The sequence below is a fragment of the Bradyrhizobium sp. HKCCYLRH2047 genome, from assembly GCF_051168175.1.
Lineage (GTDB): Bacteria > Pseudomonadota > Alphaproteobacteria > Rhizobiales > Xanthobacteraceae > Bradyrhizobium.
In genome coordinates this window covers 1-55,299 of sequence record NZ_JBNPUM010000004.1, presented here as the reverse complement: position 1 = coordinate 55,299, position 55,299 = coordinate 1, and the positions used below count along the sequence as shown (strand labels likewise).

Here is a 55,299-nt window from a genome sequence, read left to right as displayed (position 1 = left end):
CCCTGCGGGCTGCCCCGGAATGACGATGCGGAGAGAGCAGACGAAAATCCGGTGCCGAAATGACGAAGAGGACCGAGTCGGCGCTATGACAACGGCAGAACGTGGCCGGCGCCGCTCACTCGATGCGGGCGAGGACGGCGAGCTTGCGGATGCCCTTGTTCTTGTAGGCATCGAGGAACGCGTAGTAGTCGCGGAACGACACGCAGCCGTTGGAGTCGCCGTTCGGGCCGAGCATGAACGTGTGCGCCAGCAGGCCGTTGCGGCCGTGGATGGCGTCCTCGCCGCCGATCGGGTTGAGCCGCAGCGCCGGCACGCCATGGAACAGCGCCTCGCGCGGCTTCAGCTCGTAGATGTGCGGCGGCGTGACGCCGCGCATCTTGATCTTCTCCGAGCTCGGCTTGTCGAGGTTCTCGCCGAGGCCGGAATGCGCCTCGAGCTTGGTGCCGTCGGGCAGATACACCGCCTTGGCCGAGATGTCGTAGACCGCGGTGCTCAAATCATACGGCGGCCGGCCGCCGCGGGTCGGATCCTTGGCGATGCTGGCGGTGATGTTGGAATCAGCCGAGGCGTAGGCCAGGAGCCCGCCATCCTGGTTCTCCGGCTTGCCCCAGAGCTTTTCCTGGATCGAGTGGCGATCACCCGCGATCGACAGCACCGCCGCCTTGGCGCGCTCGGTCATCGCGCGCAGCGAGAAGCCGCTGCTCTTCGGCGCATTGGCCTCGGCAGCCTGCGCCGGCGTCACGGGCTGCTGCGGCTGCGCGGCCGGCTTGGTATTGGCGAGCGCCAGCTGCATCGGCGGCCGGGCATCCTTCTTCGGCGCCTCGGCAACCTTCGCAGGCTCAGCCGACTTGGCTTCGGACGGCTTCGTCTCGATCTGCCTGGCCTCGACGGGCCTGGGCGGCGCGGCTTCGGCGAGCTTGGACAGCGGCGGCGCGCCGTTCGCGGCGTTGGAGGCCACGCCCTGCGGCACGGCCGCGCCGAAGCGGTCGTTGAACATCTGCGGCGTGATGGCGGCGACCGTGGTGACGGGGGGAGATTCCGGGAAGGCCGAGAAGGCGTCGCCTACCGCTTCGGCGGCGCTGCGTGTCGCCAGCCGCGGCGCAGGGCGCACGACGGGCTCGTCCTGCTCGATGCTGCCCAGGGTCGGATAGGCGTCGGCCGCGATGATCTTGGTATAGACCGTCACGGCGCAGCCCCCGATCAGGCATGCGATTGCCGCGCCACCGATCAATTTGTGAGAGAACGCGATCAGGGAGGACTTCCTGCGATTTCGTGCGGCCAACGCAGCTCGACTGTTACTCATTCACTCACGCCCGAACGAATACTCGACAACTCTCGCTCGATGCGCCACGGACACCCGCTTTGCATCTCGCAGAAGCACAGAGCTTCATTAAGGCGACTTTTAGTTAAATGCTGATTAAGTTTTGGCGGATTAGGGGCGGGTTAACCTTCAGGGCCTGTTTTGCCGTCAAAGAGGGCGGAAACAGGGCAAAACTGCAGCCACATGCAATATTACCGTACCGGGAAAATCCGGAGAGGCAGCATCCGTCGGCTGCGCCGATCCGTAAAACAGCGCACGCCGCGTTAACGATTGGGCCGGGGCGGCGGCGCGCGATCGATGATCTCTCGTTTGCGCGCGCTGACGAGGTAAAGGCCGCAGATCTCGCCGGTCGAAAGCCCCCGCTCCGGCAGGCCGGGCGCGACAAGCGCATCCGTAGCAACCCGGAGCTACAGGCGCTGTGGCCGCTGGCGGCAGTATGGTACGGGACGATTCTCTGCGACACTCCGTCGGCGAATCGTACCGCGTCCGCTCCCTGCCGAGACGACACGAGAGGACCTCTCCATGCAGATCCCCGACCGGAAGCTGGCCTTCGTGCTGGCCTCGACCAATCAAGGTACGATGATCGTCAACCGGCTCGACTATCGCATGATCGACGCCAACCGCGGCTACGGTGTCGGCTTCCAGATCCTCAACACCGGCGCGTTCGATCCGGCAGAGGTGCAGCTCGCCGTCCGCCTGCTCGGCGTGCGCCGCAGGCACTATGGCGACGGCGCGGTCGCAATCGACTGTGGTGCCAATATCGGCGTCCACACCGTCGAATGGGCGAAGGCGATGACCGGCTGGGGATCCGTGCTCTCGATCGAGGCGCAGGAGCGGATCTACTACGCGCTCGCCGGCAATATCGCGATCAACAACTGCTTCAACGCGATCGCGATCCATGCCGCGGTCTCCTCGGAGCGCGGCGTGCTCAACATCCCAAGCCCGAACTATCTGACCCCGTCGAGCTTCGGCAGCCTCGAGCTGCGCCAGCGTCCCAACACCGAGTTCATCGGCCAGGCCATCGACTACGCGAACGATACCGTCGAGGTGCGCAAGCTTCCGCTGGACGATTTCAACCTGCCGCGCTGCGACCTGATCAAGCTCGATGTCGAGGGCATGGAGCTCGAGGCGCTCGAAGGGGCGGCGGCGACGATCGAGCGCTGCACGCCGATCATGCTGGTCGAGAAGATCAAGACCGATGCCGACCAGTTGCGGCAATGGTTCGATCGCCGCGGCTACAAGACCGTCGACGCCGACATCAACATGGTCGCGATCCACGGCCGGGACAAGGCGCTGGCCGATATCATCCCGCAGGCCTGAGGCGCGCGTCAGCGCTGCAGCTCCGGCGGCGGCGTGCGGTCGAGGAGCTCGGCCTTCGGCTCGCCGAGCGAGTAGAACGCGTAGGTCTCGATGGTCAAGGGCCCGCGCTTGCGCGCGGCCTCGCCGACCTTCTCGATGCGGCCGAACGTTTTGCTCACGTAGACCCGCGTCGCGATCTGTGCCTCGTCGACGAACAGTTGCGTCCCCGCGAGCTTGGCCGGATCAGGCTCGGGAAAATTGACCCAGCGGATGCGCTGGATCGGCTGCAGCACGCAGGTCCCCGGCGGGAGATAGAACGACAGCCAGGCGGTGGTGCCATAATCCATCGTCAGCACGCAGGAGGCGCCGACGCGCACGCGTGCCGCCTCGATCTCGTCGGCCAGTGGGCGCCAGCCGACGCCGACACTGCGCACCGTGGCGTCGCGCCGGTAGCCGGACAGCAGGCCCGTGTTCGCCTGCACGATCAGCGCAACGAACATCACGACGCCGGCGGGCAGCGCCCAGCGCAGGCAGAATGCCGCGGTGCGCTGCTCGCGCGCCGACCAGGCGACGAGATGGGCCGCCGCCGCAGCAGCCACTACGAAGGCCGGATAGATTGGCGCGAACCAGTTGGCCTCGACGCGGGCGTGCAGCGAATGCCAGACGAAATAGGCGACGATGACCCAGACCATCGCCTCGATCAGGACGCGTGCCGCCGCGTCCCCTGCCCGGCGGCGGGCCAGGCCATAGAGGCCCATCACGCCGAGGATGAAGACCAGCGGGGTGGCGAAGGCGAACTGCGTCGGGATGATCTCGGCGATGTAGACGGGCCTGACCGCCTCGACCCTGGCGCGGCCGAGCTGCTTGATGAACGACACCCATTGGTGATCGGCATTCCACAGGATCACCGGCGAAAACAGCGCCAATGCGACGAGGCCGCCGAGATAGGGCCAGGGCGAGGCCAGCCAATGGCGCAGCCTCGGCACGGCAACGAGCCAGATCAGGATCGCCGCGCCGAAGAACAGCGATGTGTATTTCGACAGCAGCGCCGCGCCGACCGCAGCACCGACGGCGAGCCACCAGACGCCCCTGCCGGTCTCCAGCAGCTTGGCGCAGAAGAACAGCACGAAGCTGGAGGCGACCAGCAGCGGCGCGTCGGGGGTCACGATCAAGGTGCCGACTGCCGCCATCAGGGTGACGTTGAGCAGCAGCGCCGCGGTCGCCGCCACGCGCACGCCGCCGAACAGGATCTCGGCCGTGCGATAGACCGCATAGCTCATGGGCAGGCCGAGCAGGATCGAGACCAGCCGCACGCCGAGCTCGCTGTCGCCGGCGATCAAGGTGCCCAGCCGGATCACGACCGCCACCATCGGCGGATGGTCGTAATAGCCGCCGGCGAGATGCTTCGACCACATCCAGTAATAGGCTTCGTCGAAAGTGATCGGCGTGACCGCGGCCGCGATCAGCCTGACAATGACGAGGCCTGCGATGGTCAGCCAGACATTGCGGACCAGCCGGGCGTCGTCGGCGCCTGCCGCAGAGGTCATCGCTTGCGCCAGACGAACAATCCGGAGATCGCGTAATTCCACACCACGCCCATCAGCGCGCCGGCCGCGCCCGCCAGCCACCAGATCGGCTCCTGGTCGTAGACCGAGAAGGCGACGCCGACATTGGCCAGCAGCCCGACCGAGCAGACCAGATAGAACACGAGCAGGCCGCGCAGGATGGCAAAGCCCTTCAGCCGCTGGTCGCGATAGGTGAGGAAGTTGTTGAGGATGAAGTTCGAGGTCATCGCCACGAAGGCGCCGAGCGCCTGTGCCTCGGCGAACGGCATGTCGAACAAATTGAGACCGAGAAACAGCGTGGCGAGATGGACCACCAGGCCGGTGCCGCCGACCATGGCGAACAGCAGGAAGCGCAGCGACACCACGTCGTTGGTCATCTTGGCCAGCACGAGGCCGAGGAAGTCGAGCGCGACCATCGAGTCGAGCTTGCTCTCGCCATGCAGGCGCGAGCCGAACGTATAGGGCACCTCGACCGTCTTCAGACCGCCCTCGGCGCTGGCGATGATGTCGAGCAGGATCTTGAAGCCCTGCGTCGACAGTTTTGGCGCGATCTCCTCGAACCGATCGCGGCGGATCATGAAGAAGCCGCTCATGGGGTCGTTGACCTCGACCTTGAGCGCGCGGCGCGCGATCTCGGTGGCGAAGGCGCTGGCCCCGGCCCGCTTGCTGTCGAAGCTCGCCGCGCTGCCGCCCTCGATGTAGCGGCTGCCGACCACGAGCTCGGCCGCGCCGCTCTGCAGCAGCGACAGCATCTTCGGCAACTGGGTCTCGTCGTGCTGCAGATCGGCGTCGATCACAGCCGCATAGGGCGCGCTGGCAGCCAGGATACCCTCGATACAGGCACCGGACAGGCCGCGCCGGCCGATGCGGCGGATGCAGCGGACGCGCTGGTCGTTGCGCGACAGTTCGCGCACCACCTGCCAGGTGCCGTCCGGCGAGTTGTCGTCAACGAACACGACCTCCCAGGGCACGTCCTTGAACGCCGCCTCCAGCCGCCGATACAGCGTGGTGACATTGTCGCGCTCGTTGAAGGTCGGAACGACCACCGAAACGATCGGAATTTCAACGGTTTGCTGGGCCACTTGCGGGGCCGGTCGGAGGGCGTCGGTCATGGTGCGGATGCGTATATCCGCCGCGTTCCGCACTGCCAAGCGCGACGGCCGCCGGAAACTGCAAAAAGGGCGAACTGTGGTGCCGCCGTGCACCGCCGCGAATCCGGCCCAAAAACGCCAACGACCACAAACAAAGGGCGCGCGTACATCCGGCGCAGCCGCTCTGCCGTGGTCGTCTCGGTGCCGGAGCCGTTGAGCTCGACGTCACCGTCCTTCCCCAAAATGGGGTGCGCCGGCCGAAATGCAAGGGCGTATGCCGTAGCCCGGCTGAGCGCAGCGACATCCGGGTTCACGCGGACTCTTCGGGAGACCCCGGATATCGCTGCGCTCAGCCGGGCTACGAAAGCCAGCCTAGTTCGGAACCTCGCGGACGACCGGTCCCCGCACCGCCGGGGCCACTGGGACGGTCTGCACCGGCGTGGGCGGCAGCTCGACCTTGGCCGGCTGCATCTGACGGGCCATCGGCCCGACGGGAACATAATAGAAGGCTGCCGCCAGCACGGCGGCCCCGACGATCGCGCCCAGCAGGCCACCGACCGATTCCGCTCTCATTGCCATATCTCCCCTTCCCGGCCCGTGCCCTGGATACACGAGCCTCCGGAGCACGGGAAGAGCGACGCCCCAACAGCGCCGAACTGGCCAGAACCGGTCCGGTTGACTATCGTCTCCGTACCGCAACACCCTCGGCAATCAGCATCGGAATCGGTCCGTGAGCAAAGCCCCCGCACGCGCCTCGCAATCCAAGAGCCACATCTACATCGGCATTGGCGGCTGGACCTTCGCGCCGTGGCGCGGCGTGTTCTATCCGGACAAGCTGCCGCAATCGAAAGAGCTCGAATACGCCGCCTCGAAGCTGACCTCGATCGAGATCAACGGTACCTATTATGGCTCGCAGAAGCCGGAGAGCTTCCGCAAATGGGCGCGCGAGGTGCCGGACGGCTTCATCTTCTCGCTGAAGGGACCGCGCTTCGCGACCAATCGCCGCGTGCTTGCCGAAGCCGGCGATTCCGTGAAGCGCTTCTACGACACCGGCGTGCTCGAGCTCGGCGATCGGCTCGGACCGGTGCTGTGGCAGTTCGCGCCGACCAAGAAGTTCGACGAGGCTGATTTCGGCAAGTTCCTCGAGCTGTTGCCGCGTGAGCTCGACGGCCGCAAGCTGCGTCACGTCGTCGAGGTCCGCCATGACAGTTTCTGCGTCCCCGGCTTCGTCGCGCTGCTGCGCGAGTTCGCGACGCCGGTGGTCTTCGCCGAGCACGGCAAATATCCGGCGATCGCCGATGTCGTGGGTGATTTCGTCTATGCCCGGCTGCAGAAGGGCAATGACGAGCTTACGACCTGCTATCCGCCGAAGCAGCTCGATGCCTGGGCGAAGCGATTGCAGCTCTGGGCCAACGGCGGCGAACCGGACGACCTGCCCCGGGTTGACGACAAGCCGGCGAAGAAGATGCCGCGCGACGTGTTTGCCTATGTCATTCACGAGGGCAAGGTGCGCGCGCCGGCCGGCGCAATGGAGCTCATCGAGCGCGTGAGCTGACGCGAGGGGACGCACGATGGCCAAGAGCAAGACCCTGTTCACCATCGGCTACGAGCACACGCCGGCCAAAGCCGTTCTCGACGAGCTGCAATCGGCCGGCGTCAAGCTGCTGGTTGACGTGCGCGCGGTGGCGGCCTCGCGCCGGCCGGGCTTCTCCAAGAGCCAGCTCGCCGCCGGGCTCGACGAGCGCGGCATCGGCTACGTCCATCTGCGCGGGCTCGGCACGCCGAAGGAGGGCCGCGAAGCCGCGCGCAGCGGCCATTACGACACGCTGCACAAGATCTACAGCGCGCACCTGAAGACGCCGCAGGCGAAGGAGCAGATGGACGAGCTGGCCGCGCTGGTGAAGAGCGCCGGTCCCGTCTGCCTGCTCTGCTACGAGCGCGACCACGCTCATTGCCACCGGCAATGGATCGCCGAGATCATCGAGGACCGCGACCAGGTCAAGGTGAAGAACCTGGTCGCGCCGCAGGTCTGACGCCTCACTCCGCCGCACAGGTGAAGGATGACGCCTGCTCGACGTCGCCGCTGACATATTTGGCGAATGTCGGCCACGGGCACAGCGGCCGCGTTCGCTGCGGGCTCCATGTCGATGGCAGCTCCTTGTTGGCCGCATTGACCGAGGCCGTGATCGCCTCCGGCGCCTTGCCCTTCTCGACCCAGTCCATCAGCGCGCCCAGCGCATCGAATTTCTCCAGCGTGACGCCGCCGCCGCAATGGGTCTCGCCGGGCAATGCAAACAGGCGCGCAAACGTTTCGGCCTTGCCCTGCACGTTGGCATCGAGCTTCTCGTACCAGCGGATCGTGTCGTTGATCGAGAACACCGGATCGGCCTGACCGTGGTAGATCAGCATCTTGCGGGCCCCATTTTGGAACGCCGGCAAGGTCGGGTTATCGACCGCGGGCGGCGCCATGAAGTCCATCGCCGACTCCGTGAACGGGCCTTCCTTGGCGTAGATCTTCGGCGCGTCCTTGTCGAAGTCGAAGGTCTGCAGCTTCTCGACGAGCTTGTCGGGCGAGCCCTCGATCTCGACCGGCGGCGTGGAGAAGATGTAGTTGAGCGAGGCGCCGCCCATGGTGGCGATGATCGGAAGGTTGTTCCAGGGCGCCACCGGGCTCTCGACCTTCCAGGCGCGCCAATTGCCGGTGCCGACGCCACCATCCACCGGCCAGTCGGAATACAGCGGCTCGCCCTTGGAATTGTGTGGGCCAGCGAACACTTTCTTCAAAGCATCGACCTTGGCGGCCGGCAGGCAGGCGTCGGTCGCGCCGGCGGCGCAGCGGAGGCTGTCGAAATTGAACACCTTCTGGCAGGCTTTCAGGTTGGCCGTGAGGCCGTCCTTGGCGCCGTCGAGCCCGTCGCAGACCTCCGTGATCCTGGAGGCAATCAGCTTGGCATCGTCCCGCGTGATCGACTTGCGAATATCGGCATCGGCCTTGGTCAGCGCCTGCACGTCCCAGGCGTGCTGCACGGCCGCGCGCGGCAGGTTGAAGCCGGGGTTGCCGACCAGGAAGCCGTCATACTGCTCGGGCATGCGCTCGGCAGCGACCATGGTGTGGCGACCGCCATTGGAGCAGCCGGCGATGTAGGAATAATCCGGCTTCCTGCCGTAATGCGCCGAGATGATCGCCTTCGCGATCGGCGCCAGCGTGATGTCGGCCGAATAGCCGTAGTCGCGGCGTGCTTGCGGATCGAGGCCGAAGGCGGAGCCGGACGCAAGCCCGCGCGGCTTGTTGGCGGGATCGTTGCCGGAGTGGCCGCTGTCGGACGACAGCACCGCGAAGCCGCGGGCCAGCGGCGTGATGCCACCGCTGACGAGACCATCGGCCTTGTCGCCGAGCGCCGGCACCACGACGCCGTCATTGCCGCCATTGACCTGATGCAGGAAGCGGCCGTTCCAATTCTCCGGCAGCCGGATCTCGAACTGGATCGCATAGGCATGGCCGTCGACGCCGGTGCGCTCATTGACCTTGCCGGAGAGGATGCAATGCCGCGGCAACCCGTCGGCGGCCTCCTGCAGCTTCGATCCCGTCAGGGTCAGCCCTGGGACCTTCAGCGCCTCCGCCGTCACCTTGCTGCAGGCAACATCCTCGGCTCCCGCTGGCCCCCCGCCGGCTGCGCACGCGAGGCTTACCCCAGCCAAAAACAGCGCCCCGGTTCGGATCATGCATTCCCCCCTGATGATGCTTCTCATTGGGGTCAGTTAAACGCGGAGACCGTGCAATGTAAATCTCCGACAGCGAGCGACGGGTTGCCAGTCAGTGCAATTGCCAGACCTCGAACGGCCGATCGTAGCCGCGCACCGACACCGCGCCGTGGAAGACGGCGTCGCGCGCCCCGTCGCCGGCGGCCTGCCGCACCGCGCTCGAGATCAGGAGGCGCGAATCGAGCTCCTTGTTCAGCGCCTCGAGGCGGGAGGCGAAGTTCACGGTATCGCCGATGACGGTGTATTCCTTCCGCCGCGGCGACCCGATGCTGCCGGCAACGACCTCGCCGAGATGAACACCGATCCCGATCCGCAGCGGCCAGGACGACATCGCATTGACGCGGTCCATGGCGGCGACCATCTCGCGGGCCGCCGCGACTGCCTGCGGGGCCGCATCGCGCGACTCGAACGGCGCGCCGAACAGCGCCAGGAAGCCATCGCCGAGGAACTTGTTCACGATGCCGCCATGGCGCTCGAGAATCTCGACGAGAACAGCAAATGCGCCGTCGAGCCGGTCAACGACCTCCTGCGGCGTCTTCGACCGCGCCGCCGCGGTGAAGCCGCGGAAGTCGACGAACATCACCGCGACCTCGCGGATGTCGCGCGCCTCCGCCGTCCCCTCCTTCATCAGGCGCTCGACGACCTGGGGCGATACGTGCTGGCCGAACAGGTCGGTGACGCGGTCGCGTGCCGAGGCGGCCTCGATGCTCGCCGCGAACTGGCGCCGCAGTTGCACGCTGACGGCGCCGGCGAGCAGGCCGCACAGCAGGATGATGAAGCTACGCTCACCGTGATAGTAGATCTCCGGATTCTGGCTGAGATCGATCGAAGGCCGGTCGAACAGCGCCACCATCAACAGCTCCACCGCTGCAACCAGACCGGTGAAGCTCGACAGCCAGAAATCGAGACGAAGCGTCGAGAGAACGATGAAGACGAAGTAGACCAGCGGCGCACCGAAGCCCAGCGCCTTGTCGTGGCCGATGCCCTCGATCTGCAGAATGAGAACGAACGTTGGCAGCGAGGTCTCGACCAGCGCGCTGACATAGCGCCAGATCACCGGCACGTCCCGCCCGTGGCGGATGTCCGACTTGATCCTGAACAGGATGAGCGTTTCGAAGCCGATGAAGACCACGATGATCGCGTAGACGTAGAGAACCCCGATCCGGCTCGGCCAGATCCACTCCGAGATCTTGGGCTCGAAGATTTCGACCAGCGCCGATATCACGAGAAACAGCGCCGCTATGCTGATCAGCGCCTTCACGCGCAGCAGCTCGGTGTTCAACGTCTGGCGCATGAGCGCCTGGTTGAACGTAGCCGACGCCGCCGGCTCCTTGCCGGCCTGCCCTTCCCACGAGATCGTCATCCTGCCCCAGCCGTCTTCTGAGCCCGGCCGCCATTGTGCCTCAATCGAGGGTGCGGCGGAAGCGCAAGACGGCGACCGTCATGGCGAACAGCATGAGGCCGAACAGGGCGATCGTGTCATGCTGCAGGTTCTGGAGCGTCGAGCCCTTGAGCATGATGGCGCGCACGATGCGCAGATAGTGCGTCAGCGGCAGGCATTCACCGAGCACCTGCGCCCATTGCGGCATGCCGAGAAACGGGAACATGAATCCCGACAACAGGATGCTAGGCAGGAAGAACATCATCGACAGCTGCATCGCCTGCAATTGGTTCTGCGCCAGCGTCGAGAAGGTGTAGCCGATCGAGAGGTTGGTCGCGATGAACAGCGTCGACAGCAGCGCCAGCAGCAATAAGCTGCCCATGATGGGAACGCCGAACAGCAGCACGCCGATGCCGATGATGATCGTCGCCTGCAGGAAGCCGACCATCACATAGGGGATGATCTTGCCGAGCATGACCTCGACCGGCTTGATCGGCATCGACAGCAGGCTTTCCATCGTGCCACGCTCGATCTCGCGCGTCACCGAGAGCGCGGTGAAGATCAGCATGGTCATGGTCAGGATGGTGCCGACCAGGCCCGGCACGATGTTGAGCCGCGACGAGGCCGCCGGATTGTAACGGGCATGGGCCCTGATTTCGAACGGCGTGGTGACGGGATTGCCGGTGTAGAGATCATGCGCCAGCGCGGTCTGCACGATCATGCCGAGCGAGGACAGTGCCGAGGACGCCGCGACCGGATCGGTCGCGTCGGCCGCGACGAGCAAGGCCGGCCGGTCGCCGCGGCGGACCGCGCGCTCGAAGCCGCGGGGGATCTCGACGCCGAACAGGACCTTGCCGGACAGCAGGAGATCGTCGAACTCAGCGACGCTGCTGACTTCCCGGGTGAAGCGGAAATAGGCGGTGTTCTCCATCGCCTTCAGGATCGAGCGGCCGAGGTCGCTGTCCTCCTGCAGCAGCACCGCCGCCGGCAGATGATGCGGCGTGGTGTTGATGGCGTAGCCGAACAGCATCAACTGCATCACCGGGATCATCACGATCATCGCAAACGAGACCCGATCGCGCTTGAGCTGGATGAACTCCTTGACGAGCATCGCATAGGTGCGCCGCCAGAAGCCGAAGCGCGGCTCGGAAGACGTGGGATGGACGGCCGCATCGCTCATTGGAAGTTGTCCCGCGAACGGTTCATCAGGTCGATGAAGACGTCCTCGAGCGAGGGCGCGGCGGGCTGCCAGTGCAGGTCAGCCTTGTCGCGCCAGGACGCGATCGCCGCGTCCAGCGCGTTGCGGTCGCGGCCGGACACGTGCAGGCTGGTGCCGAACGGCGCCACCATGTCGACACCCGGCTTGCCGGTGAGGTCAGCCGTGAGCTCGCGCAGATCGTCGCCGCTTACCGTGTAGGTCGTGAGCGCCGATTGCGCGATCACCTCGGCGACGGTGCCGTGCGCCAGCAGATGACCATAGGCGATGTAGGCAATCTCGTGACAGCGCTCGGCCTCATCCATGTAGTGGGTCGAGACGAGCACGGTCAGCCCTTCGCTGGCGAGCGCATGAATCTCGTTCCAGAAATCGCGCCGCGCCTTGGGATCGACGCCGGCAGTGGGCTCGTCGAGCAGCAGCAGTTGCGGGCTCGGCAGGGTGCAAGCCCCGAGCGCCAGCCGCTGCTTCCAGCCGCCCGACAACTCGCCGGCGAGCTGCCGCTCGCGGCCGGCAAGCCCGAGCCGCTGCACCATGTCGCGCGCGGCCCGGCGCGGATCGGACATGCCATAGAGGCGCGCCACGAATTCGAGGTTCTCCCGCACCGAGAGGTCCTGATAGAGGCTGAAGCGCTGCGTCATGTAGCCGACCCGGCGCTTGATCTTGTCGGCGTCGCGACGGATGTCGAAGCCGAGGCAGGTGCCCTCGCCGCCGTCGGGTGTCAGCAGGCCGCACAGCATCCGGATGGTCGTGGTCTTGCCCGAGCCGTTCGGGCCGAGAAAGCCGTAGATCGAGCCGCGCTTCACCTGCATCGACAGATCATGCACGACCTCGCGGCCGTCGAAGGACTTGGTCAGTCCCTGGACGTCGATCGCGATCTCGGCCGGTCCCGCCCCGTTCATTGCTTGTCCGCCACCGGAGTCTTCCGATCGGGAGTCTTGAGGTTTGGATAGATGCTGACCGGCTGGCCGACGCGCAGCGCGTCCGGCCGCGAGGGCCGCGCCTGGATCAGATAGACGAGCTTGTTGCGCTCATCGAGGCTGTAGATCACCGGCGGCGTGTATTCCGCCGAGGTCGCGAGGAAATAGATTCTGGCGGTCAGATCATCAGCGCAATTGTCACAGGTGACGCGGACCTCGTCGCCGATGGCGAGTTTCGGCAGATCAGGCTCGGGCACGTAGAAACGCAGCTTCATGTTGCCCGGCGGCATGATCGACAGCACCGGCCGCTGCGCCGCGACCATCTCGCCCTCGCGGAAGTAGATCTGCTGGACGGTCCCCGCGACGGGCGCCACACCTTTGCGCCTTGCCAGCCGCGTCTGTGAGGTCACGAGATGGGCCTCGGCGACGCGCAGCGCCGAAACGGCGGAGTCGAGCGTCGCCTGCGTCCCCGCGCCCGTCTTGCTCAAGGCGGCGGCGCGGTCATAGGTCTGCTGCGCATTGGCCAGCGTCGCCTTGGTCTGGTTGAGATCGGCCTGCTGCAGATCGTCGTCGACCGAATAGAGCGGATCGCCGATCTTGACCACGTCCCCCTCATGCACGTTGAGCTTCGTGATCCGGCCCGCTTCGTCCGGACTGACGAAGATCATGTCGGCCTCGACCCAGCCCTGATAGCCGGGATCGCGCGTCTCCTTGCAACCGTTGAACGTGAAGGCCGTGACCAGCACGGCGAGGCAGTGCAGCAGACTCATGTCGGCCTCCTCGCGCCAAAGATCAGATCGAGATGCGTCTGCAGCATCGCTTCCGCATCGAGCGGCGCATGACGCTCGAACAGGCTCTTCCAGATCACCGCGACCATCATTGGCGCGATCATCAGTTGCGGATGTTGCGCCAGCTTGGGCTCGCGGATCTCGCCGCGAGTGATCGCCAACTGGATCAGCGCACGCATGGCCGCGAGACCGCGGGAGACGACCTCGCGATAGTAGAAATCGGCAATGGACGGAAAGCGCGGCCCTTCCGCGATGATGAGCCGGACGAGATCGGCCCGCCGGGTGCCGGCGATTTCCTGCAGGAACATGCGCGCCAACGCCTCGACCATGTCGCGCACCGAGCCGCCGGCCGGCGGCGGCGCCGCAAGACGGCCGACGAAGGGCACGATCGCGGTCCGGATCAATTCCTCGAACATCGATTCCTTGTCCTTGAAGTGCAGATAGATCGTCCCCTTGGCGACCCCTGCCCGCTTGGCGACGTCGTCCAGCCGGGTCGCCGCGAAGCCTCGGGCGATGAACTCGTCCATCGCCGCCTGCACGATCGCCGCGCGGCGCTCGGCGGAGCGATCCGCCCGGCGCGAGGCGCCGGCTGCCGCCGGCTTGACGGGCTCAACTCTGCGCTCGGACAATTTCGACGGCTTCGACATTGAACAATTATGACTGACTAGTCAGTCATTGTAAAGAGGCCCCGAGAAGGCTGAGCCGTCGGCGCGGGTCAGGAGCCCGACCCGACCGCGCGCGGCCCCTCATCAGACGAAGTCAGCGCGATCACGCGCAGGACCTGATGTAAGGCCGATTGATCTCCCAAAGCTCGTCCACGATCTGGCGCGCGGCGGCGGCCGAGTTGACGACGGGATCGATGAGGAGCGCCTGCAAGGCGAGATCCTTGGACGCCGTCATGGCCGCCTGCACCGCCAGTTGCTGAACCTGAACCTGGACCGACATCAGCTTGGCGACGGCATCTGGAAGCGGGCCCAGCGAAACCGGATGGATGCCGACGCGATCCGCGACAACGGGCACTTCGACAGCGGCCTCGGCAGCCAGGTTGGGAATGACGTGACGGTTCAGAACGACGCCGGACTCGATGACCTGCTTGCGATCGTGCAGCACCGAACCGATCACGGTGACCGCGCGCTCTCCGGATGGCATTCGCCACCAGTCCGGCATGCCGGCTTTGCCCGCCAGGACCTCGTCGATCTGCCGAATCAGCTTGGCCCGCTCCGCCTCGTCCCACGCAAAGTCGTACCCGCTCTCGCCCGCTTCCCAGCCATACGCGAGATACTCGCCGACATGGCTGTCGCCGCAGCCCAGCCAGAAGCCGAAGTCGCGCAACAGCGCCCGCGTCAGCGGCGCGACCTTGGGGTCGTGGCTCCCGACCTTTTCGCGAAGCAGTGGATAGAGATCGGCCCCGGTGTCGCGATCCCGGATCTGCACGAGGCATTGGAAATGATTGAGCCCGGCGCCCCACACGTCCACGCGCTCCTCGGCGAGTCCCAGAATGGAGGCCACCTGGCTGCGCGCGATGAAGATGCCATGGCACAGGCCGATATGCGCGACGCGGCTGTGAAGCCCGAGCGCGAGGATGATGCGGCTCTCGGGATTGGAGAAGTTGATGAACAGCGCGTCCGGACAGCGCCGCTCCATCTCGCGCACGAAGTCGAAGACGACCGGCAGGGTACGGAGCGTGAAGAACAATCCACCAGGCCCGCCATTCTCACCCAGCGTGTGTCGGATGCCGTATTTGCGCGGCACCTCGAAATCGAGCTTCCACAGGCGGTTGCGGTCGATCGCGGTGGCATGGATCACGAAGCCGGCGCCGTCGAGCGCCGCGCGCCAATCCGTGGTCGCCTCGATCTTGAGGCCGGCGCCGGAGAGGTCGTTGAGCAGCCGGGCGAGTGCTTCCGACCGGGCAAGCCGGACCGGATCGCGGCCGATCAGCACGAGCGTCGAACCGGCGAGATCATGCGTCGAGAACAGGTCTCGGAAAACGCTGAGTCCGAAGGACGCGCTGCTCGCGCCGAGGAAGACGATCTTGGTGACGGCTGCCATGAACAATTTGTGCCAGCGCCGCGCGTCCCCCTTCCTGATCCAGATCAAACCGCCGCGAAGTGTTCGGCGCGGCGGCGCACCAATCGGTCATGCTGATCAGCCGAAGTCGAGCACCACGCGACCGTCGATCTTGCCGGCCTTCATGCGGTCGAAGACGGTGTTGATCTCCGACAACGGCGCCGTGGTCACCTCGGCCGTCACCTTGCCGTCCGCGGCAAACGCAATGGCTTCGTCGAGGTCACGCCTGGTGCCGACGATCGAGCCGCGCACGGTGATGCGCTTCAGCACGACATCGAAGATCGGCGTCGGGAATTCGCCCGGCGGCAAGCCGACAAGGCTGACCGTCCCCTTGCGGCGGACCATGTGCAGCGCCTGGGCAAAAGCCGGCGTCGACACCGCGGTGACCAGCACGCCATGAGCGCCGCCGCCGGTGATCCGGATCACCTGCTCCACGGCATCCTTGTCGAGCGCGTTGACGGCATGTTCGGCGCCCGCCTCCAGCGCGAGTTTCAGCTTGTCATCGGCGATATCGAGACCGATCGCCTTCAGCCCCATCGCCTTCGCGTACTGGATGGCGACATGACCGAGGCCACCGACGCCGGAGACCACCACCCACTCGCCGGGCCGCGTGTCGGTCTCCTTCAAGCCCTTGTAGGTGGTGACGCCGGCGCAGAGGATCGGGGCGATCCTGGCGAAGTCCACATTGGCCGGCAGACGCGCGGCGAACGCCGCGGACGCGATCACGTATTCGGCAAAGCCGCCATTCACGCTGTAGCCGGTGTTGTGCTGGTGCTCGCACAGTGTCTCCCAGCCGGTCTCGCAATACTCGCAGCGCAGGCAGGCATCGTGCAGCCAAGCCACGCCCACGGCGTCGCCGACCTTGAAGTCGGTGACCCCTGGCCCGAGCGCCGCGACGATGCCGGCCGCCTCGTGACCCGGGATGAACGGCGGCACCGGCTTCACCGGCCAATCGCCGGAGGCGGCGTGAAGATCGGTGTGGCAGACGCCGCAGGCCTTCACCCTGACCAGAATCTCGCCGGGTCCCGGCGCAGGAATTGGAACGTCCTCGATGACCAGCGGCTTGCCAAAGGCTTTGACGACGGCGGCTTTCATGGTCTGCATCTGTCTGCTCCTCATGTCGCGGCGCAAACTAACGACGTCGGAGTCGTCCGGTCTTGATCGGCGTCAAGCCGCGCCGCCGCATGAAGTAACAGTTTGATGACAGCGCAATGCGCCCGTTTCTGTCAGGCGTGAAATTTGAGTCCGTCGACGACCTTGTCGACCACCTTGCGCTCGGCACGAAACGCCAGTCCCACCAGATTGAGATCGGTGCGCGCCACCGCCTTCACGGCATCGCGGTTGGCCTCGTCATGCGTGGTCTTGAACATGTCCTCGGTGTAGAGCGCAGGCTTCACGCTGCGCGACAGCGCCCGATCCAGAGCACGCGCCAGCGCGGCACGATCCGGCGCGCCGTAGATCAGGATCGGCTGCCCGATCAACGCGTGATACAGGGTTGCCGAGCCGTCCTCATAAGGTGCGCCAATGCATTCGGGAAATGCGGCGGCGATGCCGCTGGAAAGAAACGCCGCGACGTTGAGCTTCTGCCAGGCTTCGAGATCGTTGCGGATGATCAGCGCGATCTTGGTGTCGAATTGCATGTCACTTCCGGGGTTCGATGTCATCGAACGCCGAGAATAGCCGAGCCGTTCTCGGGGTGAAGCATCGAAATGAAAGCGGACGTGGAACCCCGGCAGCCGAGCCGTTGAGATCATCAGACTTGAATCAACCCTTGGCGTCGCAGACCCAGGCGCGGATGACGCATTCCTTGCCGCCATATTTGTAGCATTCCCGGGTCGCCTCGTTGAGCGAGGTCGAGATCGTCGGCCGAACAGCATAGCCGTGGGCGCCGCAGGGATTGGTGAGATCGACCGCGAACGCGGCGCAGGCCTTCTTCATCGTCACCGCGGTGCAGTCGCCCTTGCACTGCTTGAGCGCGGCGGCCTTGGCGAGATGCTCCGCCGGATAGTCGAACGCCTGGCCGTAGGCGGCGCACTGGCCCATGGCGAAGGCGCCGGCGGCGTGGGCCGGGCTGATGGCGCTGGTGCTCGCGATGCGCGCGGCAGCAACGATCACGGTCAGTCCAAATGCAAACAGCGCGAAACGTCGCGCAGCGGTCGAAATGATCACTCTCTCCTCCCCCGAGGCCCAATGTCGGCAAATCTAGCCGGGGGTCGTTGAGACTTGGTGAATGGGAGGTTGAGGGCGGGCTACGTGGGCTCAGCCACGCCGCGCGGCTTCCAGCGCCTGCGGCGTGTCGATGTCGAGAAACGCACTGTCACCATCGACCGGCACCTCGGCGACGGCCTCGGTGTGCTTGGCGATCAGGTGCCGCGCGCCGACGTCGCCGTCCAGCGTCATCAGCTCGGCGAAGAAGCGGCGCGACCACAGCACGGGGTTGCCGCGGCGTCCTTCGGACACGGGCACCACGATCAAATTGCCGCGATCGGGCGCGAACGCGGCGATCAGACGGTCGAGCAGATCCGAGGAAACCATCGGCATGTCGCCGAGGCACACGACCGCGCCATCGACGCCCTCAGGCACCGCGGCAATGCCTGATTTCACCGAGCTGGCGAGGCCGCCGGCGAAATCGGGATTGCGGACGAAGCGGACCTTCAGGTCGGACAGCGCCTGTTCGACCAGCTCGGCCTGATGACCGGTGACGACGATGACCTCGCAGGCCCTGGAGGCCAGCGCCTGCTCGGTGACCGTCCGCACCAGCTTCTTGCCGTCGAGCTCGGCCAGCAGCTTGTTCGGTCCGCCCATCCGGGTCGAGCGTCCGGCGGCAAGAACGACCGCGGCGACCTTGCGCTCACCCTCGGCTTCCGGCTTGGCACGCGGCTGCGGCCGCGTCACGATTTCCATCAGCAGGCCGCCGACGCCCATCGCGGTCAGCTCGGCGCGGGTGACCTTGATGCCGGCGAGCAGCCGCATCAGCACCCAGTCGAAACCGTTCTCGGCCGGCGAGCGGGCGCAACCGGGCGCGCCGAGCACCGGCACACCGCCGGCATTGCCGATCAAGAGCAGATTGCCGGGATCGACCGGCATGCCGAAATGCTCGATGGCCCCGCCGATGCCGGTGATCGCGGCGGGAATGACGTCGCGGCGGTCGGCGATCGCGGACGCGCCGAACACGATGACGAGCTCGGCGCCCAGCGCCAGCAGCTCCCTGATCGCAGCCGCCAGCGCGGCCTGCTCATGCGGCACGCGGCGCTCGGCGATGATGGTGGCGCCGGCCGGTGCGAGCCGCTCTGCGGTGACGCGCAGCGTCTTGTCGATGACCTTGGGCGCGAGCCCAGGAAGAAGCGTCGAGACCACGCCGACGCGCTTGATCACATAGGAGGCGATGCTGAGCGCGCCCCTGCCCGCCGCAGCGACGGCGGCATCTCGCAGGCGGCCTTCGACGCCGAACGGGATCAGCTTGACGGTGCCGACCATCTCGCCTTCGACCACCGGCTTGAACGCCGGCAGGGTCGCAAAGGTGATGGCCTCGTCGACGCCGTTGATGCGCTCGACCGCGGCGCGGTCGATCATCAGCACGCCGGGCTGCGCCGCGAACAGATTGGCGCGCCCGGTGAAGGCGCGATCGACGTGAATGCCCGCGCCGGCGACGACCTTGGCGACATCGGCGGCCGCCTCGTCCTCAGAGACGTCGCCGGCCTCGAGCCGGACGACGACGATCTCCTTGACCTCTTCCCGGGCCAGCGCCTCGACCTCCGCGGGACCGATCAGCGTGCCCTTCTTCAGCACCAATGATCCCTTGCGCAGGGTGTGCACCGTCACCCCGCCGATCGCATCGGCCGGACTGGCAGGACCGAACTTCATGCCGCCTGCTCTTTCTCCTTGGCCGGCAACCGCAACGTGGCGGTGATCTGGGCCATGATCGAGACCGCGATCTCCGACGGCGACACCGCGCCGATGGCGAGCCCGATCGGCGCATGGATGCGGGCGATGTCGGCGTCGCTGGCGCCCTGCGCCCGTAGCCGATCATGACGCTTGGCATGCGTCTTCCGCGAGCCGAGCGCGCCGATGTAGAAGCAGTCGCGCGAGAACGCGTGCAGCAGCGCCGGATCGTCGATCTTGGGATCATGCGTCAGCGCGACGAAGGCCGTGTAGTGATCGACGTTGAGCGGCGGCAGCGCCACGTCGGGCCATTCCGCGATCAGCGGCACGTCGGGGAAGCGTTCGGGGCTGGCGAAGGCCGTGCGCGGATCGACGACGGTGACGTCATAGCCCAGCGACTTGGCGATCGGCGCCAACGCCTGGCTGATATGGACGGCGCCGATGATCACGAGCCTGGCCGTCGGGGCGTAGACGTTGAGGAACAGCCGCTTCCCGTCCACCTCGACCATGCCGCTCTTGCCCATGCGCAGATGCGTCGACAGCTCGTTGCGCAGCGGGTCAGTCGCGATGGCGGCGGCCTTGACCAGGCGCTGCGCGCCGGACGCGACGTCGGTGACGAGAATGGCCGGGCGACGCGCGGCACGCTCGGCGTTCAGTTCTGCCAGCGTTGCAAGTTGCATCGGTCAGCCCACTTTCTCGACGAACACGCGGATGGTGCCGCCGCAGGACAGCCCGACGTTCCAGGCGGTCTCGTCGGCGACGCCGAACTCAAGCATCTTCGGCTGGCCGCTGGAGATCACGTCCAGCGCCTCGGTGACGACCGCGCCCTCGACGCAGCCGCCGGACACCGAGCCCAGGAAGGTGCCCTCGTCGTTGATCACGAGGTTGGAGCCGACCGGGCGCGGGGCCGAGCCCCAGGTTTCGACCACGGTGGCGAGCGCCACGCCGTGACCGGATTTGTGCCAGTCCTCGGCGGCCCTGAGGATGTCTTCGTCGCGATTGAGCATGGTCATCTCCCTCTCAGGCGGCGGGCCGGATCGCGCTGCGCTGATGCGGCGGCAGCGGCGACGACAGCGCCGAGATCAGCGTCTCGATCGAGGTCAAGTTATGCACCGGGCGGAATTCGTCAACGTGGGGCAGCATGGTTTTGATGCCCTGCGCCTTCGCCTCGAAGCCGGAATAGCGCAGCAGCGGGTTGAGCCAGATCAGCCGCCGGCAGGAGCGGTGCAGCCGGTCCATCTCGAAGGCGAGCTTGCTGTCGGCCTCGCGCTCCAGCCCGTCGGAGATCAAGAGCACGATGGCGCCCTGCCCGAGCACGCGCCGCGCCCACTGCTTGTTGAAGGTCTGCAGCGAGGTGGCGATCCTGGTGCCGCCGGCCCAGTCCTCGACATTCGCCGAGCAGCTCGCCAGCGCCTCGTCGGGATCGCGCTGGCGCAGCGCCCGCGTCACGTTGGTCAGCCTCGTGCCGAACAGGAACACCGAGACCCGCTTGCGCGCATCGGTGATGGCGTGGAGGAAATGCAGGAACAGGCGGGTGTACTCGCTCATCGACCCGGAGATGTCGAGCAGCGCCACGATCGGCGCCGGCTTCTCGATCCGCCCCAGGCGATGGAAATTGATGATCTCGCCCTCGGTGCGCAGCGCCTGGCGCAGGGTCTTGCGCATGTCGATGCGGTGGCCGCGCGGATCGGTGGTGTGGCGGCGCGTCTTCAGCTCGGCCTGCGGCAGCCGCATCTTGGCGATCGCCCTGGTGACGTCGGCGATCTCCGCCGCGCTCATCTGCGCAAAGTCCTTCTTCTGCAGCACCTCGCGGTCGGACACCGAGAGCCGCAGGTCCTGCTCCTGCGCCTGCGGCTCCTCATGCATCTGCGGCTGCGACATCGCCTCCTGGACGCGGCGCGAGGCCGGCGGCGGCTTCTTCTTGGCGTGGTCCGGCAGCGGCACCGAATCGAGCATCGACTTCCATTCCTCGGCGGGACGGAAGAACAGGTCGAAGGCCTGGGCGAAGATCAGCGCATGCTCGTGGCGCTTGACGAAGATCGATTCGAGCGTAGTGAAAACATCCGGCCGCTTGCCGATGTCGATGACCTCGAGCGCGGTCATGGCATCGATGACGGCGCCGGGCCCGACGGGCAGGCCCGCGGCGCGCAGCGCCCGCGCAAAGCCGGCGATGTTGTCGGCGATGCCGCCGGTCGGCGGCGCGAGGTGATTGATGCTGGTGGGCATGGCTCTATCCCCTCGTCATTCCGGGACATGCGAAGCACGGGCCCGGAATCCATAACCACGATCGTGAGTATGGATTCCGGGCTCGCCCTCCGGGCGCCCCGGGATGACGACCGTTGTTGTTGCGCGACCCCGCCTCAAGTCTCGCTGGTCGCGTCCTTGATCACCTTCTGCAACGCATCGCCCTGCATGCGGGCGATGTCGTCCTGATACTTCAACAGCGCGCCCAGCGTGTCGCCGACGACCTCGGCGTTCAGCGAGCGCGCATCGAGCTCGGTCAATGCGGTCGCCCAGTCGAGCGTCTCGGCGACCCCCGGCGACTTGTAGAAGTCCTGGTCGCGCAGCGCCTGGACGAAGCGCACGATCTGCTGCGACAGCCGCTGCGAGATGCCGGGCAGCCGGGTCTTGACGATGGCGAGCTCGCGCTCGGCGGAGGGATAATCGACCCAGTGATACAGGCAGCGCCGCTTCAGCGCGTCATGGATCTCGCGGGTCCGGTTCGAGGTGATGATGACGATCGGCGGATGCGGCGCCTTGACGGTGCCGAACTCCGGGATCGTGACCTGGAAGTCGGAGAGGATCTCGAGCAGATAGGCCTCGAACGCCTCGTCGGCGCGGTCGAGCTCGTCAATGAGCAGAACCGGCGCGCCGGCGACATCCGGCTCCAGCGCCTGCAGCAGCGGGCGCTTGATCAGGTAGCGGTCGGCGAAGATGTCCGACGTCAATTGATCGCGGTCGACCTCGCCGCCCGCTTCCGCCAGCCGGATCGCGATCATCTGCGCCGCTGAATTCCATTCGTAGACGGCGGAGGCGACGTCGAGACCCTCGTAGCACTGCAGTCGGATCAGCTTGCGACCGAGCGCCGCCGAAAGGACCTTGGCGATCTCGGTCTTGCCGACGCCGGCCTCGCCTTCAAGGAACAGCGGCCGGCCCATGCGCAGCGACAGATAGGTCACCGTCGCCAGCGATCGCTCGGCCAGATAGCCGCGCGAGGACAACAATTCGAGCATCGCGTCGACCGATGCTGGCAGGGCCGGAGCACTCATGGGCGAGACCGCTTCCTTCTTCACGCGTCCGTCACGAAGCCGGAGCCTCGGGTTCGGCGGCTCCCTCCGACGCGGTTGAGGCCTTGGCGCCGGTATTGGCCGCATCGACCGCACGGCGCGCCAGCACGCCGATCAGATGAGCACGATATTCGGCGCTGCCGTGAATGTCGCTGTTGAGGCCTTCGGCCGAGACCGGAATGCCTTCCAGCACTTTCGGCGAGAACCGCTTCTGCAGCGCCTCCTCGAAGGCGGGAACGCGGAACACGCCGTTGCCGCCGGCCCCGGTCACGGCGACCCGCACGTCCGACGGACGGCGGGCGACGAACACGCCGACCAGCGCGTAGCGCGAGGCCTGGTTGCGGAACTTGACGTAGGCCGCCTTCTTCGCCAGCGTAAAGCTCACCTTGGTGATGATCTCGTCCGGCTCCAGCGCGGTGGTGAACAGCCCGAGGAAGAACTCCTCGGCCTTCAGCTTGCGCTTGTTGGTGACGATGGTTGCGCCGAGCGCGAGGCATGCCGCCGGATAGTCCGCGGTCGGATCGTTGTTGGCGATCGAGCCACCGATGGTGCCGCGATGGCGGACTGCGGGATCGCCGATCAGGCTCGCCAGATGTGCGAGCGCCGGAATCGCCTCGCCGACCGTTGCCGAGTTGGCGACGTCGGCATGACGCGCCATCGCGCCGATCACCAGGTTGCGGCCCTTGACCTCGATCGTATCCAGTCCCTCGACATGGGAGAGATCGACCAGATGCGGCGGGCTCGCGAGCCGCTGCTTCATGACCGGCACCAGCGTGTGGCCGCCGGCGACCAGCTTGGCGTCTTCGTTCTTGGTGAGGAGATTGGCGGCCTGGCGCACGGTCGCCGGCCGATGATATTTGAATTCGTACATTGGGGAATGTCCTGTGCGCAGCGTGCGGACTAAGGCGAGGTCAGACGTTTAGGCGAGGTCCGATTTGGCCATCGCCTTGGCGCCGGCGGCGATCGATTGCACGATGTTCTGATAGCCGGTGCAGCGGCAGAGATTGCCCTCGAGCTCCTCGCGGATGGTCTCTTCGCTGAGCTCATGTCCCTTGCGGTGGACGAGGTCGACCGCGGTCATGATCATGCCCGGCGTGCAGAAGCCGCACTGCAGACCATGATGCTCGCGAAACGCCTCCTGCATCGGATGCAGCGGCGCGCCGTCGGCAGCGAGCCCCTCGATCGTCCTGACCTCATGACCATCGGCCATGACGGCCAAGGTCGTGCAGGACTTGACCGCCTTGCCATCCAGATGGACGACGCAGGCGCCGCATTGCGACGTGTCGCAGCCGACATGGGTGCCGGTGAGGCGCAGATTCTCGCGCAGGAACTGCACCAGCAGCGTCCGCGGATCGACGTTCGCCGTGACGGGATTACCGTTCACAATCATGGAAATCTTGGCCATTCAGGACTCTCTATTATCCGCGCCACAGCGTTGCACTGCAGCGCAGCCCAGCAAAATCAGTCGAAAACCATCATATGGGCGCTCCCGGCGGCGGGCAACCTCGCCCCCGGCCGCGCATGGGTCGGTTGCGATCAGCCTTGAACGGCCTTGGCGAAGTTGGCGAAGAACTCGTCAGCGAGTTTCTTGGCGGTGCCGTTGATCAGCCGCTGGCCGAGCTGCGCCAGCTTGCCGCCGATCTGCGCTTCGACATTGTAGGTCAGCAGCGTGCCGCCGTCCTTGTCCGCCAGCGCGACGACCGCGCCGCCCTTGGCGAATCCGGCGACACCGCCCTCGCCTTCGCCGGAGATCTTGTAGCCGTTCGGCGGATCGAGATCGCTCAAGGTCACCTTGCCCTTGAAGCGTGCGGAGACCGGTCCGACCTTCATCTTGGCGACGGCGCGGAGGCCGCCATCCTCGGTCCTCTCCAGCTCCTCGCAGCCGGGAATGCAGGTCTTGAGCACCTCCGGATCATTCAGCTTGTCCCAGACCTGCTCTCGCGAAGCGGCCAGCTGGACCTCGCCCGTCATCGTCATTGCCATGTGCATCTCCCCCCGATTGGCGCGGTTAGAGGCATTCAAGTAAAGCACCGAACGCCCAAAAGGAAGGGTGGGCAGCGCCCGGAAGCGTTGCAGAAAAGCCGGAGCACCGCAGCATTCCGGACGTCGTCACCGTCGGGTTTTGATTGGCAGACGGCGGCGGCGGTGCTTAGTTCGCCATCAAATCTGCACGATTCCTCCGGCGGCGCGACCGCCTGCGACAAGGATTCCGCCCATGCCGATGATCGATGCCGACGGCTGTCTGTTGAATGTCACCGTCGAGGGCCGCGACGGCGGGCCGACCCTGATGCTGTCGAACTCGCTCGGCTCGACCCTGCAGATGTGGGAGCCGCAGATGCGCGCCTTCACGCAGGTGTTCCGCGTGATCCGCTATGACCGGCGCGGTCATGGCAAATCGCAAGTGCCGCCCGGGCCCTACTCGATCGAGCGATTCGGCCGCGATGCGCTGGCGATTCTCGATGACCTCAACATCGAGAAGGTGCACTGGTGCGGCGTGTCGATGGGCGGCATGGTCGGGCAGTGGCTCGCCGCCCATGCCCCTGAACGCGTCGGCAAGCTCGTGCTCGCCAACACCACCTGCTACTACCCCGATCCGGCAATCTGGGACGCCCGCATCAAGGCGGTCGAGGACAGCGGACTCGCTGGAATCGCCGACACCGTCATCGCCGGCTGGCTGACACAGGAGTTTCGCGATCACAATCCTGATGTCGCCGATCGGATGAAGGCGATGCTCGTGGCCACGCCCGTCGAGGGCTATCTTGCCTGCTGCGCGGCACTGCGCGCCTTGGATCTGCGCGAGGATCTGCCGGCCATCAAGAGCCCTACCCTCGTCGTGGCCGGCCGCTACGACAAGTCGACGCCGATCGCGATGGCGGAAGCGATCCGCAGCCGGATCGCCGGCGCCAGCATGACCATCGTCGATGCCGCGCACATCTCGAATGTCGAAGCGGCAGGCCAGTTCAACGATGCCGTGCTGGGCTTTCTGACCCAGCGCTGATGCACCGCGACGGATCGGGGCGTCATGCCTGCTGCGGCGACGGCGTCGCCGTGGACTCCATCATCTTCGGCGGAGCGGATGCGGAGGACGGCGAGGCCTGCGTCGACGGCTTCTCCACGAGCATGACGATGGCCGTGCCGAGCAGCATCAGGAGTTCCGTGGCATGCAGACGCAACGCCTGGGGCTCCCCGACTTTGGCGGCCATGATCATGCTGAAGAAGGCGAGCATGCTGCCGAAGCCGAGCCCGATCGACAGCGCCTCGACATAGCCGGCCACCTTTCGCACCCGCGGAACCAGGATCAGCACCAGGAACATCGCGAAGAAGCCTGCGACCGTCAGTCGCGCCAGCGCAAGCAGCCAGGCGGCACGGACCGTCTCGATGCCCGACAGCTGCAGATGGTCGCTGATGAACAGCGCCACCGCGATATTCGGCCGCGCGAACAACCCCTGGATCGGCGAAACCATGATCTGAAACGCGATGATGGTCCAGGCGGGCACGAAATAGAGCGCCAGCAGCACACCGTTGACGCAGCTGAGCCGCCAATTCCTGATCACGCAATCCTTGATCATGTCACGCCCACCTTTGCATCCCACAAACCGCCCGTCCGGCCGATTTCCAGACGAGCTAACGCCCGGCAAACCCGCACGGCAATTTAAACCATTTGTTTACCTTAACAGGGGGCGACGGGCGCGAGAGTCCACCGTCCAATCGCCGTGGAGACGGTGCTGATGACCTCGCCGGTCAGGCCTCGAATATCCGCGTGACAGCGGCCTTTCCGGCCATCGACGCGTCCTCGAACATCTGCATCGCATCGAACATTGCGCCCGCTCGGTCTTCACCCCCGCGATGCGGCTCCTCCGGCGAAAGACCGCCGTCGCCGACGCCTGCATCGGGGCACGATCGATGCGCCGGCAGCCCGATCGCGGCGGCAGCCGCTGATATCGTCCAGGCGCCTCGCAATTCTGTGCCGCCCCATCGGTGTTCTTGACTAGCGTCAAAGTAGCCGGACAATTAAATACTATCTTAACACGAGCACCACTGCGTTTCGCACAGCGGGATGATGATGCGGCAGGCAGCTGCCGAGCGGGAGTACCGCATGAAAGTAGCTCGGATCTTCATCGGCATCCTCCTGCTCGCCGGCGGCCTTTACATCCTGATCGGCGAGCATTTCGCGGGAACTTCAGGCGACGCGACCGTCAATGCCCGGCTGTACGTCGTGCGCGCGCCGATCGAAGGCCGCGTGACGCTGGGGGTGAGCAATATCGGCGCCAGGGTCAATGCCGGGGAACTCATGGCCGAGATCGTCGATGACCGATTCGACACCACGCGCCTGCTCAATCTCGAGCGCGAACGTGACGAGCAGAAGATCGCGCTCAAGCGGGTTCCAGCGCAGCGTTCGGCGCTCGAGCAGGCCCGGGCCGCCTTCGCGACCCAGTCGGCCAACTACAAGACCGGCCGCGTCCGGCAGATCGCGGCACGCATCGCCGAGGCAAAGGCGGCGGAAGATGCCGCGGCCGCCCGGCTGAAGCTCGCGGATCTCACCTTCACGCGGGCCAACGAGCTGAAGGAACGCGGGGTCCAGACGATCGCCAGCCTCGACCAGGCCAGCGTGTCGCTCGACATCGCCAAGCAGGATGTCGAAAGCGCGAAGCAGCGCACCAACTATTTCGAGACGGAGCTGGGCTCCGCGCAATCGGGGGTCTTCATCGGCGACTCCTACAATGACGTGCCGTTCTCGATGCAGCGCATCCACGAGCTCGACCTGCGTCTCGCCGAACTTGCCGTGGACGAGCAGCAGATCCAATCCCGCCAGCTCCAGTACGAGCAGCAGATCAACGCCGAGCGCGTCCGGATCAATCGACTGACCTCGGCGACGCTGAGGGCCCGCGTGCCGGGCATGGCTTGGGACTTCCTCGTCGACGATGGCGAGTATGCCCGTCGCGGTCAGGATCTCGTCAAGCTGGTGGACTGCAACAGTCTCGTGGTGACCGCGAGCGTTCCCGAAAGGCTCTACGACAGCCTGTCGATCGGTGTCCCGGTGCAGTTCCGTCTGTTCGGCGACGACCGGATATTCGATGGAACGGTGACACGTCTCGGCGGCTCGGGCGCCTCGCAGCTCTACGCCAATCTCGCCGTCGGCCCGACGCCGCAGCACTTGCAGCGCTTCGACGTCACCGTGGCGGTGCCAGATCTCGCCAAGCAGCCGGACCTGTCCTGCGCCATCGGGCGCACCGGCCGGGTGATCTTCACCAGCGGACCGGTCGCGGCATTCCGCCGCTTCGTCGCCCGGTACGGCTACTGATGCCGACGCTGTCACCATTTCTGTCCGCGTTCGCAGTCATTGCAGTCGTCATCGGACTGCGCCTCCTGGTGTTGCCCCTCCTGGACCCGAGGAAATGGTACTGGCGGGCCCTGCTCCTGAGCGGCTCGATCCTGCTGGCCTGGCGCTATGTCGCCTGGCGCTTCACGGAGACTCTTGCCCCGCTTGGCCTTACGCCGGATGGGATCCTCAGCTGGGGCTTCGCCATTCTCGAAGCGCTCACCGTCGTGTCGTCGTCCTTCGCCTTCCTGATCCTGACCCGGACCAAGGAGCGGACGACGGAAGCTGATCGCCATGCCGGCTGGTGGCTTCCGAGGCCGCCGCCTCGGGTCGACATCTTCATCACAACCTATAACGAGCAGCTCGAAGTCCTGGAGCGAACCATCGTCGGCGCCAAGGCCATCACTTATGCGGCATTACGCGTTTTCGTCCTCGACGACGGCAGCCGGGCCTGGCTCCAGAATTACTGCGCCGAGCACGGCATCGGCTATGTCGCCCGTACCGACAAGTCGCACGCCAAGGCCGGCAACATCAACAATGCCTTGCGGCTGCGCGCGGCGGATGCGGACCGGCCGGACTTCGTCGCCGTTCTCGACGCCGACTTCGTGCCTCATGTCGACTTCATCGAGCGGACGATGGCGCTGTTTCACGACCCGGCTGTCGGCCTCGTACAGACGCCGCAACACTTCTTCAACCCGGACCCGATCCAGCACAATCTCGGCATCGGCGCAGCCTACCCCGACGAGCAGCGCCACTTCTTCGACAACGTCGAGCCGGCGCGCGACGCCTGGGGCATCGCCATGTGCTGCGGGACCTCCTCGATATTCCGCGTCTCCGCCGTGGAGGAGATTGGCGGCGTCCCGACCGAAAGCGTCACCGAGGATTTCCTGCTCACGCTGCGCCTGTCTGCACACGGCTACCAGACCGTGTACCTGAACGAGGCGTTGTCGGAGGGATTGGCGCCGGAAGGCCTTGCCGAATACGTCGTGCAGCGCGGCCGCTGGTGCCTCGGCCTCATGCAGATCGCGCGCAACGTCTACAATCCGTTCGGCTCCCACGGTCTCGATGTCTTCCACCGGCTCAGCGTGCTCGACTCGCTGCTCTACTGGACGTCGACCTATCCGTTCCGCCTCGCCGCGCTGATCTGTCCGCTGCTTTACTGGTGGGGCGGCGTGACCGTGGTGAATGCCTCGATCGCCGACATCATCCGGTACTATGGCCCATATTATCTCTCGATCATGTACACGCTGAACTGGCTGTCCAAGGGACTGTTCATTCCGATCGTCAACGATGTCTCGCAGATCGTTGCCGCCTGGCCCGTGCTCCGCGCCGCCGCTCTCGGCCTTCTCTTCCCTGGTCCGCACAAATTTTCGGTCACCGCCAAGGGCGGCGACCGCGCCAAGATCATCGTCCAATGGCCGCTGATGCGGCCCTTCCTGATCCTGATGGCGCTGACGGTCGGTGGCCTGATCGTGTCGCTGACGTCCGATTTCGTCTTCAATACCACGGGGACCGCGGGAGACGGCGTCATCATCGTGATGTTCTGGACGGTCTACAACATTCTGGTGCTGTCGGTGGCGATCGCCGTTTGCATCGATCGTCCACGCTACAACCGGCCGCAACGTCAGATCGTCGAGCCGATAACCCTGACGGTCGACGGCAAGGCGCAACGCGGCTGGATCGTCAATCTCGGTCCCGGCGGCGCGCGGGTCAGCGGTCCCGTCGGCCTTGCGACCGGCACCACCGGCACGCTCACCCTGCCCCTGATCGGCGATATCCAGACCAAGGTCGCGGCTCCGACAAACGACGGCTACCGGCTCATATTTGGGGTAACGCCGCAGCAGCGCGCCCAGATCATCGAGCGCCTGCACACGGCAAGTGGAGTGCCGGGCGCCGACAGCGGCGATCTCGGCCGCATGCTGAAAGAACTCGCGCGAGCCGTGGCCGATTGAGGAGAACACGATGACCAGGCGACGGTGGAGCTTACAGACTACGGTGTTCCTCGGCGGCGCGATGCTGATCCTCGTGACGGCGCTGGCCGTGGCCATCCTCTATTCGGCGTCTCTGCAGCGGCGCGGCGAGGAACTCGCGATCGAGCAGCTGAGGACCCGCGGTGAGCTCAGCACAAACCTGCTGGCGCGACAGATGTACGGCACCTGGAGCGACGTGTCGCGGCTCGCCGCGATCATCGACCCCGCCGACGTCGCCGAGGCGCGCCGACAGATCCAGTTCGTGAGCGAGCTCGAGCCGCGCTATGCCTGGCTAGGCATCGCCGACCCCGGCGGTAAGGTGATCGCGAGCAAGGACCGGATGCTGGAAGGACGAAGCGTGGCCGACATGCGCTGGTTCCGGCAGGGTCTCGGGACGCCGACGGCTGTCGATGCCCACGAGTCGGAGGCGCTAGACCGGTTGTCGCAGACCGCTTCGGGATCGTACCGCTTCATTGCCATGTCGGCTCCGCTGATGCGCGACGGCACTCCCGGCGGCGTCATCGGGGCTCAAGTCGATTGGAAGTGGGTGATCGAATCCGTCGCGGCGCTGGCGTCGCGCAACATCGACCTGGTGTTGCTGTCGCGCGAAAGTATCGTGCTGTTCGGGCCGCCGGATCTCGTCGGCAAGCAACTGACGATCGGCTCGGCGCAGGCCGCAAGCCGCGGGGCCTCGGTCGCGCTCATCGAGCGATGGCCCGACGACAAGGACTATTTCACCGTCACCATCCCCACCGTGGGCTACGCCGATCTGCCGAGCTTCGGCTGGTCCGTCCTGGTCCGGCAGGACGCCGTTGCCGCGATGGCCCCGACCCGCCAGTTGGTGCGCTCGTTCTGGTTCAATGTTGCCGGCGGCGTGTTCTCGATTCTGGTCCTGCTCAATTTCGCCGCGCAATGGGTGGCGACGCCGATGCGCCGTCTCGCCCAGGGCGCCGAGACCATGGTGAAAGATCCGTTCTCCGGCCTGCTGGCTCGGGAAACCCGGTACGACGAGGCGACGCGGCTGCGCGACGCCCTGGTCCGGCTTCAGTCGAAGCTGATGGGGAAAGTGCCTGGGCCGCCGGAAGACAGCGGTAGCGGCATATAGCGGCGCCGCAACCAGTGCGAGAACCCCCCTTTTCGGCGCTCGGTGCTGGGTTCCCTGGCGTTCGTTTGATGGCGACGGCCGGCCCCGAGGAAGGCAGGGGAACCGCGCCATCAAAGGAGGCGGGATAAGCCCGCAATTGTGGCACTGCACGCTGTTGCGGCACCCGGTTCCTAGCTGTTAGTACTGCCGCACGCGTCGCCTTGGGCGCGGGTGCATCTCCAGGCATACCAGCACCCGCTCTGCAAGGCCCCCGCCGCGTTGCGAACCGGTATCGGCAGTCTCACCCACGGCAGTTCATGGATTATTTCGCGCAACAGCTCATCAACGGCCTCGTCCTCGGCTCGATCTACGGCCTGATCGCCATCGGCTACACCATGGTTTACGGCATCGTCGGCATGATCAATTTCGCCCATGGCGACATCTTCATGATCGGTGGCTTCATCGCGCTGATCTCCTTCCTGGTGCTGGTATCGCTGGGCCTGACTGCGGTTCCGGTGGTCCTGCTGATCGTGCTGCTGGTGTCGATGGCCATCACGGCGCTCTATGGCTGGACCATCGAACGCGTCGCCTATCGCCCGCTGCGGCACTCGTTCCGCCTGGCGCCCATGCTGTCCGCCATCGGCATGTCGTTCGTGCTCACCAACTATTCGCAGGTGTCGCAGGGCGCGCGCGTCAAGCCGGTGCCGCCGATCATCACCGGCGGCTACACGCTGCACGAGGGCGCGAGCGGCTTCGTCGTCCAGCTCTCCAACATCCAGATCGTGGTGGTCATCACCACCATCGTCCTGCTTGCGCTATTCACCTGGCTGGTATCCCGCACACGGCTCGGCCGCGACATGCGCGCCTGCGAGCAGGATCAGACCATGGCGGCACTGCTCGGCGTCGACGTCGACCGCACCATCTCGATGACCTTCGTGATCGGCGCGGCGCTCGCCGCCGTCGCCGGCATGATGTACCTGCTGTATTACGGCCTGGTCGATTTCTTCATGGGCTTCGTCGCCGGCATCAAGGCGTTCACGGCGGCGGTGCTCGGCGGCATTGGCTCGCTGCCGGGCGCGATGCTCGGAGGCCTCGCGATCGGACTGATCGAGACGTTCTGGTCGGCCTATTTTTCCGTGGAGTACAAGGACGTCGCGGCGTTCTCGATCCTGATCGTGGTGCTGATCTTCATGCCGACCGGCCTGCTCGGCCGCCCCGAAGTCGAAAAAGTCTGAAGATGGAGTCCGCGTGAGCGCGTCCCTTCCCGCCTCGTCGAAAGGCTCCGAACCGGTTGGAGCCGCCTTCATCCTCAGGAAGGCCTTTCTCAGCGCACTGGTCGCTCTCGGCCTGTTCTCCCTGATGGTCGGCGTCCGCACCGAAGCGGGCCAGAGCGGCCAGCTCGTATACTGGACCCGCTTCGGCGACCTCGCCAGCCTGGTTGCGGCGGTGTTCGTCGGCTCGATCGCGGTCGAGCTGCTGCGGCTGTGGCTCGGACCGCGCGGCGGCCTCGGCAGCTTCGTGCCGCCGTCCGTGCAGAGCGGCATGTCGGTCGCCGGCCGCTATCTCGCGCCGGCGCTGCTGATCTTCACCCTCCTGGTGCCGGTGATCTTCTACAATCAGCGTTATATTCTCGACCTCGGCATTTTGGTCCTCACCTACGTCATGCTGGGTTGGGGCCTCAACGTCGTGGTCGGTCTCGCCGGCCTGCTCGACCTCGGCTACGTCGCGTTCTACGCCGTCGGCGCCTATTCCTACGGCCTGCTCTCGACCACCTTCGGCCTGTCGTTCTGGATCTGCCTGCCGCTCGCCGGCATCCTCGCCGCATTCTGGGGCGTGCTGCTCGGCTTTCCGGTGCTGCGGCTGCGCGGTGACTACCTCGCCATCGTCACCCTGGCCTTTGGCGAGATCATCCGCCTCGTCCTCATCAACTGGCAGGACGTGACCGGGGGTCCCAACGGCGTCTCCGGGATTCCGCGACCAACGTTGTTCGGCATTCCGCTCACACCGGGCGAAGGCGGCCTTGCGTCGATGCTCGGCATCCCGTTCTCGCCGACGCATCGCATCGTCTTCCTGTTCTATCTGATCCTGGCGCTGGCCCTCTTGACCAACTGGGTCACCATCCGGCTGCGCCGGCTGCCGATCGGCCGCGCCTGGGAAGCGCTGCGCGAGGACGAGGTCGCCTGCCGCGCGCTCGGCATCAACATCACCACCACCAAGCTGACCGCATTTGCTACCGGCGCGATGTTCGGCGGTTTCGCCGGCGCCTTCTTCGCCACGCGCCAGGGCTTCATCAGCCCGGAATCCTTCACCTTCCAGGAATCGGCGCTGGTGCTCGCCATCGTCGTGCTCGGTGGCATGGGATCGCAGCTCGGCGTGGCGCTGGCGGCGCTCGCCATGATCGGCGGCTTCGAGCTGTTCAGAAGCCTCGAGGACTACCGCATGCTGGTGTTCGGTCTCGCCATGGTGCTGGTGATGATCTGGCGTCCCCGCGGCATTGTCGGCCATCGCGCGCCGACCGTATTCCTGGAGAAATCCAAGAGCATCTCTTCGGACCTCGTCAAGGAAGGCCACGGATGAGCTCCGCTCCCATTCTCGCACTCGAAAACCTCACCATGCGCTTCGGCGGCATCGTCGCCGTCAATGCGCTGTCGTTCACCGCGCAACGCACGCAGATCACGGCCCTGATCGGCCCCAACGGCGCCGGCAAGACCACCGTGTTCAACTGCATCACCGGCTTCTACAAGCCGACCTCCGGCGTCATCCGCCTGACACATGATGACGGCACGCAGTACGAGATGCAGAAGCTGAAGGACTTCAACATCTCCAAACAGGCTAAGGTGGCGCGGACGTTCCAGAACATCCGGCTGTTTCCGGGCATGACGGCGCTCGAGAACCTGATGGTCGCGCAGCACAACGCGCTGATGCGCGCGTCCGGCATGACGCTGCTCGGCCTGCTCGGCGTGCCCTCGTGGCGCGCGGCCGAGCAGAGCGCGATCGACAACGCGGTGTTCTGGCTGAAGCGCGTCGGTCTGATCGACCGCGCCGACGACGCGGCCGGCAATCTGGCCTATGGCGATCAGCGCCGGCTGGAGATCGCGCGTGCGATGTGCACCTCGCCGGCCCTGCTCTGCCTCGACGAACCGGCCGCCGGCCTCAACGCCCGCGAGAGTGCGGCGCTGAGCGAACTGCTGCTGTCGATCCGGGCCGATCACGCCACGTCGATCCTGCTGATCGAGCACGATATGAGCGTCGTCATGGAAATCTCAGACCGCGTCGTCGTGATGGACTATGGCGTCAAGATCGCCGAGGGCACGCCGCGCGAGATCCGCGACGACCCGAAGGTCATCGCCGCCTATCTCGGCACCGATGAGGAAGAGGCCGCAGCCGTGATGGAGGCCGAGGCGTGAGTGCGTCCCTGCTCGCGATCCGCAATCTTCGCGCGTCCTACGGCAAGATCGAAGCGCTGAAGGGCGTCGATCTCGACATCAAGCCCGGCGAGATCGTCGCGCTGATCGGCGCCAACGGCGCCGGCAAGTCGACGCTGATGATGTCGATCTTCGGCCGCCCGCGCGCAAGCTCCGGCAACATCGTCTATGACGGCAACGACATCACGCTGGTGCCGACGCACCAGATCGCGCGTCTGCGCATCGCACAGTCGCCCGAGGGACGCCGCATCTTTCCGCGCATGAGCGTGGCGGAAAACCTGCAGATGGGCGCCGATGCCGGCGAGACGACCGACGCCGAGCGGGCCGGCACGCTGGAGCGCGTGTTTGCGCTGTTTCCCCGGCTGAAGGAGCGCATGGACCAGCGCGGCGGCACGCTGTCCGGCGGCGAGCAGCAGATGCTTGCGATCGGGCGCGCGCTGATGAGCCGGCCGCGCCTGCTGCTTCTGGATGAGCCCTCGCTCGGCCTGGCGCCGCTGATCGCCCGCCAGATTTTCGACGCCATTCGGACACTCAACCGCCAGGACGGCCTCACCGTGCTGATCGTCGAGCAGAACGCCAATCATGCGCTGAAGCTCGCCCATCGCGGCTATGTGCTGGTCAACGGCATGATTACGCTGTCGGGCACCGGCACCGAGCTGCTGCAACGGCCGGAGATCCGCGCCGCCTATCTTGAGGGCGGCCGCCACTGAGGCGGGCCCTCAAAACCCGGCCAGAATGGCCTTAGTCCTTCGTAGGTGTGGTCAAAAATTGCCGGTGACTTCGCCGGAAAATCAGCCACAATGCGCGCGGTCTGCGGCCCGCCGTTCGGGCCGTTCCGTGTCGACCTACCCCCCGCGAGGATTTCTCATGAAACCACTCAAACTCATCGGCTTGGCTCTGGGCGCATCGCTGGCGCTCTCGACCGCAGCTTTCGCCGAAGACATCAACATCGCCGTGGCCGGCCCCATGACCGGCAGTGAATCGGCCTTCGGCCGCCAGATGCAGAACGGCGCCGAGATGGCGGTGGCCGACCTCAATGCCGCCGGCGGCGTGCTCGGCAAGAAGCTCGCACTGCAGGTGGGTGACGATGCCTGCGATCCGAAGCAGGCACGCTCGGTTGCCGAAAAGCTCGCCGGCTCCGGCATTCCGTTCGTCGCCGGCCATTTCTGCTCGTCGTCGTCGATCCCGGCCTCCGAGGCCTATGCCGACAGCAACGTCCTGCAGATCACGCCCGCCTCGACCAACCCGCTGTTCACCGAGCGCAAGCTGTGGAACGTGGCGCGCGTCTGCGGCCGCGACGATCAGCAGGGTCTCGTCGCCGCCAACTACATCGCGAAGAACTTCAAGGGCAAGAACATCGCGATCCTCAACGACAAGACCACCTACGGCAAGGGTCTCGCCGACGAGACCAAGAAGGCGCTGAACAAGGCCGGCGTCACCGAGAAGATGTTCGAATCCTACAACAAGGGCGACAAGGACTTCAACGCGATCGTCTCCCGCTTGAAGCGTGACAACATCGATCTCGTGTATGTCGGCGGCTATCATCAGGAAGCCGGCCTCATCCTGCGCCAGATGCGCGACCAGGGTCTCAAGACCATCCTGATGGCGGGCGACGCGATGAACGACAAGGAGTTCGCCTCGATCACCGGTCCTGCCGCGGAAGGCACGCTGTTCACCTTCGGCCCCGAGCCGCGCAACAAGCCGACCGCGAAGGCGATCGTCGACAAGTTCAAGGCCAAGAACATCGATCCCGAGGGCTACACGCTCTACACCTACGCCGCGATCCAGGTCTGGTCGCAGGCGGTGAAGAAGGCCAATACCACCGACGCCAAGAAGGTGATGGACACCATCAAGGCCGGCGAGTGGGACACGGTGCTGGGCAAGCTCGGCTTCGACGCCAAGGGCGACATCAAGCAGATCGACTACGTCGTCTACAAATGGGACGCCAAGGGCGGCTACGCCGAGCTCGGCGGCAAGGGATCCTGATAGGAACTCCCGCTTCGACCATCAGCTGGATGCAAACGCCCCGGTCATCGACCGGGGCGTCTTGTCGAAGCGCCTGAAGGAAATTGCGAAACTCCGTCATACGGAGAGAAAGTAGCAGGCCGGCTCAGCCGGCACAGGCCGAAAGCGATGCGGCCCCCTTCGCCGCGACTGCCGACCGGGCCGTTTCGACGGCGCGCATCAGCTCCGCCGGGCGGAACGGTTTCTGCAAGTACACGACACGGGTCAGCTCGTCCGACATCGACGCGCCATCGAAGGCGTTCATGCCGGAGACGGCGACCACCGGCACGTCGGGAACCAGCGCACGCATGCTACCGATGAGATCGAGCCCATTGGAATCATCGAGATAGATGTCGACGATGGCCGCATCGAATGCCTGGTCGCGGAACAGCTGCAGTCCGGACGCGGCGGTTCCCGCTTCGACCACGTCGAACTGATTGACGCGCAGCACCATGGAGATCATGGCGCGCACATCCTTCTGATCGTCGACCACCAGAATCCGTGGCATCAACTTCTCCAGAATTTTTCCGTTGGACAGCCTACATCATCGAAGGAAATCGAGCACAACTACCGGTATATTTATCTCATTAGCGGTAAAGGTGCAGTTACTTCTACTATCGACTCATTCTACAGAACGTCTCGATCTGGTACCATACAACCTTCATTAGAACATTGATTTTTATCGCGCACAAGTGGTGACCGCCGCGTTTTGCACGTTGGCTCTGTTGCGCAGGATTCCTGGAGATGCAGAGCATCGAGGATCATCGCGAAATCCTTCTGTCGACGTCCACCGCGACGCGCCGAGACCAGATCGCAGCATTGGCTGCGATTGCGATCTCGACCCTGCTGTTTGCCGCTGCCGCTCCCTTTGCAAAGGTGCAGTTGCCGGCAGTGCCTGCGTTCGTCGCGAGCTACCAATCGGCGTTGGCGCTGAACGATCTCATCACTGCGTTCCTGCTGTTCTCCCAGTTCGTGCTGCTGCGCTCCCGACCGCTGCTGTGGCTGGCCTCCGGTTACCTGTTCACCGCGCCGGCCTCGCTGCTGCATACGCTGGTGTTTCCGGGGCTGTATTCTCACAGCGGCCTGCTCGACGCAGGGCCGCAGACCGCGGTGTGGATCTACATGATCTGGCACGGCGCGTTCCCGCTGTTCGTTCTCGCCTATGCGCTGCACGACCGTGTCCATCCGACACCCGTCAAATCCGTCGCGCTGTCGCTGTCGGTCGCCATTCTCGGCGTGGCGATCGCGCTTGCGGCACTGACCTGGGCGGTGATCGCCCATGATGCAGCGCTGCCCGCGCTCGTCCGCGCCGACGCTGCCACGCCGGCATTGAAGATCGTGGTCGGCGCCATCTGGTGCGTGACGTCGGCTGCCCTGCTCGTGCTGGCGCTGCGCCGGCCGCACAGCATTCTCGACCTCTGGGTCATGGTGGTGCTGTGCGCCTGGCTGTTCGATCTCTCGCTCTCCTCGCTGCTCAACGCCGCCCGATTCGACCTCGGCTACTACGCAGGGCGCATCTACGGCCTGCTGGCAGCGAGCTTCGTGCTTGGCGTCCTGCTCGCGGACAATGTCAGTCTGCAGGCAAGACTCACGCGGCTGTTGCAACGGCAGCGCCGCGAGAGCGAGAGCGAGCGGGCACGCTTCATCGCGCGCGAGCGGCTGTTCAGCGCCGTGGTGGAATCCTCCAGCGACGCCATCATCACGCTGACGCTGCAGGGCAAGATCACATCATGGAACCGCGCTGCCGAACACCTGTTCGGATATCGCGCAGACGAGGCGCTCGGCCACGACATCGGCCTGATCGTGCCCGCGGAACGACGCAGTGAGGTCGATCGCATCCTGAGCCGGATCGGGGACGGCGAGAACATCGAGCATCACGAGACGATCCGCCGCCACAAGGACGGCCACGAGATCGAAGTGTCGCTCGGCGTGTCCCCGATTCTCGACGCGCGTGGCGCGGTCGTCGGCGCCTCCAAGGTCGCGCGCGACATCACCGAGAGCAAGCGCACCCGAACCGCCCTGACCCGTGAGACCGAGGAGCGCCGCCGCATCTTCGAGACCTCGCAGGACCTGATCCTGGTGGCCAACTCCTACGGACAATTGATGCAGGTCAGCCCGAGCGCGGTGGACGTGCTCGGCTACCGGCCGGAGGAGATGGTCGGCCGCAATGCCAGCGACTTCGTCTTTCCGCCCGAGCTCGAGGCGGTCCGTAGCCAGATGCGCGCCTGCCGCCGCGGCCGCGACGTCCACAATTTCGAGGCGCAGCTCCTGCACAAGGAAGGCCGCGGCGTCGTCCTGAACTGGATGGCGAGCTGGTCGGACCCGGTGCAGCGCCACTTCTTCGTCGGCCGCGACCTCACCGAGAAGCGCGCCGCCGAGGCGCAATTCCGCCAGGCGCAGAAGATGGAGGCGGTCGGGCAGCTCACCGGCGGCGTCGCCCACGACTTCAACAACATCCTCACCGTCATCACCGGCAGCATCGGCATTCTTGCCGACGCCGTGTCCGACCGGCCGGAGCTCGCCTCCGTCGCCAAGCTGATCGACGACTCCGCCGACCGCGGCGCGCAGCTCACGCGGCAGTTGCTGGCCTTCGCCCGCAAGCAGCCGCTGCAGCCGACGGATCTCGACGTCAACGCGCTGTTGAACGAGACCGCAGCCTTGCTGCAGCCGACGCTCGGCGCGCAGATCGAGATCGAGCGCACGCTCAGCTCCGATCCATGTACCGCACTGGCCGATCCGAACCAGCTCGCCACCGCGATCGTCAACCTCGCGCTCAATGCACGCGATGCGATGCCGCAGGGCGGAAAGCTGACGCTGGAAACGGCCAACGTCGCGCTCGACCAGGACTATGCCGACGCCCATAGCGAGGTTGCCGTCGGCGATTACGTGATGATCGCCGTCAGCGATACCGGCTGCGGCATCCCGCCCGCCTATCTCGAGAAGGTGTTCGATCCGTTCTTCTCGACCAAGGGCACCGGCAAGGGCACGGGCCTCGGCCTCAGCATGGTGTTTGGCTTCGTCAAGCAGTCGGGCGGCCATATCAAGATCTATAGCGAGGTCGGCCACGGCACCTCGATCAAGCTGTATCTGCCGCACTCGGCGTCCGCTCCGGCCGCCAGCGCGGGCCTGCAGGCGCCGGACGCGCGCGGCGGCAACGAGACGATCCTGATCGTGGAGGACGATCCGCTGGTACGCCAGCACGTGATCGCCCAGGTCGGCAGCCTCGGCTACACCACCCTGGCCGCAGCCAATGCCGCCGAGGCGCTCGACGTGCTGGAGCGCCATCCGGAGATCGACCTGCTGTTCACCGACGTCATCATGCCCGGCGCCATGAACGGCCGCCAGCTCGCCGATGCCGCCCGCGCGCGGCGGCCGTCGCTGCGGACGCTGTTCACCTCGGGCTATACCGAGAATGCGATCGTGCATCACGGCCGCCTCGACGCCGGCGTGCTGCTGCTGCCCAAGCCCTACCGCAAGCCCGAGCTCGCACGCATGATCCGCATCGCGCTGGAGCGATGAAGCAGCGCGCTGTTGCATTGAGCCGCCGCGTCGGCCGCGCTATCCATCCGGCATCATCACCTGCAGCGAGGGCGACCGTGCAGAACCTCCTCACCGACATCCCTGGCTTGCGCGTGGGACACGCCGATGACGCGGCGCTCGCATCCGGCGTCACCGCGATCCTGTTCGATCAGCCGGCGGTCGCCGCGATCGACATCCGCGGCGGCGGGCCTGGGGTGCGCGAGGACGCTCTGCTCGATCCTGCGAATACCGTGGAACGGGTCGACGCCATTGCCCTGTCGGGCGGCTCGGCGTTCGGGCTGGAGGCCGCGAGCGGCATCCAGGCCTGGCTGGCGGAACAGGGGCGCGGCTTTGCCGTGCGCGACGCGCTGATCCCGATCGTCCCCGGCGCGATCATGTTCGACCTCTTGAACGGCGGCAACAAGGCCTGGGGTCGCTACGCGCCCTATCGCGAGCTCGGCTATGCGGCCGCAGCGGCGGCCGACACGACCTTCGCGCTCGGCAGCGTCGGTGCCGGGCTCGGCGCCACCACCGCCAACCTGCAGGGCGGACTTGGCTCGGCGTCAGCGACGACGACAGGCGGCATCAAGGTCGCGGCCGTCGCGGTCGTGAATGCGGTCGGCAGCGTCACGGTCGGCGACGGTCCGTGGTTCTGGGCAGCGCCGTACGAGGTCGACGGCGAGTTCGGCGGCCGCGGCCTGCCGGCCGCCTTCACGCCGGACATGCTGGCGATGCGCATCAAGGGCGGCCCGGCGGCGTCGGCCTCCGAGAACACCACGATCAGCCTCGTCGTGACCGACGCCGTCCTGACCAAGGCGCAGGCCAAGCGGCTCGCGATGATGGCGCAGACCGGCATGGCGCGTGCGATCTATCCGGTGCATCTGCCGCTCGACGGCGACATCGTGTTCGCGGCGGCGACCTGCGCCAGGCCGATCGAGCCGCTGGTCGAGCTGAGCGAGCTCGGCATGGTCGCGGCCAACGTCCTGGCGCGCGCGATCGCCCGCGGCGTCTATCACGCGAGGCCGCTGCCCTTCGCCGGCGCGCTGCCGTCCTGGCAAGGCCGCTTCGGCAGTTGAGCCTACGCGCTGACCGCGGTCGTTGAAGTCGTGGAGGCCGACAGCATGTTGGACTGCCGCTGGATCAGCTTCTCGATCATGTTGTAGGACGAGGTCGCAGCGCTGGACGCGGTGGTGGCCGCCGGCGTCGTCAGCGTCACCTTCGAGCCATCCGCGTAGGTGATCGTGGTGGTGGTCGACCCGTCGCTGTTGGTGGACGAGGAGCTCGAGGCGCCCGACAGCGCCTGCATCAGCGCATCCGCTCCTGCTCCCGACGAATTGCCGCTGCTGCCCGACCCGCCGGAGCCGGCCTGATGACGATGATGGCCACGACCGCTGCCCGCGCCCTTCAGCGCCGATGTCAGCTCGTCCATGCTGACACTGCCGTCGCCGTTGCTGTCGAGCTTGCCGAACACCTTGTCGGCATTGGCGAGGTTGGTGCCACCGGCGCCGAGCGCGTTCTCGAATTCCGACTTCGTGATCTGCCCATCGCCATCGCCGTCGATCTGTGAGAACAGGTCCTGCAGCGGGTTGGTCGAAGAACTCGCCGATGTCGACGATCCCGACTGGCTCTGCGCCGCCAGCAACGCGTTCATCGTCTCCGGCGCGATCTGCCCGGAGCTGCTGCTGCCGGAGCTCGACCATGGGCTGAAATTGCCCGAGTTGCTCGAGCCGCCGCCGTTCAGACTGAACAGGCCACCGCCGGAATTGCCCGATTTGCCGGAACCGGACTTGGTGGATCCCAGCGACTGCAGTCCATCCAGGACCGACGACGCGGCCCCCAGTGCAAGACCCCACATGGCGAAACTCCGAGAAGGCCGCTACGAGCCGCGGCGACAACAATCCTGCGCCTTCCCTCGCAATCGCCGTGCCACCGCCAAACCGCTGATATGTCGGGATATTGCGCCACGTTGCTGACGCCTGAACCCGGCACTTCATGCCGCGCCCGGCAGATTTTTCCTGCCCGCGTTGCCGCAACCGCGCCCGCATGATACGGCGACAATCCCGATCGCACTGGAACAGCCGTCCATGACCCAGCCCTTCACGCCGCGTCCGCTCGTCATCGCGCCTTCGATCCTGGCGTCGGATTTCTCCAAGCTCGGCGAGGAGGTTCGCGCCGTCGATGCCGCCGGCGCCGACTGGATCCATCTCGACGTCATGGACGGCCATTTCGTGCCGAACATTTCCTACGGCCCTGACGTGATCAAGGCGCTGCGCCCGCACACCACCAAGATCTTCGACGCGCATCTGATGATCACGCCGTGCGATCCCTATCTCGAAGCCTTTGCCAAGGCCGGCTGCGACCACATCACGGTCCATGCCGAGGCCGGCCCGCATCTGCATCGCTCGCTGCAGGCGATCCGCGCGCTCGGCAAGAAGGCCGGCGTCTCGCTCAACCCCTCGACGCCGCTCAACGTCATCGAATACGTGCTCGACCTCGTCGACCTCGTGCTGATCATGTCGGTCAACCCCGGCTTCGGCGGCCAGGCATTCATCCCCTCGGCGATCGGCAAGATCCAGGATCTGCGGGCGATGACCGCTGGCCGGCCGATCGATATCGAGGTCGATGGCGGCGTCGGCCGCGACAATGCCGGCGCGCTCGCCGCCGCCGGCGCCAACGCCTTCGTCGCAGGCTCCGCCGTGTTCAAGGGCGGCACGGAGGAGGCCTATCGCAGCAACATCGCCGCGATCCGCAGCGCCGCCACGTTGGCGCGCGGCGAAGCGATCTGAGGCACGCGAGGCGGGATGCACGCGCTCACGCCGCAGCCGCTGACGAAAGCCGCGTTCGCCGCCTTCGGCGACGTCGTCGAGACCGATGGCGCCCAGCCCATCGACATCAACCAGGGCTTTGCCCGCCGCTGCAACGGCCTCGCCGCCATCGACGTCACCTCGGGCGGCGTCGACGTCAATATCAGCCTGTTCGAGGCCAAGCCGCGGCCGCTCCCGATCGAGATCAGGCTGATGGAGCGGCATCCGCTCGGCACCCAGTTGTTCATGCCACTGCAGAACCGGCCTTGGCTGGTGCTGGTCTGCGCCGATCCGCGGGATCCCGCGAGCTACCGCGCCTTCGCCGCCAGCGGACGCCAGGGCGTGAACTACGCGCGCAACGTCTGGCATCATCCGCTGCTGGTGTTCGACGAGGCCTCCCGCTTCATGGTGGTCGACCGCATGAGCCCCGACAATCTCGAGGAGCTGTGGCTCGACCAGCCGCTGTTCCTGAGCATCCCCTGAATCATGGCGCGCGGGCGTGCCGATCCGCGCGCAGGAGAGACGACGATGGACAAGCCGAACTACTTCGTGCCGCAGGGCGGCCACCCGCCGCAGACCGATCTTCTCACCGGACGCGCCGTGTTCACCGAGGCCTACGCCGTGATCCCCAAGGGCGTGATGCGCGACATCGTCACCTCGGCGCTGCCGTTCTGGGACAAGACGCGGACCTGGGTGATCGCGCGTCCCCTCTCCGGCTTCTCGGAGACGTTCTCGCAATACATCGTCGAGGTGTCGCCCGGCGGCGGCAGCACCCAGCCGGAGCCTGATCCCGAGGCCGAAGGCGTGCTGTTCGTCGTCGGGGGCGAAATCGCGCTGACCATCGCCGGCACCGATCATCGCTTGGGCAAGGGCGGCTACGCCTTCCTGCCACCCTCCTGCAAGTGGACGCTGAAGAACGCCAGCGCGGTGCCCGCGACCTTCCACTGGATCCGCAAGGCCTATGAGGCCGTCCCCGGCATCGCCGCGCCGGACGCCTTCGTCACCAACGAGGCGACGACCGCGCCCGTCGGGATGCCCGGCACGGACGGCCGCTGGGCCACCACGCGCTTCGTCGATCCGCTCAACGTCCGCCACGACATGCACGTCAACATCGTCACCTTCGAGCCCGGCGCCGTGATCCCGTTCCTGGAGACGCATGTGATGGAGCACGGACTCTACGTGCTCGAGGGCAAGGCCGTCTACAAGCTCAACCGCGACTGGGTCGAGGTCGAGGCCGGCGACTTCATGTGGCTGCGCGCGTTCTGCCCTCAGGCCTGCTACGCCGGCGGCCCCGGCCGCTTCCGCTATCTGCTCTACAAGGACGCCAACCGCCACATGAAGCTGCGCCCGTTCCGGTGAGGTGAGCCGAACGCCGCAGTGGTGGCGTACTTGCTGCGGGACTGACAGCTTGGAGTTGATCACCCTGCATAGAGCGATACGAAATGATGACCGCATTGGAGCAAAGTCTCGTCAAGCTACGAGGAACCCAGGTCGATGTCTCCGCTGAGGATGCTCCTGACGAAATCGGAGCAGCAGCCGTCGGCTTGAAATTTTCAGACGGCACCATCTTGAAGGCCTTCTACTGGCGCCTCATACAAGACGGCCGCGCTGTGCTGTCGAGCTTCGATCACCGACAGCAATATGGTCTTCCGACCCCCATCGATGCGACGCAGGAAATGTCTAGGCTCCTGCATGGTACATCGTGCAGCGATGCCCGGTTCGACAGAGAAACGGCTGACCTGATCCTGCTCTTTGGCAACTCGATCAAGCTCCAGATCTTGAACTTCACCGCTTACGAAATCTGGCAGATCCACTTTCCAGACGGCTCCGTAGAATACTCGAACTATGCTCTCAGTTGATACGCCCACGGTTCATGCGCACATCGCCCTCGCCGGCGGAAACGGCGCTGAACGGTCGGGCTGAGGTGCCGCCGGCGTAGCGCGCGAACCGCATGGTGAAGGTCTCCTGCCCCGCACTCAAATGCTGTAAGAGAGCAGCCCCCACGACATCCTTCTTCACGCACCGCTGCCACGCCTCACCCTGAGGAGCCCGCCAGAGGCGGGCGTCTCGAAGGGCGAGGCCCCGGACCGGGCCTCATGGTTCGAGACGCGCCTGCGGCGCTCCTCACCATGAGGAGTTGCCTCCTCATCCGCCCGACCCGACCTTCGCCGGCACATCGTCGTCGTCCATCTCCCGCGCGGCAGCGCGCGTGCGGACCACCGTGACGGTGCACCCCGCCTCCGCTGCGACCTTCGCCGAGACGCTGCCGAGCAGCGAACGCAGCACCGAATCGCGACGGGCGCCGATGATGATGTGGTCGACCTGGTTGGCCTCGGCGAACGCGATGATGGTGGCGGCCGGATCGACGGCCTCCAGCACATGCACCGTCAGCCGGCTGGCGTCGAGCTTGAGCGGCGTCGCCCAGTGCTTCAGCGCGACCATGCGGTCGATGTGCTTGTTGTTGCCCTCCTCGTCCAGGGTGCGGTCGATGGTGAGGCGCCCGAGCTTCAGCACGTTGACGCAGGCGAGCCGCGCCGCAGGCAAGGTCGCGAGGATGCGCTGCGCGGTGAGCCGCAGCGCGCCGTTGAGCTCCTCGCCGCCTTCAGCGGTGTCGATCGCGACCGCCACGATCGGACTGGAGGCGATCTGCACCGCGACATCGGATGCTTTCTGTTCCGGCTGCACCAGGCCGCGGTTGAAGCGGCGCCGCCACACGGTGGTGATCGGATCGCGCTTGACCTTCTCCGCGCGCGCCGTGAGCTTGACCTGGTCGGGATGGCCGAGATCGAAGGCAAGCTGCGCCGCGGTCGGGTAGCGCCAGACCGGCTCGATCTCCAGGCAGCGCAGCACGATCTCCTGCAGCCACGGTGGATAGTCCGGCTTCAATTGCCGCGGCGGATAGGGATCGCGCCAGAGACGCCGGCGCATGCCCCGCAGCGTCTCGGTCTCGCCGAACGGCCGCACGCCGGTGGTGAAGAAGTAGAGCAGCACGCCGAGCGAAAAGATGTCGCTGCGCGGATCGCTGCGCGTGCCCATCATGCGCTCGGGCGCCATGTAGGGCGCCGTGCCGTAAGGCAGGCGGAACTCCTCCTGCAAGAGATCCGGCAAGTGCTTGTGGCAGGACAGGCCGTAGTCGATCAGCACCGCCTCCCCCGACGGCCGGAACATGATGCTGGAGGGCTTGATGTCGTGATGGATGACGTGCTGCCGGTGAATATCGGCGAGCGCGGTCGCGATCTTCGCGACCAGCACCCGCGCCTCCTCGTAAGCCAGCGGCAGCTCAGGCAGCCGCTTGTACAGCGTCTCGCCCGGAATCTGCTCGATCACGACATAGGCCTGGGTGGCGAAATCCCCGGTCGCAAAACAGGCCGGCACGTGCGGCCCGGACAGTTTCGGCAGGATCATCTGCTCCATCTCGAAGCTGACGATCGCCGCGGGATCCTCGCCCTCGGAGACGCGCGGCACCTTCATCAGGATGGGACGGTCGATGTCGGGGCGCGTGACGCTCCACAGCGTCGCCATGCCGCCGGAATGCACGCACTCGCCGACCGTGAAGCCGTCGATCACGACGCCCGGCTGAAGTTTCGCTCTTGGCATGCCTCTACCGCCCCATCGAGAGCCGCTGCGCCAGCCAGGGCGGCAGGCCGTTGTCGCGAATGCGCTGCGCCGCCGCGTCGACGTCATAGGGCACGCGGCAATAGGTCAGCTCGCGGGTCTTGGTGTCGAAGGTCACGAACGACGCGGCCGGATCACCGTCGCGCGGCTGGCCGACCGAGCCGACCACGGCCAGCCATTGCCGGCCGCGCAACAGCTGAATGGGCATGTTGGCGGTCGGGGTGAAGCTCGTCATCTTGGCGGTGGCGGACATCGAATATAGCGCCGGACGGTGGATGTGGCCGCAGAACGTCACCTGCGCCTCGGTCGCGATCATGCTGCGCGCGGCATCGGCCGACGACTGCACATAGCGCCAGCGCGGTGGGCTGGACGCCTCCGCATGCACGAACAACCGGTCGTCGTCACCGATGCTCATCGGCAGCTCGGCGAGAAAGCGGCGCTGCTCGGCGCTGAGCCGGCCGCGCGTCCATTCCATGGCTGCCTGCGCCTCGGCATTCATGGTCTCGCTCGCGACCGAGACGGCATTGTCGTGGTTGCCGCGCACCGCCAGCCCGCCCTCGGCGACGATCTCCATGACCGTGTCGACCGACCATTCCGGATCGGCGCCATAGCCGACGATGTCGCCGAGGCAGATGAGACGATCCGCGCCACGCGCACGCGCCACCTCCAGGCAGGCCGCAAAAGCCTGCCGATTGGCATGGATATCGGTGAAAATCGCCAGCAGCACCCGTGTCCTCCCGGTTCCACCGTACAAGTGGGCTTCGCACGGAATTTGAGCAACATCAAACCAGGCGGATCGGAGCTAGGAGTTTTTCGGCGCGGCCGATCCATCGGCGTCACGACGTCGCGTTCTCGCGGCGGACCTCGCCCGAGCTGTGCGATCGCTGTGCCCCATCGAACGAGCGAGAGGGCGCGGGGAATGCCGGGTGAAGGCCTCACCCATGGCCCGCCTGCAGAAAAAAAGCAGGCGGCAGTCACCACAGGTTCAGCCGAACATCCGGCATTCCCCGCGCGACGGTTTTAACGCTTATATCGTGATCTCCCCGGGGACCGGCTTGTTGACCCCGTCATTGACGCAGCGCGCGAGCGCTGGCGTCAGCTTGACCTCGGCACCGGGAGGCCAGGACGACACGACTTCACGTCCGCAGGCCAAGCGCTCGTCTCACGCTAGCCCAGCGTCCATCGCTTCCCCGCCCCACGTGTCGTGACGATCGCGCGCTACGCCCCTCTGCTCGGGACGGGATGATAGCGTATAGCATGATTTCTGAAAAAATGAAATAGATTTCTTGGATGGCGCTTGCTACACGGCGAAATCCGTTCCCGCGTCTCACGCTCCGGAATAACCGATGATTATCGCTGTTTGGAACGAAGTACTTGGTGGTGTCGATCTGATGGTCGATACCGACGGCGTCGATGTGTTGATAGATCAATTGACTAGACTTAAGACGCAAAACAGAAATCACCTGCATATTTATGATGTCGGGCTGACATCTCCTTGGGGACACAAGCAGGTTGCCAAGCAGATCGTCATCAATTGGATTGGCGAACCCGACCTCTTTGAGGAGGAGGAGTCGTAGTCCGTGTGCCCACGCCGGAAGCGGCAGTCGAGTGTCTCACGCGCTCTGTCGGTGAACCCGGATATCGCTTTCGCTCTTCCGGGCTACACGATGATGAAGACCTCGCTGCTGTCATAGTCCCCGCCTCGCATGGTCGATGAGCGCGCGGAGCTTGGGCGCCAAGTTCCGGCGCCTTGGAAAGTACAGGTAGAATCCGGCAAACGGCGCGGAAAAGCTTTCGAGCAGCGGCACCAGTTCGCCACGCGCGACGTAGGGCTGGAACGTCTCCTCCATGCCGAAGGTGATGCCGCCGCCCGCGCATGCGGTGCGGATCATCAACGACATGTCGTTGGTCGTCAGGCTGGGCTTCACCTCGACATTGAAGTCCCTGCCCGCTTCGGTGAACTCCCAGCGATAGGGCGCGACCAGCGGCGCGGGCCGCCAGCCGATGCAGGCATGATGAATCAGGTCCCGCGGGTGCGCCGGCGCGCTGTGTTCTTCCAGATAGCTCGGTGCGGCGAAGGCCAGCTGCCTCTGATCTCCGGACACCGGGACAGCGATCATGTCCTGCGCGATGACTTCTCCGAGGCGCACCCCCGCGTCGTAGTGCTCGGCGACGATGTCGAAGGTGTCGTCGGTGATGGTGATGTCCAGTTCGATCGCGGGACAGGTTTGCATGAACGAGGCCAGCAATGGCCCGGAGATGAAGCGCTCGGCGATGGAGGACACGGCCAGCCGCAGCAGGCCGGACGGCGGCCCGGCCTTGTCGCCGATCTGCTCGGCGGCGGCATTCAGCGCGCCGATCGCCGGCGCGACATCGGCATAGAAACGGCGTCCCGCCTCGGTCAGGCTGAAGCTGCGGGTCGTCCGGCTGACCAGGGAAATCCCGAGATGGTCCTCCAGCCTGCCCATGGCCTGGCTGACGGCAGACCGCGTCACGCCCAGACGGTCCGCGGCAAGGCGGAAGCTGCCGGCCTCGGCGACCGCCACGAACAGCTCGATCATGTTCTTGTCGACCCGCATTGGTTAGATACGCTTACCACCGAGGCAAGCATTGGGCAAATTTTCGTGACAATTCCGGCAACGTAGCATCCGCCCGTCACCAACCGACGGGAGTTGAACATGGACAAAGTCATCCTGATTACCGGGGCGTCGAGCGGCATTGGCGCGGGGATCGCACGAGAGCTGGCCGCCACGGGCGCGCGGCTGCTGCTGGGCGCGCGCCGCCTGGATCGGCTCGAGGCGCTCGCCGCCGAGCTGCACGCGGCCGGCCAAACCGCCGAGGTTCGGGCGCTGGATGTGACCAACCGCGCCGATGTCGCGGCCTTTGCCGAGGCTGCGCGCGCGATGTGGGGGCACGTGGACGTCATGATCAACAATGCCGGCATCATGCCGCTCTCGCCGATGGCCTCGATGAAGGTCGACGAGTGGGATCGCATGGTCGACGTCAACATCAAGGGCGTGCTGAACGGCATCGCGGCGGTGTTGCCCGGCATGCTGGCCCGCGGCTCCGGACACATCATCAACATCGCCTCGATCGGCGCTCTGCAGGTCGTGCCGACCGCCGCAATCTACTGCGCGACCAAGCACGCCGTGCGGGCGATCTCGGACGGGCTCCGGCAGGAGAATGACAAGCTGCGCGTCACCTGCATCCATCCGGGCGTGGTCGAGAGCGAACTCGCCAGCACCATCACGGACGAGACCGCAGCCGAGATGATGCGCAGCTACCGCGCGATTGCCCTGCAGCCGGACGCGATCGGCCGCGCCGTGCGCTATGCCATCCAGCAACCCGACGATGTCGACGTCAACGAGATCGTCGTTCGTCCGACGCGGGCGCCGTGAGGCGCAGGCGGCTCTACCGCAACACCACCTCGAGAAGGTTGGCGAGCCGCGCAGCGGCGAGCGCGGCCTGCTTGCGGGCAAGGTCGCGGGCGTTGGTCTCGTACTCGCGGGTCAATTCGACCGGCTGCTTGTCCGTGCGAACGGGAGCGGCATAGGCCACCGTCTTGGCGAGATCGAAGCTCTCTTGCGCCCACACCGCGGGGTCGATGATCTGCGCCTTGCCGGCGTCGGGCGTGACGGTCGACAGGCCTCCGCGCTGGTCGGCGTCGAAGATCGCGCCGAACACGGTCGAATAGCCGCCGAAGATGCCGTCCCAATAGGCGTGCAGATTCTGCGTCTCGCCGTTGGCGGCGATCACCTGCTCCTCATTGCCGCCGCGGTCGCCGCCTTTGTCGGGAAGCGCGGACGAATAGCGGGCGATGGCGTGCAGCGGCTGGTGCAGATCGCCGACGAGGTGGATGCTCCAGCTGAGGCTGTACGAACGCAGCGGCTCCGAGGCGTCGGTGTTCGCCGGCAGCTTGGCGATCATCAGCTTGAGCTGCGACACCGCATCCACAGCATCAGGGCGCGGCAGCGGCGTGTCGTCGGCCGAGAACAGCGCGTCCTTGTAGTGCCAGTACTGATGCTTGAGGTGGCCGTACGGCACCAGCTGCTTCGCTGTCGAATCCGTCACCTGATCGTCGTAATAGTCCGGCTTCATCTTGATGTCGTCCGGCCAGGTCGCCGCATGCACGAAAGCGTATAGTTTCTCCTGTCCCGCAGGCGCGCCGGCAACCCAGCTGGGGTAGTCGGGATTGAGCTTGAGCAGCGCATCGGCCCGGTCCCGCGTCGCCGGGGATAGCTTCTTGTAGGCCAGATAGGCGATCTGCATGTGGCCCTCGTCCCACCAGGCCAGAGCCGGTCCGGCCGGCCACAACATCAGGGCCAAAAACGCAATCATCAGCTTACGCATCGCGAAGCCCCCCTCGAGATTCAATCAACAAATGAAACGCGCATTCGGCTGGATTACTAGACGATCCTGAGCCTAGCTTGAATGGAGAAAGTTGGCAATTTCACCGCTTGCGCCGCGGTCATTTTCCGCCGTCATTGCGAGCGCAGCGAAGCATCCAGGGCTGCGAACTGGACCCTGGATTGCTTCGTCGCTTCGCTCCTCGCAATGACGGTGGCGAGTTATCGACTCTCCGCTGGGAGGCTCTTCCGCGTCGCCCCGTTCACTGCTCATCCTTCGGCGGCATGCGCGGCGGCAGAAGTGGCGTGAACGAGACGCCGTCGCCGGCGTTCTTGGCGGCCTTGAACTCGCCGGTGGAGGGATCCCCGCCAGCGGTCTCGATGATGGTCTTCGGCAGGATGTATTCGCGCGCGGCGTCGATGACGCCGCCGTCGCCGGTGCCGAAATCAGCGGCGCGGCCGCCCTGCGGATGGCCGGCCGCGATCTGGTCGGCGGCGTGCTGGGCCTTGTCGGCAAGTGTGTCGCTGTAGGGAATGCGATAGGCGCGCGGCACGCCGCTCGGACGGTTGTCGTCGTCCAGCGCCTCGACCCACAGATAGACCGCGCCGGGATCGCCCTCGACGGAGTGCGGATCGACGATCCGCACCTGCAGCACCTTGAAGCTCCGCGGCAGCCGGTCGACGCTGGCCCAGCCGAGCAGGCCGCGGGCGCCGACGAAGCTGCCGACATAGAACGCGCTGGTGATGATCACCGCCACCGCCTTCACCTGCCATGGCAGTCTTGCATAGACCAGCACCAGCAAGAGCAGCGCGCCGATCAGCGCGTAGCACACGGACAGCGTGACGATGACGGTCTGCAGATTGCTCGTCATCGCCTGATCATCCTGACACCGGTCTTGGGGTCGAGGTCGGCGCCGTTGGCGCGGACGTTCCGGAACGTCTCCAGCAGCGACTTGGGCCGCCGCTGGACGTCGATCACCTTGCCTTCCGCATTGAGCTTGAAGCGCAACGCCGTCTTCTCGTCGCCGGAGTGGTCGAGCACGACCTTGTCGTCGAAGATCACCTGCGCGGTCGGGTTGAGCTTCTGCACCTTCACGGTGGCCTCGACCGGCGCGCCGCTGACGTTCTGGAAATGCGAGATGTTGACGGTGTATTCGCCGGCGACGATGCCTCTGATCGTGACGATCTCCTCGCGGATCGGCGACGGGATCTTCAGGCCGTTGACCAGGATGAAATCGTTGGCGCCGCCGCGGTCGTCGCGGTCGAGCGTGAGGAAGCCGGCCTCGCGATGCCGGTACCAGGCGATGTTGCCGACGGGGTCCTGCACGAACAGGTCGAGATCGTCGGGATGGTTGTCCGGCCAGTCCATCGTGATCAGGAACTCGGCCTTGCTGTCCACCTTGCCGTCCTTGGCGTCCGGCGAGATCGCGAGCACCGCGATGAAGAAGAAGAACGCGACGATCTGCAGCGCCTTGAACAGCATCACGCTGAACGGGTCGAACTGCTCCTCGCGCGGATAGAGTCCGAAATCGTCCATCATGCGCCCTGCTCCGGCGCGCGATCCATCGCGCGCTCGAGCCGCGGCGTCACCCGCGTCTCGGTGAGCATGACCGCGTCCGAGAACACGCGCCCGGTCGCCGCATCCAGCATGTAGTACTGGATGCGCACCAGGATCGAGCCCACGAGGCCGGCGAGCGTCGTGTACATCGCTACGGCCATGCCGTCGCTCATCAATCCCATCGAGGATTTCATTGCCAACTTGTCGTTGATGTCGAGACCGGCAATCGGCGCCAGCATGATGATGAAGCCGATGATGGTGCCGAGCAGGCCGAGCTTCATCAGCGTGTCCGAGGCGAAGCCGCCGAAGCCGTTGGAGCCGCGCAGGCGGTCGGCGAGCGTCCGCAGAAGCAAGGTCTGGTCGAGACGCCCTGCCCCTTGCGTTTGCGCCTTGGTGACGAGGCTGCGAATGTGGTTGGTGACGAGCCCTTTGGGAAGCAACTGCGAATCAGGTTCGAGCGCGCGCGCCGCATCGGGCCCGATCAGCACGGCCCTGCAGCGCCGCGCCGCATCCGCCTCGCGCGCGATCGCCCTGGTGCGCCAGAAGCAATGGCAGCAGGTCACGACGTAGAGCACAGCGATGACGCTGGAGATGTAGGTTCGGTCGGAGGCGACCATCAGGTGGAAATAGCCATAGCGGGCGAGCACCACGGCGGCGAATATCGTGAGGCCGGTGAAGATCATCCAGAGCAGCAGCGGCCCGCGCTCGGCGCTATCGCGCGCAGGTTCCACCCGATCGGCACTGCTGATCACGCTCATGCAAGACCTCCCGATGCGCGCCTTTTCGTTCGGCGCTTCGCAGAGGGAGTTAAGCAGAGCGGCGGAACAGCGTCCAAAGACATCTGCCTCGAGGCGCTCGGGAAAATTTCCCAACCTGCGGCTTGCTGCAGTGCATTTACTTGGCGGAGCACCAGCCCATTGTTACGCTGCGGCAAAAGCCGTGGAGAGGATCGCATGCGTCTCGTGCTCCAGCTCATTGCGCGCCTCGCGCTGATCGTGCTGCTGTGTCTGGCCGCCGCGGCCGTATGGGTCACCATCGACGCCTATCGCAGCGTCGACCGCGCCACCGCGGCATCGGCCGACCGGGTCTCGCAGGCGCTGGAGGCGCTGTATTGGCGCGAGCTGCTGCTGCGCGGCAACCGGTCGCGCGAGCGGCTGCTGCCGCTGCCCGACTGGCGCACGACCGAGACCATGAAGCTGATCGCGCCCGGCATCTGCGTGCAGCTCAAGCCCGAGGCCGCCTTCGAAAAGCCGCTGTGCGGCCAGAGCAAGGGCCTCGGCGCCGCGCCGCCGCGCTGGTTCTCAGGCGCCGTGGAAGCCATCCTCGGCGATCACGCGGCGGTCGCGCAGCCGATCAGCGCGCGCTCCACCACGGCGGGAACCGTTTCGGCGATCGCCGATCCCGATGCGGCGATCCAGCTCGCCTGGCTGCGTATCCAGGACAGTTTTGGCGTGGCGCTGGCGATGGCAATCGCGATCGGCGTGCTGGCCTCGCTGGCGATCGCGCATGCGCTGGCGCCGGCGCGCAGCATCGTCCAGGCCCTGCAGCGGATGGCCGAGGGCGACCATCGCCCCGCACTGCCGCGCTTCCGTTCGATGGAGCTCGCGATGATCGGCCGCGCCGTCGGCGAGCTCGGCGACCGGCTGTCCCAGGCCAACGAGCAGCGCGCCGCGCTCACCGAGCGCCTGCTCGACATCCGCGACGAGGAGCGGCGGGCGCTGGCGCGCGAGCTGCACGACGAATTCGGGCAGAACCTCACGGCCATCCTCGCCTTTGCCTCGACGATCGAGAGCACCGGCAGCGGCCGCAACGATCAGGTCGCGCAGGATGCGCGCATGATCACGCAGTCCGTCAGCCATCTGATGGCCTGCCTGCGCGGCACCTTGAGCCGGCTGCGCCGTCCGCTCACCGAAGAGCTCGGCCTCGCCGCAGGCCTGATCGCGCTGACCGAGAACTATCAGCATGCCGCGCGACCCGCGATCCGGCTCGACCTGCACGGCGATCTCGCCGACATCCAGGGCCCGGTCGCGGTCACCGCCTATCGCATGGCGCAGGAATGCCTGACCAATGCGCTCCGCCACACCAGCGCGAGCGAGGTGTCGTTGCGGGTCGAGCGCCGTCAGGGTCCGGAGAGCGCGCTCGTGATCTCGGTCGAGGACGACGGCGGCGGCGATGCGACGTTGCTGGCGCAATCGCGCGGCTTCGGCCTGACCGGAATCCGCGAGCGCATCGCCGCCGTCGGCGGTTCGCTGTCGATCGGCCCGGCCGCGCGCGGGCTCAGCGTCTCCGCGACAATTCCACTGGCCGCCTGAGATAACGGGGATGCCCGAGCGCACAGGCATTTCGATCCTGCTGGTCGACGACCACCCGGTGGTCCGGCAAGGCTATCGCCGCGTGCTGGAGAGCCAGGAGGGATTTCGCGTCATCGCCGAGGCCGACAGCGCCGCGGCGGCCTATGCCGCGTTCAAGGCGCATGCGCCCGACGTGGTCGTGCTCGACATCTCGATGAAGGGGGCCAGCGGGCTGGAGGCGATCCGCAACATCCGCGCCCGCGACAATCGCGCCTGCATCCTGGTGTTCTCGATGCATGGCGAGGCGCCGCTGGTGAAGGCGGCGTTCGCCGCCGGCGCCAGCGGCTTCGTCACCAAGAGCAGCGAGCCGTCGGCGCTGGTCCGCGCCATCCGCATGGTGATCGCCGGCGGGCGCGCGCTCAGCGACGACGTCGCCCATGTGCTGGCCGCCGACAGCCTCGATCCGCAGCAGACCGTGCTGGATCGGTTGGGCGAACGCGAGATCGAGATCCTGCGCCAGTTCGCCTCGGGCCTGACCACCGAGCAGATCGCCGCCAACCTGCATCTCAGCGTCAAGACGGTGCAGAACTATCATTACCTGGTGAAGGCGAAGACGGGATTGCAGACAGATGCGCAGCTCGTGCGGCTGGCGGTCACAAGCGGGCTGACGGATTTGTAGAGGCTCAACCCCTCACGGCGCTCAAGCTTTATCCGCCCGTCATTGCGAGCGCAGTGTTCAGCCCGGGGACATGGCTGACAGGTGTTCGGAGACATGGTTGACACCTCA

At 66.0% G+C, this 55,299-nt stretch carries 56 protein-coding genes; 22 read left to right on the top strand and 34 right to left on the bottom strand.

Translation table 11 applies throughout. The annotated features are described in order from the left end of the window. Positions 1–115 precede the first annotated feature (115 nt). The gene (locus ACQR1D_RS10605) at positions 116–1,303 is read right to left on the bottom strand and encodes a tlde1 domain-containing protein (protein ID WP_316176924.1); all 1,188 of its coding nucleotides are present in this window, start codon (positions 1,301–1,303) and stop codon (positions 116–118) included. Between the two features lie 540 nt (positions 1,304–1,843). Here ACQR1D_RS10605 and ACQR1D_RS10600 point away from each other — a divergent pair. After that, the gene (locus ACQR1D_RS10600) at positions 1,844–2,641 is read left to right on the top strand and encodes an FkbM family methyltransferase (RefSeq protein ID WP_316215964.1); all 798 of its coding nucleotides are present in this window, start codon (positions 1,844–1,846) and stop codon (positions 2,639–2,641) included. 8 nt (positions 2,642–2,649) lie between these two features. Here the strand turns inward: ACQR1D_RS10600 and ACQR1D_RS10595 are convergent, their stop codons facing one another. The 3 genes from ACQR1D_RS10595 to ACQR1D_RS10585 form a co-directional block, all read right to left on the bottom strand. Continuing rightward, the gene (locus tag ACQR1D_RS10595) at positions 2,650–4,167 is read right to left on the bottom strand and encodes a glycosyltransferase family 39 protein (RefSeq protein WP_434838414.1); all 1,518 of its coding nucleotides are present in this window, start codon (positions 4,165–4,167) and stop codon (positions 2,650–2,652) included. Beyond that, the gene (locus ACQR1D_RS10590; RefSeq protein ID WP_315801118.1) at positions 4,164–5,297 is read right to left on the bottom strand and encodes a glycosyltransferase family 2 protein; all 1,134 of its coding nucleotides are present in this window, start codon (positions 5,295–5,297) and stop codon (positions 4,164–4,166) included. Before ACQR1D_RS10590 ends, ACQR1D_RS10595 begins: the two co-directional genes overlap by 4 nt. 351 nt (positions 5,298–5,648) lie before the next feature. After that, positions 5,649–5,849 carry a hypothetical protein gene (locus ACQR1D_RS10585; RefSeq protein WP_315801119.1) on the bottom strand — a complete coding sequence of 67 codons (201 nt, stop codon included), beginning with the start codon at positions 5,847–5,849 and terminating at the stop codon, positions 5,649–5,651. Positions 5,850–6,006: 157 nt separating this feature from the next. Here ACQR1D_RS10585 and ACQR1D_RS10580 point away from each other — a divergent pair, with 157 nt between their 5' ends. Beyond that, positions 6,007–6,831, top strand: a complete 825-nt coding sequence (locus ACQR1D_RS10580) for a DUF72 domain-containing protein (RefSeq protein WP_434838415.1) — start codon at positions 6,007–6,009, stop codon at positions 6,829–6,831. Between the two features lie 16 nt (positions 6,832–6,847). After that, positions 6,848–7,309, top strand: coding sequence for a DUF488 domain-containing protein (locus ACQR1D_RS10575; protein WP_316176918.1), 462 nt, complete (start codon positions 6,848–6,850; stop codon positions 7,307–7,309). Between the two features lie 4 nt (positions 7,310–7,313). On the opposite strand, the gene ACQR1D_RS10570 is transcribed toward ACQR1D_RS10575, so the two are convergent. The 18 genes from ACQR1D_RS10570 to ACQR1D_RS10485 all read right to left on the bottom strand — a co-directional run bounded on the left by ACQR1D_RS10570 (position 7,314) and on the right by ACQR1D_RS10485 (position 24,559). Continuing rightward, complete coding sequence (locus ACQR1D_RS10570) at positions 7,314–8,999, bottom strand: tannase/feruloyl esterase family alpha/beta hydrolase (RefSeq protein WP_434838416.1); 1,686 nt, start codon at positions 8,997–8,999, stop codon at positions 7,314–7,316. A 91-nt stretch (positions 9,000–9,090) separates the two neighbouring features. Beyond that, positions 9,091–10,401, bottom strand: coding sequence for an adenylate/guanylate cyclase domain-containing protein (locus ACQR1D_RS10565; RefSeq protein ID WP_434838417.1), 1,311 nt, complete (start codon positions 10,399–10,401; stop codon positions 9,091–9,093). Between the two features lie 40 nt (positions 10,402–10,441). Then, on the bottom strand, positions 10,442–11,599 hold the full coding sequence (locus tag ACQR1D_RS10560; RefSeq protein WP_315801124.1) for an ABC transporter permease: 1,158 nt from the start codon (positions 11,597–11,599) through the stop codon (positions 10,442–10,444). Continuing rightward, the gene (locus tag ACQR1D_RS10555; protein ID WP_316176913.1) at positions 11,596–12,534 is read right to left on the bottom strand and encodes an ABC transporter ATP-binding protein; all 939 of its coding nucleotides are present in this window, start codon (positions 12,532–12,534) and stop codon (positions 11,596–11,598) included. The genes ACQR1D_RS10560 and ACQR1D_RS10555 overlap by 4 nt, the downstream gene beginning before the upstream one ends. Then, entirely contained in the window at positions 12,531–13,322 is a 792-nt protein-coding gene (locus ACQR1D_RS10550; RefSeq protein ID WP_315801126.1) for an HlyD family secretion protein, read from the bottom strand. The genes ACQR1D_RS10555 and ACQR1D_RS10550 overlap by 4 nt, the downstream gene beginning before the upstream one ends. Then, positions 13,319–13,987: a TetR/AcrR family transcriptional regulator gene (locus ACQR1D_RS10545; protein ID WP_315801127.1), complete on the bottom strand. Its 669-nt coding sequence runs from the start codon at positions 13,985–13,987 to the stop codon at positions 13,319–13,321. Before ACQR1D_RS10545 ends, ACQR1D_RS10550 begins: the two co-directional genes overlap by 4 nt. Positions 13,988–14,108: 121 nt before the next feature. Then, positions 14,109–15,389, bottom strand: a complete 1,281-nt coding sequence (locus ACQR1D_RS10540; RefSeq protein WP_434838419.1) for an alpha-glucosidase/alpha-galactosidase — start codon at positions 15,387–15,389, stop codon at positions 14,109–14,111. A 96-nt stretch (positions 15,390–15,485) separates the two neighbouring features. Then, positions 15,486–16,511, bottom strand: coding sequence for an alcohol dehydrogenase AdhP (gene adhP, locus ACQR1D_RS10535; protein WP_315801129.1), 1,026 nt, complete (start codon positions 16,509–16,511; stop codon positions 15,486–15,488). Positions 16,512–16,633: 122 nt separating this feature from the next. After that, positions 16,634–17,047, bottom strand: a complete 414-nt coding sequence (locus ACQR1D_RS10530; protein ID WP_315759242.1) for a DUF2000 family protein — start codon at positions 17,045–17,047, stop codon at positions 16,634–16,636. A gap of 124 nt (positions 17,048–17,171) precedes the next feature. After that, positions 17,172–17,576, bottom strand: a complete 405-nt coding sequence (locus ACQR1D_RS10525) for a DUF4189 domain-containing protein (protein ID WP_315801130.1) — start codon at positions 17,574–17,576, stop codon at positions 17,172–17,174. Positions 17,577–17,666: 90 nt separating this feature from the next. Then, complete coding sequence (locus ACQR1D_RS10520) at positions 17,667–19,271, bottom strand: NTP transferase domain-containing protein (protein WP_434838420.1); 1,605 nt, start codon at positions 19,269–19,271, stop codon at positions 17,667–17,669. Continuing rightward, positions 19,268–19,969 carry an XdhC family protein gene (locus ACQR1D_RS10515; RefSeq protein WP_316176906.1) on the bottom strand — a complete coding sequence of 234 codons (702 nt, stop codon included), beginning with the start codon at positions 19,967–19,969 and terminating at the stop codon, positions 19,268–19,270. The genes ACQR1D_RS10520 and ACQR1D_RS10515 overlap by 4 nt, the downstream gene beginning before the upstream one ends. 3 nt (positions 19,970–19,972) lie before the next feature. Further along, positions 19,973–20,296 (bottom strand): XdhC family protein, encoded by a 324-nt coding sequence (locus ACQR1D_RS10510; protein ID WP_315750017.1) that lies wholly within the window; start codon positions 20,294–20,296, stop codon positions 19,973–19,975. Positions 20,297–20,309: 13 nt separating this feature from the next. Next, entirely contained in the window at positions 20,310–21,515 is a 1,206-nt protein-coding gene (locus ACQR1D_RS10505; protein WP_434838421.1) for a vWA domain-containing protein, read from the bottom strand. Positions 21,516–21,649: 134 nt separating this feature from the next. Beyond that, positions 21,650–22,558 carry an AAA family ATPase gene (locus tag ACQR1D_RS10500; protein WP_316238840.1) on the bottom strand — a complete coding sequence of 303 codons (909 nt, stop codon included), beginning with the start codon at positions 22,556–22,558 and terminating at the stop codon, positions 21,650–21,652. A 31-nt stretch (positions 22,559–22,589) separates the two neighbouring features. Next, positions 22,590–23,447 carry an FAD binding domain-containing protein gene (locus tag ACQR1D_RS10495; protein ID WP_434838422.1) on the bottom strand — a complete coding sequence of 286 codons (858 nt, stop codon included), beginning with the start codon at positions 23,445–23,447 and terminating at the stop codon, positions 22,590–22,592. 48 nt (positions 23,448–23,495) lie between these two features. Beyond that, on the bottom strand, positions 23,496–23,981 hold the full coding sequence (locus ACQR1D_RS10490; RefSeq protein ID WP_006612357.1) for a (2Fe-2S)-binding protein: 486 nt from the start codon (positions 23,979–23,981) through the stop codon (positions 23,496–23,498). Positions 23,982–24,112: 131 nt separating this feature from the next. Continuing rightward, positions 24,113–24,559 (bottom strand): SRPBCC family protein, encoded by a 447-nt coding sequence (locus ACQR1D_RS10485; protein ID WP_315801136.1) that lies wholly within the window; start codon positions 24,557–24,559, stop codon positions 24,113–24,115. A 232-nt stretch (positions 24,560–24,791) separates the two neighbouring features. Between ACQR1D_RS10485 and pcaD the strand changes: the two genes are divergently transcribed. Beyond that, positions 24,792–25,574, top strand: a complete 783-nt coding sequence (gene pcaD, locus ACQR1D_RS10480; protein ID WP_315801137.1) for a 3-oxoadipate enol-lactonase — start codon at positions 24,792–24,794, stop codon at positions 25,572–25,574. A 22-nt stretch (positions 25,575–25,596) separates the two neighbouring features. Here pcaD and ACQR1D_RS10475 read toward each other — a convergent pair whose 3' ends face one another. Both ACQR1D_RS10475 and ACQR1D_RS10470 read right to left on the bottom strand, forming a co-directional pair. Then, positions 25,597–26,145 carry a hypothetical protein gene (locus ACQR1D_RS10475; protein WP_315801138.1) on the bottom strand — a complete coding sequence of 183 codons (549 nt, stop codon included), beginning with the start codon at positions 26,143–26,145 and terminating at the stop codon, positions 25,597–25,599. A 172-nt stretch (positions 26,146–26,317) separates the two neighbouring features. After that, the gene (locus tag ACQR1D_RS10470; protein ID WP_434838423.1) at positions 26,318–26,587 is read right to left on the bottom strand and encodes a hypothetical protein; all 270 of its coding nucleotides are present in this window, start codon (positions 26,585–26,587) and stop codon (positions 26,318–26,320) included. An 85-nt stretch (positions 26,588–26,672) separates the two neighbouring features. On the opposite strand from ACQR1D_RS10470, the gene ACQR1D_RS10465 reads away from it, so the two are divergent. The 8 genes from ACQR1D_RS10465 to ACQR1D_RS10430 all read left to right on the top strand — a co-directional run bounded on the left by ACQR1D_RS10465 (position 26,673) and on the right by ACQR1D_RS10430 (position 36,361). Further along, positions 26,673–27,878, top strand: a complete 1,206-nt coding sequence (locus ACQR1D_RS10465) for an HlyD family secretion protein (RefSeq protein ID WP_434838424.1) — start codon at positions 26,673–26,675, stop codon at positions 27,876–27,878. After that, positions 27,878–29,848 (top strand): glycosyltransferase, encoded by a 1,971-nt coding sequence (locus tag ACQR1D_RS10460; RefSeq protein WP_434838425.1) that lies wholly within the window; start codon positions 27,878–27,880, stop codon positions 29,846–29,848. Before ACQR1D_RS10465 ends, ACQR1D_RS10460 begins: the two co-directional genes overlap by 1 nt. A 10-nt stretch (positions 29,849–29,858) precedes the next feature. Next, positions 29,859–30,971, top strand: coding sequence for a hypothetical protein (locus ACQR1D_RS10455; protein WP_434838426.1), 1,113 nt, complete (start codon positions 29,859–29,861; stop codon positions 30,969–30,971). A 296-nt stretch (positions 30,972–31,267) separates the two neighbouring features. Next, complete coding sequence (locus tag ACQR1D_RS10450) at positions 31,268–32,185, top strand: ABC transporter permease subunit (protein ID WP_434838427.1); 918 nt, start codon at positions 31,268–31,270, stop codon at positions 32,183–32,185. Between the two features lie 13 nt (positions 32,186–32,198). Next, positions 32,199–33,527, top strand: coding sequence for a high-affinity branched-chain amino acid ABC transporter permease LivM (livM, locus tag ACQR1D_RS10445; RefSeq protein WP_434838428.1), 1,329 nt, complete (start codon positions 32,199–32,201; stop codon positions 33,525–33,527). Beyond that, complete coding sequence (locus ACQR1D_RS10440; RefSeq protein WP_434838429.1) at positions 33,524–34,357, top strand: ABC transporter ATP-binding protein; 834 nt, start codon at positions 33,524–33,526, stop codon at positions 34,355–34,357. The genes livM and ACQR1D_RS10440 overlap by 4 nt, the downstream gene beginning before the upstream one ends. Next, positions 34,354–35,085 carry an ABC transporter ATP-binding protein gene (locus ACQR1D_RS10435; protein WP_434838430.1) on the top strand — a complete coding sequence of 244 codons (732 nt, stop codon included), beginning with the start codon at positions 34,354–34,356 and terminating at the stop codon, positions 35,083–35,085. Before ACQR1D_RS10440 ends, ACQR1D_RS10435 begins: the two co-directional genes overlap by 4 nt. Before the next feature lie 157 nt (positions 35,086–35,242). Further along, positions 35,243–36,361, top strand: a complete 1,119-nt coding sequence (locus tag ACQR1D_RS10430; RefSeq protein WP_315737407.1) for a branched-chain amino acid ABC transporter substrate-binding protein — start codon at positions 35,243–35,245, stop codon at positions 36,359–36,361. Between the two features lie 124 nt (positions 36,362–36,485). Here ACQR1D_RS10430 and ACQR1D_RS10425 read toward each other — a convergent pair whose 3' ends face one another. Further along, positions 36,486–36,887, bottom strand: a complete 402-nt coding sequence (locus ACQR1D_RS10425) for a response regulator (protein ID WP_315801147.1) — start codon at positions 36,885–36,887, stop codon at positions 36,486–36,488. A gap of 236 nt (positions 36,888–37,123) precedes the next feature. Here ACQR1D_RS10425 and ACQR1D_RS10420 point away from each other — a divergent pair, with 236 nt between their 5' ends. Together ACQR1D_RS10420 and ACQR1D_RS10415 are read left to right on the top strand one after the other, a co-directional pair. After that, on the top strand, positions 37,124–39,898 hold the full coding sequence (locus ACQR1D_RS10420; RefSeq protein ID WP_434838431.1) for a PAS domain S-box protein: 2,775 nt from the start codon (positions 37,124–37,126) through the stop codon (positions 39,896–39,898). Positions 39,899–39,975: 77 nt separating this feature from the next. Next, entirely contained in the window at positions 39,976–40,974 is a 999-nt protein-coding gene (locus ACQR1D_RS10415; RefSeq protein WP_434838432.1) for a P1 family peptidase, read from the top strand. A 2-nt stretch (positions 40,975–40,976) separates the two neighbouring features. Here ACQR1D_RS10415 and ACQR1D_RS10410 read toward each other — a convergent pair whose 3' ends face one another. After that, positions 40,977–41,753: an EF-hand domain-containing protein gene (locus ACQR1D_RS10410; RefSeq protein ID WP_434838433.1), complete on the bottom strand. Its 777-nt coding sequence runs from the start codon at positions 41,751–41,753 to the stop codon at positions 40,977–40,979. 229 nt (positions 41,754–41,982) lie between these two features. Here ACQR1D_RS10410 and rpe point away from each other — a divergent pair, with 229 nt between their 5' ends. From rpe to ACQR1D_RS10390, 4 genes are all read left to right on the top strand, one after another. Beyond that, positions 41,983–42,684, top strand: a complete 702-nt coding sequence (gene rpe / locus ACQR1D_RS10405) for a ribulose-phosphate 3-epimerase (RefSeq protein ID WP_315801151.1) — start codon at positions 41,983–41,985, stop codon at positions 42,682–42,684. A gap of 15 nt (positions 42,685–42,699) precedes the next feature. Beyond that, entirely contained in the window at positions 42,700–43,185 is a 486-nt protein-coding gene (locus ACQR1D_RS10400; protein ID WP_434838434.1) for an ureidoglycolate lyase, read from the top strand. Positions 43,186–43,230: 45 nt separating this feature from the next. Beyond that, the gene (locus tag ACQR1D_RS10395) at positions 43,231–44,061 is read left to right on the top strand and encodes a bifunctional allantoicase/(S)-ureidoglycine aminohydrolase (RefSeq protein WP_434838435.1); all 831 of its coding nucleotides are present in this window, start codon (positions 43,231–43,233) and stop codon (positions 44,059–44,061) included. Positions 44,062–44,144: 83 nt separating this feature from the next. Beyond that, complete coding sequence (locus ACQR1D_RS10390) at positions 44,145–44,561, top strand: hypothetical protein (protein WP_434838436.1); 417 nt, start codon at positions 44,145–44,147, stop codon at positions 44,559–44,561. Here ACQR1D_RS10390 and ACQR1D_RS10385 read toward each other — a convergent pair. The 3 genes from ACQR1D_RS10385 to ACQR1D_RS10375 all read right to left on the bottom strand — a co-directional run bounded on the left by ACQR1D_RS10385 (position 44,554) and on the right by ACQR1D_RS10375 (position 47,044). Then, positions 44,554–44,721 carry a hypothetical protein gene (locus tag ACQR1D_RS10385; protein ID WP_434838437.1) on the bottom strand — a complete coding sequence of 56 codons (168 nt, stop codon included), beginning with the start codon at positions 44,719–44,721 and terminating at the stop codon, positions 44,554–44,556. The two genes, ACQR1D_RS10390 and ACQR1D_RS10385, sit on opposite strands and share 8 nt — an antisense overlap. Before the next feature lie 126 nt (positions 44,722–44,847). Continuing rightward, on the bottom strand, positions 44,848–46,299 hold the full coding sequence (locus ACQR1D_RS10380) for a serine/threonine protein kinase (protein WP_434838438.1): 1,452 nt from the start codon (positions 46,297–46,299) through the stop codon (positions 44,848–44,850). Between the two features lie 4 nt (positions 46,300–46,303). Then, positions 46,304–47,044, bottom strand: a complete 741-nt coding sequence (locus ACQR1D_RS10375; RefSeq protein WP_434838439.1) for a metallophosphoesterase family protein — start codon at positions 47,042–47,044, stop codon at positions 46,304–46,306. 619 nt (positions 47,045–47,663) lie between these two features. Between ACQR1D_RS10375 and ACQR1D_RS10370 the strand changes: the two genes are divergently transcribed. Beyond that, positions 47,664–47,894, top strand: coding sequence for a hypothetical protein (locus tag ACQR1D_RS10370; RefSeq protein ID WP_315801156.1), 231 nt, complete (start codon positions 47,664–47,666; stop codon positions 47,892–47,894). A 111-nt stretch (positions 47,895–48,005) separates the two neighbouring features. Here ACQR1D_RS10370 and ACQR1D_RS10365 read toward each other — a convergent pair whose 3' ends face one another. Continuing rightward, on the bottom strand, positions 48,006–48,896 hold the full coding sequence (locus ACQR1D_RS10365) for a LysR family transcriptional regulator (protein WP_434838440.1): 891 nt from the start codon (positions 48,894–48,896) through the stop codon (positions 48,006–48,008). Between the two features lie 99 nt (positions 48,897–48,995). Here ACQR1D_RS10365 and ACQR1D_RS10360 point away from each other — a divergent pair, with 99 nt between their 5' ends. After that, positions 48,996–49,715: an SDR family oxidoreductase gene (locus ACQR1D_RS10360; RefSeq protein ID WP_434838441.1), complete on the top strand. Its 720-nt coding sequence runs from the start codon at positions 48,996–48,998 to the stop codon at positions 49,713–49,715. A gap of 13 nt (positions 49,716–49,728) precedes the next feature. On the opposite strand, the gene ACQR1D_RS10355 is transcribed toward ACQR1D_RS10360, so the two are convergent. From ACQR1D_RS10355 to ACQR1D_RS10340, 4 genes are all read right to left on the bottom strand, one after another. Further along, complete coding sequence (locus ACQR1D_RS10355; protein WP_434838442.1) at positions 49,729–50,667, bottom strand: S1/P1 nuclease; 939 nt, start codon at positions 50,665–50,667, stop codon at positions 49,729–49,731. 259 nt (positions 50,668–50,926) lie between these two features. Next, positions 50,927–51,535: a hypothetical protein gene (locus ACQR1D_RS10350; RefSeq protein WP_434838443.1), complete on the bottom strand. Its 609-nt coding sequence runs from the start codon at positions 51,533–51,535 to the stop codon at positions 50,927–50,929. Continuing rightward, complete coding sequence (locus ACQR1D_RS10345; protein ID WP_316183106.1) at positions 51,532–52,203, bottom strand: hypothetical protein; 672 nt, start codon at positions 52,201–52,203, stop codon at positions 51,532–51,534. The genes ACQR1D_RS10350 and ACQR1D_RS10345 overlap by 4 nt, the downstream gene beginning before the upstream one ends. After that, positions 52,200–52,979 carry a MotA/TolQ/ExbB proton channel family protein gene (locus tag ACQR1D_RS10340; protein ID WP_434838444.1) on the bottom strand — a complete coding sequence of 260 codons (780 nt, stop codon included), beginning with the start codon at positions 52,977–52,979 and terminating at the stop codon, positions 52,200–52,202. The genes ACQR1D_RS10345 and ACQR1D_RS10340 overlap by 4 nt, the downstream gene beginning before the upstream one ends. A gap of 195 nt (positions 52,980–53,174) precedes the next feature. Here ACQR1D_RS10340 and ACQR1D_RS10335 point away from each other — a divergent pair, with 195 nt between their 5' ends. Beyond that, positions 53,175–54,533, top strand: coding sequence for a histidine kinase (locus ACQR1D_RS10335; protein ID WP_434838445.1), 1,359 nt, complete (start codon positions 53,175–53,177; stop codon positions 54,531–54,533). A 10-nt stretch (positions 54,534–54,543) separates the two neighbouring features. Beyond that, positions 54,544–55,191 carry a response regulator gene (locus tag ACQR1D_RS10330; protein ID WP_434838446.1) on the top strand — a complete coding sequence of 216 codons (648 nt, stop codon included), beginning with the start codon at positions 54,544–54,546 and terminating at the stop codon, positions 55,189–55,191. Positions 55,192–55,299: the final 108 nt, after the last annotated feature.

Excerpts from the sequence above, each read along its gene's own strand:
- ACQR1D_RS10355 (WP_434838442.1), bottom strand. The coding sequence starts at position 50,667 with ATGCGTAAGCTGATGATTGCGTTTTTGGCCCTGATGTTGTGGCCGGCC.
- ACQR1D_RS10495 (WP_434838422.1), bottom strand. The coding sequence starts at position 23,447 with ATGTACGAATTCAAATATCATCGGCCGGCGACCGTGCGCCAGGCCGCC.
- ACQR1D_RS10555 (WP_316176913.1), bottom strand. The coding sequence starts at position 12,534 with ATGAACGGGGCGGGACCGGCCGAGATCGCGATCGACGTCCAGGGACTG.
- ACQR1D_RS10345 (WP_316183106.1), bottom strand. The coding sequence starts at position 52,203 with ATGATGGACGATTTCGGACTCTATCCGCGCGAGGAGCAGTTCGACCCG.
- ACQR1D_RS10395 (WP_434838435.1), top strand. The coding sequence starts at position 43,231 with ATGGACAAGCCGAACTACTTCGTGCCGCAGGGCGGCCACCCGCCGCAG.
- ACQR1D_RS10430 (WP_315737407.1), top strand. The coding sequence starts at position 35,243 with ATGAAACCACTCAAACTCATCGGCTTGGCTCTGGGCGCATCGCTGGCG.
- ACQR1D_RS10500 (WP_316238840.1), bottom strand. The coding sequence starts at position 22,558 with ATGAGTGCTCCGGCCCTGCCAGCATCGGTCGACGCGATGCTCGAATTG.
- ACQR1D_RS10475 (WP_315801138.1), bottom strand. The coding sequence starts at position 26,145 with ATGATCAAGGATTGCGTGATCAGGAATTGGCGGCTCAGCTGCGTCAAC.
- ACQR1D_RS10365 (WP_434838440.1), bottom strand. The coding sequence starts at position 48,896 with ATGCGGGTCGACAAGAACATGATCGAGCTGTTCGTGGCGGTCGCCGAG.
- ACQR1D_RS10595 (WP_434838414.1), bottom strand. The coding sequence starts at position 4,167 with ATGACCTCTGCGGCAGGCGCCGACGACGCCCGGCTGGTCCGCAATGTC.
- rpe (WP_315801151.1), top strand. The coding sequence starts at position 41,983 with ATGACCCAGCCCTTCACGCCGCGTCCGCTCGTCATCGCGCCTTCGATC.
- ACQR1D_RS10465 (WP_434838424.1), top strand. The coding sequence starts at position 26,673 with ATGAAAGTAGCTCGGATCTTCATCGGCATCCTCCTGCTCGCCGGCGGC.
- ACQR1D_RS10335 (WP_434838445.1), top strand. The coding sequence starts at position 53,175 with ATGCGTCTCGTGCTCCAGCTCATTGCGCGCCTCGCGCTGATCGTGCTG.
- ACQR1D_RS10455 (WP_434838426.1), top strand. The coding sequence starts at position 29,859 with ATGACCAGGCGACGGTGGAGCTTACAGACTACGGTGTTCCTCGGCGGC.
- ACQR1D_RS10460 (WP_434838425.1), top strand. The coding sequence starts at position 27,878 with ATGCCGACGCTGTCACCATTTCTGTCCGCGTTCGCAGTCATTGCAGTC.
- ACQR1D_RS10575 (WP_316176918.1), top strand. The coding sequence starts at position 6,848 with ATGGCCAAGAGCAAGACCCTGTTCACCATCGGCTACGAGCACACGCCG.
- ACQR1D_RS10340 (WP_434838444.1), bottom strand. The coding sequence starts at position 52,979 with ATGAGCGTGATCAGCAGTGCCGATCGGGTGGAACCTGCGCGCGATAGC.
- ACQR1D_RS10390 (WP_434838436.1), top strand. The coding sequence starts at position 44,145 with ATGATGACCGCATTGGAGCAAAGTCTCGTCAAGCTACGAGGAACCCAG.
- ACQR1D_RS10440 (WP_434838429.1), top strand. The coding sequence starts at position 33,524 with ATGAGCTCCGCTCCCATTCTCGCACTCGAAAACCTCACCATGCGCTTC.
- ACQR1D_RS10505 (WP_434838421.1), bottom strand. The coding sequence starts at position 21,515 with ATGCCCACCAGCATCAATCACCTCGCGCCGCCGACCGGCGGCATCGCC.
- ACQR1D_RS10360 (WP_434838441.1), top strand. The coding sequence starts at position 48,996 with ATGGACAAAGTCATCCTGATTACCGGGGCGTCGAGCGGCATTGGCGCG.
- ACQR1D_RS10490 (WP_006612357.1), bottom strand. The coding sequence starts at position 23,981 with ATGGCCAAGATTTCCATGATTGTGAACGGTAATCCCGTCACGGCGAAC.
- ACQR1D_RS10400 (WP_434838434.1), top strand. The coding sequence starts at position 42,700 with ATGCACGCGCTCACGCCGCAGCCGCTGACGAAAGCCGCGTTCGCCGCC.
- ACQR1D_RS10450 (WP_434838427.1), top strand. The coding sequence starts at position 31,268 with ATGGATTATTTCGCGCAACAGCTCATCAACGGCCTCGTCCTCGGCTCG.
- ACQR1D_RS10410 (WP_434838433.1), bottom strand. The coding sequence starts at position 41,753 with ATGTGGGGTCTTGCACTGGGGGCCGCGTCGTCGGTCCTGGATGGACTG.
- ACQR1D_RS10560 (WP_315801124.1), bottom strand. The coding sequence starts at position 11,599 with ATGAGCGATGCGGCCGTCCATCCCACGTCTTCCGAGCCGCGCTTCGGC.
- ACQR1D_RS10350 (WP_434838443.1), bottom strand. The coding sequence starts at position 51,535 with ATGACGAGCAATCTGCAGACCGTCATCGTCACGCTGTCCGTGTGCTAC.
- ACQR1D_RS10330 (WP_434838446.1), top strand. The coding sequence starts at position 54,544 with ATGCCCGAGCGCACAGGCATTTCGATCCTGCTGGTCGACGACCACCCG.
- ACQR1D_RS10370 (WP_315801156.1), top strand. The coding sequence starts at position 47,664 with ATGATTATCGCTGTTTGGAACGAAGTACTTGGTGGTGTCGATCTGATG.
- ACQR1D_RS10520 (WP_434838420.1), bottom strand. The coding sequence starts at position 19,271 with ATGAAGTTCGGTCCTGCCAGTCCGGCCGATGCGATCGGCGGGGTGACG.
- ACQR1D_RS10590 (WP_315801118.1), bottom strand. The coding sequence starts at position 5,297 with ATGACCGACGCCCTCCGACCGGCCCCGCAAGTGGCCCAGCAAACCGTT.
- ACQR1D_RS10545 (WP_315801127.1), bottom strand. The coding sequence starts at position 13,987 with ATGTCGAAGCCGTCGAAATTGTCCGAGCGCAGAGTTGAGCCCGTCAAG.
- ACQR1D_RS10485 (WP_315801136.1), bottom strand. The coding sequence starts at position 24,559 with ATGGCAATGACGATGACGGGCGAGGTCCAGCTGGCCGCTTCGCGAGAG.
- ACQR1D_RS10585 (WP_315801119.1), bottom strand. The coding sequence starts at position 5,849 with ATGAGAGCGGAATCGGTCGGTGGCCTGCTGGGCGCGATCGTCGGGGCC.
- ACQR1D_RS10530 (WP_315759242.1), bottom strand. The coding sequence starts at position 17,047 with ATGCAATTCGACACCAAGATCGCGCTGATCATCCGCAACGATCTCGAA.
- adhP (WP_315801129.1), bottom strand. The coding sequence starts at position 16,511 with ATGCAGACCATGAAAGCCGCCGTCGTCAAAGCCTTTGGCAAGCCGCTG.
- ACQR1D_RS10420 (WP_434838431.1), top strand. The coding sequence starts at position 37,124 with ATGCAGAGCATCGAGGATCATCGCGAAATCCTTCTGTCGACGTCCACC.
- ACQR1D_RS10605 (WP_316176924.1), bottom strand. The coding sequence starts at position 1,303 with ATGAGTAACAGTCGAGCTGCGTTGGCCGCACGAAATCGCAGGAAGTCC.
- ACQR1D_RS10550 (WP_315801126.1), bottom strand. The coding sequence starts at position 13,322 with ATGAGTCTGCTGCACTGCCTCGCCGTGCTGGTCACGGCCTTCACGTTC.
- ACQR1D_RS10540 (WP_434838419.1), bottom strand. The coding sequence starts at position 15,389 with ATGGCAGCCGTCACCAAGATCGTCTTCCTCGGCGCGAGCAGCGCGTCC.
- ACQR1D_RS10565 (WP_434838417.1), bottom strand. The coding sequence starts at position 10,401 with ATGACGATCTCGTGGGAAGGGCAGGCCGGCAAGGAGCCGGCGGCGTCG.
- ACQR1D_RS10380 (WP_434838438.1), bottom strand. The coding sequence starts at position 46,299 with ATGCCAAGAGCGAAACTTCAGCCGGGCGTCGTGATCGACGGCTTCACG.
- ACQR1D_RS10600 (WP_316215964.1), top strand. The coding sequence starts at position 1,844 with ATGCAGATCCCCGACCGGAAGCTGGCCTTCGTGCTGGCCTCGACCAAT.
- ACQR1D_RS10570 (WP_434838416.1), bottom strand. The coding sequence starts at position 8,999 with ATGATCCGAACCGGGGCGCTGTTTTTGGCTGGGGTAAGCCTCGCGTGC.
- pcaD (WP_315801137.1), top strand. The coding sequence starts at position 24,792 with ATGCCGATGATCGATGCCGACGGCTGTCTGTTGAATGTCACCGTCGAG.
- ACQR1D_RS10425 (WP_315801147.1), bottom strand. The coding sequence starts at position 36,887 with ATGCCACGGATTCTGGTGGTCGACGATCAGAAGGATGTGCGCGCCATG.
- ACQR1D_RS10510 (WP_315750017.1), bottom strand. The coding sequence starts at position 20,296 with ATGCTCAATCGCGACGAAGACATCCTCAGGGCCGCCGAGGACTGGCAC.
- ACQR1D_RS10515 (WP_316176906.1), bottom strand. The coding sequence starts at position 19,969 with ATGCAACTTGCAACGCTGGCAGAACTGAACGCCGAGCGTGCCGCGCGT.